The following is a 55808-nucleotide window of genomic DNA, read 5'->3' as shown; positions in this document are numbered from 1 at the left end:
GGTCCTCGTGCTCAAGTCCGGTCACGTCGTGGAGACGGGCCCGGCCTCGCGGGTCCTGGACGCTCCGCAACACCCGTACACCCGGCTCCTCCTGGACTCGGTGCCCCGACGCGGGCGGTTCCCCGCAGGCCGGTGAACGCCACCGCTCGGCCCCGGTCCGGCACCGGGATCCCTTCCGTCGGCGGAGCGCCGGGTGCCGGCGCTCCCCGGACCGATCACGAAGACGGTGAGGACGGTGGCGACGACCTGGGCCACCTCCACCCACCTCGACGCCATACGAGCGGGCAGCGCACCTCGACCGGGTCAAGGTGCGCTTCGGATCAGTCGAGTGCGCCGGTCCCCACGGTCCCCGAAAACGACCAGAGGGCCGGTTCGGATTGCTCCGAAACGGCCCCTGATCTGCGACTCTTTCGAGTCGGGACGACAGGATTTGAACCTGCGACCCCTTGACCCCCAGTCAAGTGCGCTACCAAGCTGCGCCACGTCCCGATGCCCGCTGACCTGGGGTTTCCCCCGGCCGAACGCGCATGAGAACGATACCGCATTTCTGTGGGTGGTCGCGCGCGCCTTTCCGGCACCGGTTCGCGATCAGGTCAGGCGGTGCCGGCCGCCACCTCCGGATGGGCCGCGACCAGGCGTTTCGGGGCGGCCTGGAGCCAGGAGTCGGTCAGGATCGAGCGCAGTTCGGCCTCGTCCTGCACCGCGGCCAGGCGGACCCGGATCCACGCGTAGTTGTCGTCGTGACCGGCGCGCATGAAGAACTTCTCCGGTTCCGCCGCGATCAGCTCGGCCCGTTCCTCCTTGGGGCATTTCACCCCGATCGCGGTGTCGTCGTCCGCGAGCGCGGCGAAGATCTTCCCGCCCACGCGGAAGGTGGGCATGCCCCATGCCGGCTTCTCCGTGCTGTCCGGGAGGGACAGTGCGATCAGACGGACGTGCTCCACGGTGGCGGCCATTCCCGGGACTCCTCTCCGGTCTCCGGCTCGGGCGGATCCTCGTACGACGACGGTAGCCCCCGCCACCGACAACCGGGCTCATGCGCGCCGGTCCTCCCGCTCGTGCAGCACGGCCACCAGCTCGGCCGCCAGCTCCTTCGCGGTGGCGAGCCCCTCCGTCCCCCACCGTCGCGGCACCACGTCCACCGCGCACACCGTGCCGAGGACGATCCCGCGCCGGTTGGTCAGCGGGGCCCCCAGGTAGGAGCGGACCCCGCTCCCGTCCACCACCGCGTTGCCTGCGAACCGGGCGAAGTCGCGCACGTCCTCCAGCACCAGCGCGCGCCTGCGCACCACCACGTGCGGGCAGTAGCCGTGGTCGCGGGGCAGGACCCGGGCCGGGTAGCCGCCGGCGGGGGCGCCGGGCGCGTGGTGCAGGCCCGCGAAGAACTGGCGTTCCTCGCCGACGAAGTTCACCCCCGTGCAGGGGGCGCCGAGGACGTCCGCCACGCGCCGCGCGAAGGCGTCCAGTTCGGTGTCCACCCGCTCCCCCAGCCCCAGTTCGCGCAGCCGAACGGCTCGCGCGGGCGCCTCCCGGTCCACGGGCGTGAGCAGCAGGTGTCCGGTCGATTCGTAGGAGGGCATCATTCCCCCGGCTCCGGTAACAGTGTCGGCGATGTCGGCGATGTCGATCGGGCCGCGGACGTGCACAGCAGGTGACGGACCAGGGCGGCGAGCGTCACCGTCCCGGAACTCGTCAGACGCGCGTCGCAGCGTACGACGGGTACCTCGGGCGTCAGTCCCACCGCGTCCCTGACCTCGTCGGGCGTGTAGCGGTGGCAGCCGTCGAACTCGTTGACGGCGAGGACGAAGCCGATCCCGCGCCGCTCGAAGAAGTCCACGGCCGGGAAGCAGTCCGCGAGGCGGCGCGTGTCCGCGAGCACCACGGCGCCGAGCGCGCCCGCGCACAGCTCCTCCCACAGGAACCAGAAACGGTGCTGGCCGGGCGTCCCGAAGAGGTAGAGCACGTGGCGGTCGTCCAGGGTGATCCGGCCGAAGTCGAGCGCGACGGTCGTCGTGGTCTTGGCCTCCACCCCGTGCAGCGGATCGGCGCCGGCGCCGAGGTCGCTGAGCAGTTCCTCCGTGCTGAGCGGCTCGATCTCGCTCACCGCCCCCACGAAGGTGGTCTTCCCCGCCCCGAATCCCCCCGCGACCAGCACCTTCAGCGTCACCGGGGCGTCACAGTCGTTTGCGTAGGCCATCGAGCACCGCCAGGAGGAGGGACCGGTCATCGGCGGCGAACGACCCTCCGCCCGGGAACCGCGGCGACTGCGCCATCACGGCCCCGTAGTCCATGAGATCGGACAGCAGCACCTTGACCACCGTGGCGGGCAGCCGCAGCTGGCCCGCCAGTTCGGCGACGGTGACCGCCGCCGCACCGGCGCACAGCCGCAGCGCGTGGGTGTGCTCGGCCCCGAGCGGGACGCGCGGGCGCACGCCGGTCGCAGTCATCAGCGACAGCAGGTCGAGCGCGATACCCGGTCTGGTCCGGCCGCCACTGGCGGTGTACGGGCGCATCACGCGCCCCGCCGAGCCGTCGAGCCACGGCGTGTCCCCCCGCCCTGTGCCGTACGCCGCCCTGCGGTGGGCCCTCATCGCTCCACGTTCGCGGCGGGCCGCCGGGGCGCGGCCGCGAGGTACGGGCGGACGCTCTTGACCAGCATCGCCATCTCGTAGCCCAGGACACCGGCGTCGGCCTCCCGGTCGGCGAGGACGGCCAGGCAGGTCCCGGACCCGGCTGCGGACACGAAGACGAGCGCCGTGTCCAGCTCGACCACGACCTGCCGTACCTCTGCCCCCTCGCTGAAGCGGGCGCCTGCGCTGCGGCCGAGTGAGTAGAGGCCGGATGCGAGGGCCGCCATGTGGTCGGCGCTGTCGGGGTCCATGCCGTGGACGCAGGTCACGAGCCCGTCCGCGGTGAGCAGTACGGCACTGCGGGTGTACGGCACGCGTTGAACCAGCCCGCTGAGCAGCCAGTCGAGATCCGAGAGCCGGCTGCCGGTCTCCGTCGCCATTTCGCCGCCCATGGTGGTGCGCTCCTTGCCGAGGTTGCTGGGTGTGCTGGAGGTGCCGGAGGTGCTGGGGCTCATGCCTGGTTCTCCGACTGCGCGAGGCCGAAGCCCCGCTGGAAGGCGGCCATGAGGCCGGGGTCGTGCACGGGCTGCTCGCCGTCCGCGGGGCGCCGCGGGGCGGGTGCGCCGCGCAGCTGGGGCGCGAGGTGCTGCTGGGCGCGGCGCCGGGGCAGCACGGGCCGTTGGCCCGCATCGCGCCCGGCGGACTCCCCCAGCCCGGACCCCGGCCGGGCATCCGCGCCGGCCCCGGACCAGCCCGCCGCCCAGGTCTCGCCTGAGGGCACACCGCCGGATGGGGACCAGGCATCCGCCCCGGTGCGGGGATCGCCTGAGGGCGCGGGCCGGGCATCCGACGCGGAACCGGGCTCCGCCCCGCAGGCCCGTCCCGCTGTCGGCACCGCCCGCGGCCCCGCGGCGGCCCCAGGCCCACCACGGGTCACGGCCCATGGATGCGTCGGCACCGACTCCGCGCCGACCGCGCCGCCAAGGTCGCACGGGGTCCCGGGCGCGTCCCACGCGCCCGCCCCCGAGCCGGTCCCGGCCGACGGCCCCCTGTCCGCCGCAGAGCCGGCCACGGACGCGTCCTGCGGCCCGGGCCCCGGCTCTGACCAGGTCTCGGGCTCACCCGGCCGCCCGATCCCGGACTCGGGCCGGCCCGACGACCCACCGCCGGTCACGGCCCGTGGATCCGCCGCCGACCCGCCGGTGACCCCAGCCCTCGTTGCGTCCCACAACCCGGACGCAGTCGCGGACGCGTCCCACACGTCCGCCCCGGGATCGGGCACCGGGCCGATCCCGGGCTCGCCGGCCGCGCCGTCGCCCGGCGCGGGGCCGGCCCCCCGGTGGGCCGTCCGCCCGACCGGCGCAGCGCCCTCGGGTTCCGCCCGGGTCACGGGCTCGGCCCACTGTCCGACCGCAGTCCCCGGGCGGGACACCGGCCCGGTGGCGGGCTCGCCCGCCGCGCCACCACCGGATGCCGGCCGGGTGTCGGCCGCTCGGGCGGGCTCCCGGCCGTACGGGGGGGCGGCTGCCGACCCGGCCGCGGCAACCGGCCCGGTGGCGGGCTCGCCCACCGCACCGCCGTCCGCCGGCCATGCCGACGCCGAGCCGGGGTCGGCCCAGCTCGCCGAAGCGGTCGGGTCCCCCGGCCGGGCCGACGGTCCGCCGCCGGTGCCCGCTGTGGTGGCGCCCCGGGACTCGGGCGGGGGCCATGGGGCCGGTGCGGGTTCGGGGCGGTGGGTGGGGACGGTCGGGTCCGCCCGGCGGGGCAGCGGCATGCGGACCGGTTCCAGGGGCGGCGTCAGCCGCGAGCCCCCGGCCGCGTCGCCCGCCTCGGCCGCGCCCAGCAGCTCCTGCGGCAGCACCAGCACGGCGGTGACGCCGCCGTAGATGTTCGACTTGAGCTCGACGGCGATCCCGTGCCGCCGGGCCAGGGTCGAGACGACGTACAGGCCGATCCGCCCGTCCGCGAGCAGGCTCCGGACGCTGACCTGGTCTGGGTCCCCGAGCAGCGCGTTCATCCGGTGCTGTTCCTCGGGGGGCATGCCCAGTCCCCGGTCCTCCACCTCGACCGCGATTCCGGCGGTGACCCGCTCGGCGCGCAGCACCACATCGGTGTCGGGGGCGGAGAACACCGTGGCGTTCTCGACGAGTTCGGCCAGCAGGTGCACCACGTCGGCGACGGCGTGTCCGCGTACGCTGCCGCCCGCCGGCGGCACCACCTTGACCCGGGTGTACTGCTCGACCTCCGCGACCGAGGAGCGGAGGACCTCGCTCAGGTCGATCGGCCGGGTCCACTGGCGGCGCGAGGCCGCGCCGCCCAGCACCGCGAGGTTCTCGGCGTGGCGGCGGATCCGGGTGGCGAGGTGGTCGACGTGAAAGAGCTCCCTGAGCAGGTCCGGGTCCTCGACCGTGTCCTCCAGGTCGTCCAGCAGCGAGATCTCGCGGTGGACGAGGGACTGGAGCCGGCGGGCGAGGTTGACGAAGACCTCGACCTTGCGCTCGCTGTCGGTCGGGGCGGCCGGTCCGGCCAGGCGTACCAGGGTCGTGTGGGCCTGTTCGCGGGCGCCGCGCAGCTCTTGGGAGAGCAGCCAGAACTCGTCCACTCCCGCCGGGTCGCCCCCGGTGAGCGTGGCGATCGGCCCGCCCCGGACCGGCCGGGGCGGCGTCTCGCCCCGCTCCAGCCGGTCGGCGGCCGTCAGCAGCTCCTGGCGGCCGCGCACGCTGGAGCGGCGCAGCGCCTCGCACCGGTCCCGTACGGCCTTCGCGGCACGCTGGGCCCCGAGCAGGGCGGCGGCGAGGGCGCCGGCGGTGAGCAGGGCGCAGCCGGTGAGCACCGGCCAGAGGCGGGCGTCGCGGTCGCCGGCTCCGCCGCCGAGCTGGAGGGTGAAGATCACCGCGGCGGCGCCGCTGAGTGCGGCGGCGAGGGTCGGCAGGAGCGCGGCGCGTACCAGCTGGGGGCGTATCTGCCGGCCGGGACCGGTGACGGCGTGTCTCGACGGGGCGTGGCGGGCGGCGCGGAGTCCGGACATCGGCGTCCTCGGTACGTGGGGCCCGGCCCCCAGCGAATCCCGGGGCCCGGTGTTGATCACCGAATACCCACGCTAGACCCCACCATCCCGCCGCGGACCGCCAGTTGGAGAACTTCGCGGGGGTCCTTCCCGCTCCCGGTGGAGCGCTCGCACAGCAGCCCGAATGCGCCGGTCAGGGCGCTGCGGCCGCCCGGCGGCACCCTCCTGCCGCCCGGGAACACCTGTGCCGCCCCCCGCCCGGGCGGGGGGCGGCACAGGCCTGCCGCCGCTTCTCTCGCCCGCTACGACCCGACGGACTCCGGCTTCTCCTGCCCGCTCACCGCCGACGACGCCACGCGGGCCGCTGTCGCCGCTGCTGCGCCGGCCTCGTGCGGCGGCACGGCCCCGGGCCCGTCCACCGGCCCGCCGGCCGTCGCCCCGGCGACGAACGGCCGCCACCACGGCTCGCCGGGCGCCCCCTCGGTGCCGGGCTCGAACGGCTGGCCCGGGATCGGCAGCGCGACGGCCGCTCCGGCGGCCTCCGCGGCGGCCAGCGTGCCCTCGCCCGGTTCCTCCCACGGGTGCAGGGCCAGGTTGAAGGTGCCCCAGTGGATCGGCAGCATGGTGCCGTGCGGGGTGCCGCCCTGGAGGTCGAGGTGGGCGCGCATGCCCTCCTCGGGGGTCATGTGGATGTCGGGCCAGTACTCCGAATAGGCCCCGATCTGGATCATCGTGGCGTCGAACGGGCCGTGCGCGGCGCCGATCTCCGCGAAGCCGGGGAAGTAGCCGGTGTCGCCGCTGTGGTAGATCCGGTGCTCGCCCCCCGCGACCACCCAGGAGGCCCACAGGGTGTGCTGCTGATTGCGCAGGCCGCGGCCGCAGAAGTGCCGGGCGGGGGTCGCCGTGAGGGACAGCCCGGCGATCCGGGTGGTCTCGTTCCAGTCGAGCTCGTGCAGCCGGTCGGCCGACACGCCCCAGCGCTCCAGGTGCGCGCCGACCCCGAGGGGGACGGCGAAGGCCGTGTCCGTACCGGCCAGCGCCTTGATCGTCGGCAGGTCGAGGTGGTCGTAGTGGTCGTGCGAGATGACCACGACGTCCACCTGGCCCAGCGCGGCCAGCGGGACCGGCACCGGGTGCAGCCGCTTGGGGCCGGCGAAGGGGAAGGGGGAGCAGCGCTCGCCCCACACCGGGTCGAACAGCACCCGGTGCCCGTCGATCTCGGCGAGCACGCTGGAGTGGCCCATCCAGGTCAGGCGCAGACCGCTCGCGGGCGGCTTCGCCAGATCCGCGAGGGTGGTCGGGTGCACCGGAATGGCCGCAGCCGGGCTGCGCCGGAGCCGCTGCTCGCGGTGGAAGTAGATCTTCGCGAACTCCGTCATCGACCCCGAGGGCCTGTTCCGGGCCCCGACCGGGTTCTGGAAGACGCCGTCGGCGAAGTTCGGCGAGCGGCGGATCCGCTCCAGCCTGGCGCCGGACGGGTCCGCGCCGAAGGCTTCGGGCCGCATGGCGCGCAGCCGCGGACGGAGGGGACGGGAGCCGGTCAAAGCGCCTCCAGGGAGGATGGGGTCGGGGCGGTCGTATCGCTACGACCATCCCAACGCACACCGGTCCCGAAGGATTCCGGCTGCTCCTCCCCCCTGCCCCTCCCGCCCGCCCCGTCACCTGCTGCTACAGCGGCAGCAGGTCCGGCCGCTTCGCCTCGACGTGGTCGCCGGAGGACTCGCCGCGCAGTCGGCGGCCGATCCACGGCACCAGGTACTCGCGGGCCCACTGGATGTTGTCGCGGGTCGTGTCCACCGAGCCGCGCGGGCGCAGCTGCGGCCACGGCTGATCGGGGTCGGCGGGCACCTCCAGGCCGAGCACCTGTGCGGCGCGCAGTGCGACGCGGGTGTGGCCCTCGGGCGAGAGGTGCAGCCGGTCGGCGTCCCAGGCGCGCCGGTCCTGTACGGACTTCAGCGACCAGAGGTCGAGCACCGGGCAGTCGTAGCGGTCGGCGATGGCCCGCACGTGTGCGCTGTACGTGGCGACCTTGCCCCGGATGTGCTTGAGGACGGGCACCCCGCGGGTGTCGAAGCCGGTGGTGATCATGACATGGCCGACGGCCCCGGTGAGGTCGGCGACGGCCGCCTCGAACCGCTCCGCCACGTCGTCGGGGTCGCTGCCGGGCCGGATGATGTCGTTGCCGCCCGCGCAGAAGGTGACGAGGTCCGGGGCGAGGGCCTTGGCTCTCGGCACCTGGTCGGCCACGATCTGGTCGAGGAGCTTCCCGCGCACCGCGAGATTCGCATACCGGAAGTCGTGCTCTTCGCGCTGATCGGCCAGGAGCACGGCGAGCCGGTCCGCCCAGCCGAGAAAAGAATCCCCGGGCCCCGGGTCCCCCACGCCCTCTGTGAAGCTGTCCCCGATCGCCGCGTACGAGCCGATGGTCTTGAGTTTCGTCGTCGTCGCTGCCACGAGAGCCCATCCTTCACTCCCGTAACCAACCTACGCCAACGTAATGAGGGGTTGACGGGCCGTGATCTGTACCACGTGAGAGGTAAGGAATAAGTACACGTGGGGCCGGGACCCCCCTCGGGTCCCGGCCCCACGCGTGTCCGCGGCCCGTCGGCGGTTGCCGTCAGAGGCTGGCGCCCTTCGAGCGGAGGTAGGCGATCGGGTCCATGTCCGAGCCGTAGGACGGGCTCGTGCGGATCTCGAAGTGCAGGTGCGGGCCGGTCGAATTGCCGGTGGAACCGGAGAGGCCGATGCTCTGGCCGGCGGTGACGCTCTGGCCGGAGGAGACGGAGAGCTGGGACAGGTGGGCGTACTGCGAGTACTTGCCGTCCGCGTGCCGGATGACGACCTCGTTGCCGTACGCGCCGCTCCAGCCCGCGGAGACCACGGTGCCCGCGCCGACGGCCTTGACGGTGGTGCCCATGGGGGCGATGAAGTCGACGCCGGTGTGGTAGCCGGAGGACCACATGGCGCCCGCGACCTTGTACTGGGTGGAGACGCCGCCGCTGACCGGGGCCACGAATCCGGAGGCCGCCGGCTGTGCGGCGGGCGCCTCGGCGGGGGCGGCGGGTGCCTCGGGAGCGGATTCCCGCTGCGTCTGCGGGGCGGCGGGCTGCACGGCCCGCTTCGACTGGGCCTTCGGGGCGGCCTTCGCGCCGGCCTCGGGGGCGGTGCGCGGGGCGCGGACGGCGTCGACCGGGGCGGCCTGGCCGCGGCCGCCGAGGGTCAGCTTCAGGCCGGGGTGGATCAGCGACGGGTCGCTGCCGACCGCCTCACGGTTCTGCTCGTACAGCCGCTGCCAGCCGCCGGGCAGGTTGCGCTCGGCGGCGATCTCGGAGAGGCAGTCGCCCGGGACGACCGTGTAGACGGTCGGCGCGGCCTGCGCGGCCTCCACGGCTGCCGCCGGGGCGGCCTGGAGGGCGGTGGGAACCTGCGGGGCCACCGCGGGTGCGACGGCGGGGGCCGCCGCCACTCCGCCGGCGTGGGCGCCGGCGGCGCCGATCAGCGGCAGGGCGAGGGCCGCGCCGCCGGTGCCTGCGACCGCGAATCCGCGGCGGATGGAAAGGGACTTGGGACGGCGGTGCTTACCCTTTGCAGGCATGACGCATTCCTCTCCGGCGCCTGCGAGGTGAGCTGTCGGGTTCGGACTGGAGATGTCCGGCCGTACATGTACGGGACATGAACGACTTCACCCCGAGCCGTACCGGAGAAAAGATCTCCGGCGCAGCGGCTTACCTGGTTCCCCCGCTCCTGCCGCGCGAAATGGTTCGGTTGCGGTTTCCGGGCGGCGGCAGGATTCGGCGATCCACCCGGATCGATCGCGAAGGTAATCCCTTTAGGTCGTGCCGAACAAGCCGTGAATTCCCTGACGGATTCACAGGCATGAGGGACCGCCGGAATTCCGGTCACCCTCCGTCCATTCCGCTCCGCCAACAGCCGTGCCCACCGGGCCATTCGGTTCCGACGATCAGGCACTCACGGTCACCGTATGATCTGGCTCACGGGGCGGTGCCCGATCTCGCCTCCGGATATGGCAAGTTGGCGCCAAACAGCTCAATTCGGACAGACGCCCCAAGAGAAGGCAGAGGAGTTCCCGTGACCCAGCAGATACAGGAGCCGGAGCTGACCGGAGTGCGCAATTTCCGCGATGTGGGCGGATTGCCGACTTCTGACGGACGAAGGGTCGGGACGGGACGACTGTTCCGAAGCGGACATCTCGCACATGCCACCGAAACCGATGCAGAGTTCCTCGCTTCGCTCGGCCTCCACACCATTTTCGACTTCCGCAACGGCGCCGACCACGCCCTGGAGGGGCCGGACGTCGAACTGCCGGGCGTGCGGAACGTCAACATCCCGCTCTCGGACCCGGCGGACGGCCGGGAGTTCTGGCGGCTGGTCCGCGACGGCGACCTCGACCAGCTCCGCTCGATCCTGGGCGACGGCAAGGCCGCGGCCCGGATGGCGAACTCCTACCGCGGGATCATCCGGACCCGCACCGCCGAGCACAGCCGGGTCGTCCACGCCCTCGCCGAGGACAGCGTCCCCGCCCTCCTGCACTGCGCGGCCGGCAAGGACCGGGCCGGCCTCTCCGTCGCCGTCACCCTGCTCGCGCTCGGCGTCGAGCGCGAGGCCGTCGTGGCGGACTACCTGGAGTCCAACGCCCCGCACCGCCGCTACCGGGTGCGCCGCAGCTCCGACTCGGCCGAGGCCCGCTCGCCCGAGGTGATGGAGCTGCTCGCGCCGCTCTTCGACGCACGCGCCGAGTACCTGATCGCCGCCTTCGACACCATCGACGAGGTCTGGGGCGGGGTCGACCGCTACCTGGCGGAGGGCCTCGGGCTTCAGCCCGAGACCCTCGACCAACTCCGGGACCGGCTGTTGGTCTGATCCGGTTACGGGGACCGGGGACGCAGGCCGTCAGCGCGCCGCGACGGCCTGCTTCACCAGGGTCCTGCCGAAGTCCCACATCAGACCGGACCCGCCGTGCGCCTCGTCCATGACCTCGCGGAAGGCGCCGACGAACCGGTCGACGTCCTGCTCGTCCAGCACCAGGGGCGGAATCAGTTTGATCACCTCCAGGTGGTCCCCGGAGACCTGGGTGAGGATCCGGTGCTTCTGCAGAAGCGGCACCACGACCATCTGCGCGAAGAGGCCCTTGCGGGCCGCCTGGAGTACGGCCCAGCGGCTGCGCAGGCCCAGCGAGGAGGGCCGCCCGAACTCGATGCCGATCATCAGGCCGCGGCCGCGCACCTCGTGGAGCAGCTCGTACTCGTCCACCAGGGCCGCGAGCCGCCCGCGCAGCAGGTCGCCGGTCGCCCGGGCGCGGGCCACGAGGTGCTCGTCCTCCATGACGGACAGCACCGCCAGCCCTGCCGCCATCGCCTGTGCGTTGGATCCGAAGCTCGCGGAGTGCACGAGCACGCGGTCCATGGAGGAGTAGACCCTCTTGAAGATCCAATCCTTGCCCAGGGTCGCGCCGACCGGCACGTAGCCGCCCGACAGCGCCTTGGCCACGCACACCAGGTCGGGCTCCACGCCCGGCTCGTGCTGGTACGCGTAGAAGTCGCCGGTACGCCCCAGTCCGGTCTGCACCTCGTCCGCGATCAGCAGCGCCTTGTGCCGGTGCAGCAGCTCCTGCGCGGCGAGCAGGAATCCGGGCGGGGCCGCGAGGACCCCCTTGCCCTGGATCGGCTCGACGACGAAGGCGGCCACGTCGCCGTGCTTCAGCTCGCGCTCCAGGGCGGCCAGGTCGCCCAGCGCGACCTCGGTGTCGGGCAGCAGCGGTGCGAAGCCGTCCCGGAACCCGTCCTCGCCGTTCACCGAGAGCGAGCCGGCGGTCAGCCCGTGGAAGGCGTGCCCGCAGTAGAGGATCCTCGGCCGCCCGGTTGCGTACCGGGCGAACTTCAGGGCCGTCTCCACCGCCTCGGTGCCGCTGTTGCCGAAGAAGACGCGGTCCAGGTGGGGGCTGTAGGAGAGGAGCTTCTCGGCCAGCAGCCCGGGCAGCGGCTGGCAGTCGAAGCGGGTGAGGTCGGCGAGCTGGGCGTCCAGCACGTCGTGCAGGGCCCGCCGGACGACGGGGTGGTGGCGGCCCAGGCCCATCACCCCGAAGCCGGCGAGCATGTCGAGGTAGTCGTTGCCCTCGGCGTCCCAGAAGTGGGCTCCCTCGGCCCGCTCGTAGACCTTGTCGAAGCCGATGGTGCGGAGCATCCGGGGGAGTTGGTGATTGAGGTGGCGGGCGTGCAGCTCGTACCGCTCCGCGCCGCGCGCCGCCAGCAGGGCGCCGAGGTCGAAACCGCCGCCCCGCTCCCCCTCCGCCGGACTCATGCCGACCTGTCCCGGTTGCCCCCGACCGTCTCCCGGGCGGCCCGCAGGGATTCCTTGAGGGACCCCATGGTGGCGAGGACGGCGGTCGGCTCGTAGCCGCAGTGCGCCATGCAGTTCGCGCAGCGCGGGTCCTTTCCGCGGCCGTACTTGTTCCAGTCGGTCTCCTCCACGAGCTCCCGGTACGTCGGCACGTAGCCGTCGCTCATCAGATAGCAGGGGCGCTGCCAGCCGAAGAGGGAGTAATTCGGAATGGCCCATGCCGTGCAGGGGAAATCGGCCTTTCCTTCCAGGAAGTCCAGGAAGAGCGGCGAGTGGTTGAGCCGCCAGCGCCGCCGGTTGCCGCCCGCGAACGCCTTCCTGAAGAGTTCGCGGGTCTGGTCGACACCGAGGAAGTGCTCCTGGTCCGGTGCTTTCTCGTAGGCGTAGGCGGGCGAGATCATCATTTCGTCCACCTGCAGGTCGTCATTGAGGAAGTTGAGGACCTCGATGATCGTCTGCGGTGTGTCGGTGTTGAAGAAGGTGGAGTTCGTGGTCACCCGGAATCCACGCCTCTTGGCTTCCTTGATGGCCTCGACCGCCTCGTCGAAAACGCCCTCCTTGGCCACCGACTCGTCGTGGCGCTCGCGCAGGCCGTCGATGTGCACGGCGAAGGCGAAGTACGGGGAGGGTGTGAACTTCTCGATCTTCTTGCGCAGGAGCAGCGCGTTGGTGCAGAGGAAGACGTACTTCCGCCGTGCCACCAATTGCCGCACGATCTCGTGGATCTGCGGGTGCATCAAGGGCTCCCCGCCCGCGATGGACACCATCGGCGCACCGGACTCCAGCACGGCCCCGACCGCCTGGGCCACCGGCATGCGCTGCTTGAGCACTCCTGCCGGATGCTGGATCTTCCCGCACCCCTCGCAGGCCAGGTTGCACGCGTAGAGGGGCTCCAGCTCCACGATCAGCGGGAACTTCTCGCGCTTGCGGAGCTTCTGTTCGAGCAGATAGGTCCCGACCCTGACGGTCTGGCGCAGCGGCATGGCCATCTGGCTCACCTCCTGGGGAGCAGCGAAGAACGGTGCCATTCGAAAAAAGCGGGCAGTACGGCACGCAGGACACGGAAGGCCGATATTCCCCCGCGCACCGTGCCGATTCGGACGAGCTCGTGCTCCGGGGCGTCCACGATCACCCGGACGGCCGCAACGGCGCGGCCGCCGCCCCGGACCGCGGCCCAGAGGGTCGCGGCGGACTCCATGTCGACGGCGACGGCGCCCGTGGCGCGCAGTTGTGCGCGCTCCTGGCCGCGCACGACGTGGTCGGACCCGGTCAGCGGGCCGGTGTGCACGGTCCGGCCGGGGGCGGCCCGGGCCAGCGCCTCGGCGAGCAGCGCGGTCCCGGTGCAGGGGACGGTCCCCTGCGGGTCGCGGGTCTCCTGCGCGACGACGAGGTCGCCCGGGCTCATGCCGGGGACGAGGCCGGCGCAGAAACCGGTGGCGAGGACGGCGGCCCGGTCCGTCCCGGGCGCCTCCAGGGCCCGGCGGACGGCCCGTTCGGCCGCGCGGGGGCCCATCCCGGTGCGCAGGAGGGTGTACGCCCCGGCCTGCGCGTGGTGCGTACCGCCTGGCGAGCCGCGCCCCGCACTGCGCAGCGCCGCCTGCTCGATGCGCAGGGCGCACGCGACCAGCAACGGGCCGGCCTGGGCTGTCCGGTCACCCGCGGCGGCGGACATCAGGGGCCCCCCGCGGGTGAGCCTGCCCGGGCGGAGGGTTCCCCGTACAGGTAGCGGCCGAGCGCGGTCAGCGGGAACACCTGGCGGTAGAGGTGGTAGTTGATGGAGAAGTCCCACGGGAAGCCGGTGCCGGTGAAGTAGGGCTCGTCCCAGGAGCCGTCCTCCCGCTGGGTCCGTACCAGGTGGGCGATGCCCCGTTCGACGGCCTCGCCGTCCCGTTCCCCGGCCGACAGCAGCGCCATCAGCGCCCACGCGGTCTGCGAGGGGGTGGAGGCGCCCTTCCCTGCCCACGAGCGGTCCTGGTAGGAGCGCTGGTCCTCCCCCCAGCCGCCGTCGTCGTTCTGGACGGATTCCAGCCAGCGCACGGCCCGCCGGACCGCGGGGTGTGCCGGCGCGACGCCGGCCGCGGTGAGGGCGGGTACCACCGAACCGGTGCCGTAGACGTAGTTGGTGCCCCAGCGGCCGAACCAGCTGCCGTCCGGCTCCTGTGCGTCGAGCAGCCAGGCGATGCCGCGCCGGGTGCGGGCGTCGCCCGCCCGGCCCTCGAAGGCGAGCATCTCCACCACGTGGGCGGTGACGTCGGCGGACGGCGGGTCGATGACCTCGCCGAAGTCGCAGAAGGGCAGCCTGTTCGGGAAGGGGCTGGTGTTGTCGGCGTCGAAGGCGCCCCACGCGCCGTCCTTCGACTGCATGCCGAGGTTCCAGGACACCCCGCGGGCGATGGCGGCGTCGACCCGGACCGGGTCCGGGTGCTTGATCCGGCGCAGGGCGAGGACGACTTCGGCGGTGTCGTCGATGTCGGGATAGGTGTCGTTGTGGAACTCGAACGCCCAGCCTCCGGGGGCCAGGCCGGGCCGGCGCACCGCCCAGTCCCCGGTGCGGGTGATCTCCTCGCCGAGCATCCAGTCCGCGGCCTTGACCAGGGCCGGATGGTCGGGACGCACGCCCGCGTCGGCGAGTGCGATGGCGGCGAGGCAGGTGTCCCACACCGGCGACTGGCAGGCCTCGATCATCCGGGCGCCGTCCTCGCGCCGCACCGCGAACCGGTCCAGGGACTCCAGCCCCGCGCGCATCACCGGGTGCCCGAGGTCGTAGCCGAGCAGGTGCAGCGCGATGAGGGAGTACACGGCGGGCGGCTGGATCCCGCCCCAGCAGCCGTCGTTCTCCTGGCGCTCGACGATCCAGCGGGCGGCGGTGTCCATGGCGGCCTTGCGCAGCCGCCGGGGGGCGAACCGCCGGTAGGCGTGCAGGGCCTTGTCCATCCTCTGGAAGGCACCGTCCCAACTGGCCAGTGGAGCCAGGCGGGGTGGGGGGCAGGGGTTCCGTGCGTCGGTGTGCAGCTCGTCGAGGGCGAAGGGGGCCGGGCGGACCGGGCGCAGCGCGGAGACCACGGTGAGCGGGACGATCGTCTGGCGGGCCCAGCAGCCGAAGTCGTAGATGTTCAGGGGCACCCAGGGCGGCAGGAACACCAGCTCGGGCGGGAGTTCGGGCAGGTTGTCCCAGCTCCACCAGCCGAAGAGGGCGAGCCAGATCCGGGTGAAGACGCGGGCGGCGGCGATTCCGCCGTTCGCCCGGATCCAGGCCGAGGCGCGGCTCATGTGCGGGGAGTCCGGCGGATCCCCGGCGAGGCGCAGCGCGACGTAGGCCTCGACGGTCGCGGAGAGTTCGGGCGGGCCGCCGTGGAAGGTGGCCCAGGTGCCGTCCGTGCGCTGCTCGCCGCGGATGAAGAGGGCGGCGGCGTACGTGGTGGCCTCGTCCCGGATGCCGAGGAACTGCCGCAGCAGCAGGTCCTCGGCGTCCATGGTGACGTTGGTCTCCAGATCGCCCTTCCACCAGCCCGCGGGGTCCTGGCGGTCCAGGAGGTGCCGGGTCGCGCGCGCCGTGGCCTCGTACACCTCGCGCGGGCTGCCGGCCGGCGGGGCGGGCAGGTCCGCCGCGGTGCGCCCGGTGCCGCGCGCACCCGGCTGCCGGTAGGAATGCGGCGGGCCGGGGCGCCGGGCCGGGTCGGGCGGGGCGGCGATCCGCTCCGTGACCGCCACCGGCACGGTGGGCGAGCCGCCGGCCACCGGCCTGGCCGCGGGAGCCGGGTCGGGCGGGCCGGCGAGCCCGTAATCGGCCCCCGGGGCGGCTGCCCCGGCGGGGCCGGGCGGCGGGGCGCCCGGGGTGGATTCGCTGCCGGCGCCGGCGCTCTCCGCGCTGCCGTCGGTCGTCGCTGTCATGGCTTCCCCTTAGAACAGTGTCCTGTGCTGTGCTGGGGTCTGCCGTCGGCCGGCGCGCGCCACCCTCAGGCGGCGGCGCCGGCCGGCGACTCGCGATTCATATCCGCTGTCGGGTGGCGGTCACCTCTTGCGTACGACGACGAAGTCGGCGAGGTCCACGAGCTGTTCGCGCACCCGCTGGGGCATGTCGACGCCGTCCAGGGCCCGGATCGCGACGGCGTGCTGGCGGCGCGCCTCGTCCGCGGTCCACCGGCGTCCGCCGGCCTCCTCGATGAGCGCCGCGCGGGCCGCGAACTCCTCCTCCGAGAAGTTCTCGAAGTCGCTGCTCTTGGCGTCGGCGGCGAGCAGTTCGGCGAGCCGCTCGGAGGCAGGCCCGCCGGCGGCGAGGGCGGCGACCACCGGCAGGGACTTCTTGCGCTGGCGCAGGTCGCTCCAGGTCTGCTTGCCGGTGGACTCCGGGTCGCCCCAGATGCCGAGCAGGTCGTCGACGGCCTGGAAGGCGAGGCCGAGGTGGTAGCCGTACTCCTCCAGCTTGTCGGCCGTGCGGTCGTCCGCGCCGCCGAGCACGGCGCCGATGGAGACGGCGCAGGCGAGCAGGGCGCCGGTCTTGTTGCCCTCCATCTCCAGGCACTCCTCGACGCTGACGCGCTCGCGGTGCTCGTAGGAGATGTCCTGGGCCTGGCCGTCGATGAGCTTGCGGCTGGCGGTGGTCAGGCGGCGGGTGGCGCGGCCGGCCTCGACGGTGCCGAGCTCCAGGAGGACCTCGTTGGCGAGGGCGAAGAGGGCGTCGCCGACCAGGATCGCCTGGGCCGGTCCGTGCACCTTCCACACGGTGTCGCGGTGGCGGCGCTGCTCGTCGCCGTCCATCAGGTCGTCGTGGAGCAGCGAGAAGTTGTGCACGAGCTCGACGGCGACGGCGCCGGGGATGCCGACCTCCGGCGCGGCACCGGCGGCCTCGGCGGAGAGCAGGGCGAGGGCGGGGCGGACGGCCTTGCCGCCGTCGCCGTCGGCCGGGTGGCCCTGGGCGTCGATCCAGCCGAAGTGGTAGGCGGCGACGGTGTCCATGGGCGCGGCGAGCCGGTCCACGGCCGCGCGGAGCGCCGGGGTCGACATCGTCCGGCCGCGTTCCAGGAGGGCGACAGTGTCCGCCTTCTCCACGCCCCTTCCGGCTGCGCCCACACTGGCATCCGTGTTCTCGACAGCCGGATTCCCCGGGTTCACTGGCTCTCCTCTTGTTCCTGTACGTGCTGTGCTCGTGGTGCTCGTGACGGCGGTGGTGCCGGCCGTCGTGGTGGTGGTCGTCATGCCGCCTCCTGCAGAGGGTGTTCGCGGTGGCGGCCGAGTGCGGCGAGTGCGGCCTGGGCCGCACTCAGTCCGCTCCGGACGGCGCCCTCCATGGTCGCGGGCCAACCCGTGGCAGTCCACGCACCGGCCAGGTAGAGCCCCGGCGTGTCGGTCCGCGCCCCGGGGCGCAGCCGGCCGACGCCGGGCGCGGGTGCGAAGGTCGCCGTCCGCTCCCGGGTGACGAAGAAGTCCCGTACCTTGGCCCCGCGCGCGGCGGGCAGCAGCCGCTCCAGCTCGGGCAGGTACTTGGCGCGCAGCACCGAGACGGGCTCGTCGATGTCGTCCTGGGCGGCGGACTGCGACAGCGCCAGGTACTGGCCGCCGTCGGGGAGTCCGGAGGAGTCGGTGCGGTCGAAGACCCACTGCACGGGGGAGCCGAGTGCGGCGAAGAAGGGCTGCTTGAGCACCTTGCGGTCGTAGACGACGTGGACGTTCAGGATCGGTGCGGTGCCGATGTCGAGGAGCTTGTCGGGGTCGGCGAGGGCTCCGGCGGGCAGCAGCCCGTGCGCTTCGCGCTGCGGGACGGCGAGGACGACGGTGCCCGCGTCGAGGGACTCCTCCTCGGTCTCGACCCGCCAGGCCCCTTCGGGCGTCCGGGTCACGGCCGTGACCCGGGTGCGCAGCTCCGTGCGTACTCCCGCCGCGTCGAGCTGCTTGCGGGCGAGGGTGTCGTGGAGCTCGCCGAGCGGTACGCGGGCCCAGCCGATGTCGGCCGCGCTCTTCTCGGAGAGCAGCCCGGTCTTGAAGACCATCGCGGCCAGGCCCAGCGAGGAGTGTTCGGCGGTGGCGTTGAGGGTGGCGATGCCGACGAGGTCCCACAGGGCCTCGATGGTGCGGGCGGACTGGCCGTAGCGGCCGAGCCAGGTGGCGAAGTCCAGGCCGTCCAGGGCCGGGTCCGCCGGGTCGAGGCGGCGCAGGGCGAGGGCGGCGCGGCCGACGCTCGCGCGCTCGGCGAGGGACATGTGGGGGTAGCGGGCGAGTGCTCCGGCGAGGTGCAGGGGCACCGGCAGGCCGCCGCGGCGCAGCCGTCCCAGGCGCGGTCCGCCGGGGTGGGCGACGTCGAGGACGGGTACGTCGAGCCGGTCCTGGAGCGGGGCGAGGGAGGCCCCCTCGACGCGGTCGAGGAACCACCGGTAGGCCGTGCAGCAGCGCAGGTAGACGTGCTGGCCGTTGTCGACGTCGAGGTCGCCGCGCTTGAAGGAGAAGGCGAGCCCGCCGAGCCGGGGGCGGCCTTCGAGCAGGGTGACGCGGAGGCCGGCGTCGGCGAGTTCGAGGGCGGTGGTGACGCCGGCGAGCCCGCCGCCGACGACGACGGCGTGGTGGTCGGTACCGGTCATGCGCCCTCCCCCGTGGTGCGGTCGCCCTCCGGGCCGGCCGGCAGGTTCCGGGCAGCGGGCAGGCCCCATCCCGTCGCGGTCTCCCGCCCGGCCCGGCCGCGGTCCGCGGGGAGAGACGCGCTCGCCGTCGGCGTGGTTGCCCCGGCCGGCGCACGGTCGGGGAGGCGCGCCGGGCTCGTACGCCCGAGGTCGCCGGCGCACGCCGGGTGCGCGCTCGGCGCCGGTGCGGCCTCGACCGCGACGCGCCGGGCGACGCACGCACCCGCGCGCCCGCCCGCCCGGCCTGCCGGCAGGGCCTGTCCGGTGGCGCGGGCGGATCCGGCGGTGCCCGAGGCGTCCATGCGAACGGGGGCCGTGCGGCGTCCGGTCGCGGGGCGGGGCCCGCGCTCCGGCGGGGTGGTCTTCGTCGGGGGCGTCACATCCGCCTCCGGACGGCCTGGCGGGTGACGGTACGGGCGTCGAGGCCGGACAGGCCGCGCACGGCGACGTACGCCTTCTCGTGCGGCGGCAGCGAGACGCGGCCGCGCAGGACCGCCTCCGGCTCCCGCTCGATGCGGTCGAGGAGGCGCCGGTAGATGCCGGCCATGGCGGCCACGCAGGCGCCGCTGCGCCGGTCGAGCATCGGCAGCAGCCGGTAGCCCTCGGCGAACAGTGAGCGGGCGCGGCGGACTTCGTGGTGGACCAGTCCGGCGAAGTCGGCGCCGGCGGAGAGCCGGCCGGCCTGGAAGCCTTCCGAACAGCCGAACTTGGCGAGGTCCTCGGCGGGCAGGTAGGTGCGTCCGTTGCCCGCGTCCTCGCGGACGTCGCGGAGGATGTTGGTGAGTTGCAGGGCGAGGCCGAGGGTGTCGGCGTACTCGGAGGCGCGCGCGGCGTAGGGCGTGCCCGGTGCTTCGACCGTGCCGAAGACGCCGAGCGAGAGCCGTCCGATGGCGCCGGCAACGCAGCGGCAGTAGGCCTTGAGGTCGTCCCAGGTCTCGTAGGTCTCGCCGCGGACGTCCATCAGGACCCCGTCGATGAGCTCGTCCAGGCCGCCGAGCGGGATCGGGAAGCGCCGGGCGGCGTGTGCCAGGGCGACGGCGACCGGGTCGGTGTCGTCCTCCTCGACCTCGCCCGCCCGGATCCTCCCGAGGACGGCGCGGGTCTCCTCCAGGCGCGCGAACTTCGCCTCGGTGGGCAGCGTGCCGTCGCCGATGTCGTCGACCCGCCGGGAGAAGGCGTAGAGCGCGGACATCGCATGGCGCTTGTCGGTGGGCAGCAGCCGGATTCCGTACGCGAAATTGCGCGCCTGTGAACCGGTGACGGCCTCGCAGTAGCTGTAGGCCGCCGAGACCGGTGCGGAGACCGCGGTCTGTGCGGAAGCGTGTGTGGGGCCCTCCACGGTCGGGCTCACCTCTTTCTCGGCGCTGTGCGCAGGACGGCGGCAACCTCGCGGAGCAGGCCGCTCTTGGTGGATTTGGGCGGGCCGGGGAGTACGTCGAAGCCGGCGGCGGTGACGGCCCGCAGGGCGGCGCGCCCCCCTCCCACGAAGCCCGCGAGCAGCAGCCGGAGTCTGCCGTGCACGCTACCCACGAGCGGGACTCCTTCATCCAGCAACGCGCGTGCGCGCTCGGATTCGAATGCGACCAGGGCGCGCACGGAAGCGCCGGCGGACGGGGCGGCGAGGTCGGCTTCGGACACGTGGAAGCGCCGCATGTCCTCGGCGGGCAGGTAGATCCGGTCGCGGCCCAGGTCCTCGGCGACGTCCTGGACGTGCTCGACGATCTGGAGGGCGGTGCAGACGGAGTCGGAGAGACGGATCCGTTCGGGGGTGCTGGTGCCGGTGAGGGACAGCACCAGGCGGCCGACCGGGTTGGCGGACAGCTCGCAGTACGCCTCGAGGTCCGCGTAGGTCTCGTAGCGCGTGACCCTCTGGTCCTGGCGGTTGGCCTCGACGAGGCCGAGGAAGGGCTCGGGGGTCAGGCCGTGGGTGCGCACCACGGGCTGCAGGGCGAGCAGCAGGGGGTGGCGCGGCGGGCCGTCCGCGGAGCCGAACACGCGCAGCAGGTCGGTCTCGAAGGCGTCGAGCATGGCGAGCCGGTCGTCGGCCGCTTCTGGGTCGAGGCCGAGGAGAACGGCGTCGTGTCCGCCGGGGGCGAGGTCGCCGTCGCCGATGTCGTCGACGAGGCGGGCGTATCCGTAGACGGCCGTCAGCCCGTCGCGCCAGGCGCGGGGCAGGAAGGCCGGGGCGACGGGGAAGTTCTCCGCCGCTGCCTTGTCGAGGGTGGCGCTCACGTGGACCGTGTCGGACAGGGGTCGGATGCCGTGCCCCGGGTTCACCGCCCGCCGCCCGGGGCGGGGACGGCCGCCGTCCCTTGGGGCCGGCCAATTCCCGTAGCCATTGCCGTCACATCTCCCGTTCTACACTGCCGACCCATTACATCCTATTTCGGACACGCCGCCGGGGTTTTCCCGGGGCTGTCCCAGGGCCGTTCACCTGCGGGGAATCGTCCCCTCTTGCCGTGATTCATGACCGCCACAGCTTACGCTGTGGAACGTCGCGGAGGCCGCTCGGGTATTCACCGCGCCACCGAATGTCGCCGCGCAATACGAGAACGCGCATGCGACGTAATGCACGTACATGCTTAAGGCCCCCGCCGCGCTGAGCGGCGGGGGCCTTCGGTGAAGCGGGAAGCGCCTCGGAAGGCGCCGCGCGGCCCGGAGGTCAGCCGTTGGTGGCCTTCTCGTATGCCGAGACGACTTCCTCCGTGGGCCCGTCCATCAGGAGCTCGCCCTTCTCCAGCCACAGCACCCGGTCGCAGGTGTCCCGGATGGACTTGTTGTTGTGGCTGACCAGGAAGACCGTGCCGGCCTTCTCCCGGAGTTCCTTGATTCGGTTCTCCGAACGCACCTGGAAGGAGCGGTCACCGGTGGCCAGGGCCTCGTCGATCATCAGGACGTCGTGGTCCTTGGCCGCCGCGATCGAGAACCGCAGTCGCGCCGCCATGCCCGAGGAGTAGGTGCGCATCGGCAGCGAGACGAAATCGCCCTTCTCGTTGATGCCCGAGAAGTCGACGATGCTCTGGTACCGCTCCTTGATCTGCTCACGGCTCATCCCCATGGCGAGACCGCCGAGGACGATGTTGCGCTCGCCGGTGAGGTCGTTCATCAGCGCGGCGTTCACGCCCAGCAGAGAGGGCTGGCCGTCGGTGTAGACCTTGCCCTCCTCGCAGGGCAGCAGGCCGGCGATGGCGCGCAGCAGGGTGGACTTGCCGGAGCCGTTGGAGCCGATGAGGCCGATGGCCTCGCCGCGGTAGGCGGTGAAGGAGACACCGCGCACGGCGTGGACGCGGCGCACGCCCGGGGCGTCGCCCTTCTTCCGGCGGACTATCTTGCTGAGCGCGGCGGTGGCCGCGCCCTTGCCGCTGCTGCCGGTGTTGACGCGGTAGACGATGTGCACGCCGTCCGCGATCACGGTGGGGACGCGCCCCTGGGTGTTGTCAGCCACGGCCGTAACGCTCCTCAGACTTCCAGAAGTACACGAAGCCGCCGAGGCCGATCACCACGGCCCAGCCCACGGCGAAGAGCCAGACGTGCGGGGGCAGGTTGCTCGCGCCGTAGTCGTCGATCAGAGCGAACCGGATGAGGTCCATGTAGATCGCGACCGGATTCCACAGGAGCACGTCGCTGATCCACTGCGGCTGGTCCTTGAGGTAGACCGCGATCGGGAACATGACGCCGGAGGCGTACATCCAGGTGCGCATCACGAACGGCATCAGCTGCGCGAGGTCGGGGGTCTTGGAGCCCATCCGCGCGAAGATCATGGCGAGGCCGGTGTTGAAGACGAACTGCAGGGCCAGCGTGGGGAGCACCAGCAGCCAGGACAGCCGCGGGTAGTTGCCGAACGCGACGGCGATCACGAAGACGACGATCATCGAGTACATCAGCTGCTGGAGCTGCTGGAGCGAGAAGGACACCGGCAGGGAGGCGCGCGGGAAGTGCAGCGCCCGCACCAGCCCGAGGTTGCCCGAGATCGCCCGGACGCCCGCCATCACCGAGCTCTGCGTGAAGGTGAAGACGAAGATGCCCATCATGAGGAACGGGACGTAGACGCCCTTGGGCATCTCCCGGCCCGCGCCGAGGATGAGCCCGAAGATCAGCCAGTAGACCGCCGCGTTGAGCAGCGGGGTCGCCACCTGCCAGACCTGGCCGAGCTTCGCCTGGCTGTACTGCGCGACCAGCTTGGCCCGGGAGAAGGCCATGATGAAGTGGCGCCGGCCCCAGAGCTGCCGCACGTACTCGCCCAGACCGGGCCGGGCGCCGCTGACCGAGAGGCCGTACTTCCTGGCGAGCTCCGCGGCGCTGAGCCCCGCGTCTGCGGACGGCGGCCTGCTCGTGGCGAGGGCGCCGTCGTGGGTTGTGTCACTCACAAGTTGAAACTTTCGTCTTCAAGATGCGGCCAGGTGGGCATCAGGCTGGTGGCTCGAAACCCGTGATCGCGTCATGTTCCCAGACGCGGGCTGGTCAGATGACGGGAGGTCGGCCCAGACGGGTCAACCGCCAGACCGTACGCCATCTCATCGGGCGGCGGGGTCCGCAGGGAGTGGTCCATCCCTCGCGGAATCCGCCGAACCAGGCCTTGAGCGCCGGTCCCGAGGGCTTCCGTAGAAGCGTCAGCAGGAGCCAGACGCCCAGGTAGACCGGAATCAGCGGGGCGGGCAGGTTGCGGCGGGCGAGCCACACCCGGTTACGGGCCACCATACGGTGGTAGACCGCGTGCCGGGAGGGGGCAGTCGTCGGGTGGAGCAGCACCATGTCCGCCCGGTAGTCGATCAGCCACCCCGCGTCGAGTGCACGCCAGGCCAGATCGGTCTCCTCGTGGGCGTAGAAGAACTCTCCCGGCAGGACTCCGGCCTGCTCGAACACCTTCGTGCGGACGGCGTTGGCACCGCCCAGGAAGGTCGTCACGCGCGAGGACCGCATCGGGTCCGAGGCCCGCAGCCGCGGCACGTGGCGGCGCTGCGTCCGCCCGGTGTCCGGATCGGCGATCCGGAAGCTGATGATCCCGAGTGCGGGGTCCTCGGCGAAGGCCTGCCGGCACAGCTCGGCGGTGTCGGTGCGCTCCAGGAGCCCGTCGTCGTCGAGGAAGAGCAGCACGTCCACGTCACGGGCGGCCGGGCCGAAGGCCTCGATGCCGACGTTGCGGCCGCCGGGGATGCCCAGGTTCTCGGGCAGGTCGACGGATCGGACCCCCGGCGGCAGGTCCGCCACCTCGGCGACGCGTACGCCCTGGCCCACGACGACGACCTCGACCGGGTCGCCCTCCTGGCGGGCCACCGAGTCGAGGAGCGCCTTGAGCTCGTCGGGCCGGTTGCCCATGGTGATGATCACGGCGCCCAGCCGCATCGGGGCCGTCACTTGAGCCTGCTGGAGGCGAGGATCGACACCAGGTGCAGGACGGTCTGCAGCATCGCGATGCCCGCGAGCACGGCGACACCGACCCGGGACCAGTACAGGTCGCCGCGCATCTGGTCGAGGACGGCAAGGAACAGGATGAGCAGCGAGGCCTCGATGCCGAGGATCAGGCGGTGGAACTTGAGCGCGGCGGCGGCCCGGCGCGCGAGGGCCATGCCCTTGGCGCGCGGCTCGGCCGCCGCGTCCTTGACCACCGGCTTGCCGGCCTGGTGGCGGGCGACGCCGACCAGGTCGGTCTCGGCCTTGATCAGAATGGCGCCGAGCGCGGCGAGCGTGCCCAGGAAGGCCCACAGCCAGTCGACGCGTCCCGTGCCCCACAGGTCGGCGGCGCGCAGGCCGAAGCCGACCAGGACCGCGGCGTCGCACAGGTAGGCGCCGACCCGGTCCAGGTAGACCCCGGAGAGCGAGTACTGCTTCTTCCAGCGGGCGACCTCGCCGTCGACGCAGTCGAGCAGCAGGTACAGCTGCACCGCGACCACGCCGAGGACGGCGCCCCAGATGCCCGGCACCAGCAGGGCCGGGAGGGCGAGGACGCCGGCGAGGGTCATCAGGTAGGTCAGCTGGTTGGGCGTGACCTTGGTGGTGACCAGGACCCGGGTGATGCGCAGGGAGATCTCGCGCATGTACAGGCGCCCGCCCCAGTGCTCGCCGCTGACCCGGTCCTTCACGCCCGCGGGGTGGACGACGGGCCTCAGTTCAGCTACGGATGGTCTTGGCATAGTCGGCGTATGCATCCCTGATCTCGGCGGCGGACAGGTTGAGGTGCTCCAGGATCGTGAAGCGTCCCGGGCGGGTCTGGGGGGCGTACTCGACGGCCGCGACGAACTCGTCGGCGCTGAAGCCGATCTCCTCGGGCGCGACCGGCAGGCCGTGCCGGCGCAGCACCTCGACGAAGTGGCTGGAGGCATCCGCGGCCCCGCGCAGGTGCATCGCGAAGGCCGCGCCGATGCCGACCTGCTCGCCGTGGAGCGCGGAGCGCCCCGGATAGAGCAGGTCGAAGGCGTGGCTGATCTCGTGGCAGGCGCCCGAGGACGGGCGGGAGTCCCCGCTGATCGACATGGCGATGCCGGACAGCACGAGCGCCTCGGAGAGCACGGTGAGGAACTCGTCGTCGCCGCAGCCGCCGGGGTGGCGCAGCACGGACTCGCCCGCTGTACGGGCCATGGCGGCGGCCAGGCCGTCGACGGGCTCGCCGTTGGTCTTGTGCGAGAGCTCCCAGTCGGCGATCGCCGAGATGTTGGAGATCACGTCGCCGATCCCGGCGCGGATGAACCGCACCGGGGCCTCCTTGATGACGTCGAGGTCGATCACCATGGCGATCGGGGTGGGGACGCCGTAGGAGCCGCGGCCGTTGTCGTTGTCCAGGATGGACACCGGCGAGCAGATGCCGTCGTGCGAGAGGTTGGTGGCGACGGCCACCATGGGCAGCCCGACCCGCGCCGCGGCGTACTTGGCCACGTCGATGATCTTGCCGCCGCCCAGGCCCACGACGGCGTCGTAGCGGCGGCCCTTTATGTCGTCGGCCAGCTTGACCGCGGAGTCGATCGTGCCGTCGACGACGGCGTACCAGTCGGCGTGCGGGAGCACGGGCTCCAGCTTGGCGCGCAGCGCCACGCCGGAGCCCCCGCTGATCGCGATGGCGAGCTTGCCGGAGGCGGAGATCCGCTGGTCGGCCAGGAGGCCGGCCAGGTCGTCCATCGCCCCGCGGCTGATGTCGACGACGACGGGCGAGGGGATGAGCCTCGTCAGTACTGGCATGCGATCGTCCGGCCCTTGGCGAGGTCGTCGTGGTTGTCGATCTCGACCCACTTGACGTCGCCGATGGGGGCCACGTCGACCGCGAAGCCGTCGTTGACGAGCTGCTGGTAGCCGTCCTCGTAGTACAGGTCCGGGTCGCGCTCGAAGGTGGTCCGCAGCGCTTCGGCGAGGGCCTCGGCGGCCTCGGCCTCGATGAGCGTGACACCGATGTACTCGCCGGTGGCGTCGGCGGGGTCCATCAGCTTGGTGATCTTCTGCACGCCCTTGCCGTCGGCGGTGACGACCTTCATCTCCTCGTCGGCCAGGCTCTTGACCGTGTCGAGGGCGAGGATGATCTTCTGGCCGTTGCCGCGGGCGGCGAGGAGGGTCTCCTCGACGGAGACCGGGTGCACGGTGTCGCCGTTGGCGAGGATCACACCGCGCTTGATGACCTCACGCGCACACCACAGGGAGTAGGCGTTGTTCCACTCCTCGGCCTTGTCGTTGTCGATCAGCGTGATCTTCAGGCCGTACTTGGCCTCCAGCGCGGCCTGGCGCGCGTAGACGGCCTCCTTGCGGTAGCCGACGACGATCGCGACCTCGGTGAGGCCGACCGCGGCGAAGTTGCCGAGGGTGAGGTCGAGGACCGTCAGGCTCTCCTCGTCGCCTTCGGGGCCGACGGGCACGAGGGCCTTGGGCAGGGTGTCGGTGTAGGGACGCAGGCGGCGTCCCGCACCGGCAGCGAGGACAAGGCCGATCATGCTGGTTCTCCTTCGTCATGTACGGCGGGTGCCCCGGAGGAGACCCAGAAGCGGATGCTCTCCACGAGCACCACGAGTGCCACGAACACGGCCAGGGCCGTGAGCGCGACGGGGAAGTCCGATGCGCGGTCCACCAGGACGGCGGCGAGGACCGTGGTCAGCAGGACCCGGCCCTCGTGGCCGCCGATCGTCCGCACCAGCCAGTGCGGGGGCGCGCCGGTGCCGCCGCGAATGCGGTACACCGTGTCGTAGTGATGGTAGGCGACCGCCGCGATCAGGCCGAATGCCGCCGGAAGGGCCCCGGGGACGTCCGCCTTGGCGGCGAGCGCGAGGACCGTCACGTATTCGGCCGCGCGGAACAGCGGCGGGATCAGCCAGTCGAGCGCGCCCTTCAGCGGGGCGGCGACGGCGAGGCCGGCCGTCATGGCGTAGATCACGGCGGCGGCGACGAGCCGGGGGTCGCCGAACGGGAGGTACACGGCGGCTCCGGCCATCAGCACGGTGCCGAGGGCGGCGACGTACACGGAACCGAAGGATCCGGCGCGGCCGCGCAGCAGGCGGGCCTGGAGTTCGGCGAGCGGACCGGAGTCGGCGAGGTCGGCGAGCGCCTGGGCGGCACGGTCGGTGCGCCGGGCCCTGCGGGTCAGGGACCTCAGGACGCGGCCCGCCGTGGTGTAGAGGGCGCCGAACGCACAGCCGGCGATCAGGGCGTAGAAGACGATCCGGGGGGTGGTGAAGGCGGTCAGGACCGCGATCATCGCCCAGCGTTCGCCGATCGGCAGGATGATCATCCGCCGGACCCAGACCGTCCAGCCGACGCTGTCGAGCCGGTCCGAGAGGGCGGCCGTCGGGCTGGTGTTGGCGGTGGCGTCGTGGTTGGCCTCGTTGAAGGAGAAGTCCACGACGTGCCGGCACGTCATGAGGATCATGGCGCCGAGGGCGAGGCCCCAGACGTCGTCCCCGTTCCGGGCGGCTCCGAGCGCGAGCCCGGCGTAGAAGGAGTACTCCTTGGCCCGGTCGAAGGTCGCGTCGAGCCAGGCGCCCATCGTCGAGTACTGCAGGGAGTAGCGGGCGAGCTGCCCGTCGGTGCAGTCCAGGACGAAGGAGACGATGAGGAGCACGCCGGCCGCGACATAGCCCCAGCGCTCGCCCGTGGCCGCGCAGCCGGCGGCGATCAGCGCGGTGATCAGCGAGGCGGTGGTGACCTGGTTGGGGGTCAGTCCGCGGCGCGCGCACCAGCGGGCGATGTAGCGCGAGTACGGGCTGATGCAGAAGGTGGTGAAGAACCCGTCGCGGGACTTCACGGCGGAGCGCAGCCGTACGGCCTCCTCGTCCACTGCGGCGACGGCGGCGGACGCCGCCGCGCGCTCGTCGGCGTCGGCCGGGACGGCGGCGACCAGGCTGCCGAGCTCGGGCCGCTGGACGGCCGTCCCGGCGGCCTCGACTGCGGCGGCGAGCCGGTCGGCGCAGGGGCCGGATCCGTGGGCGCCCTCCGTGGCGACGGCCTTGTCGAGGGCCTCGCGGGCCCCCGCCTGCACGGAGAGGGCGCCGGTGACGGCGCAGGCGTCGAAGCGCGGGTCCGTCAGCGCGAGCCGCAGCGCGTGCACGTGTCCGACGAACGCGGTGTCCACGACGGCCACCCGCTGATCGACGGGTACGCCGGCCAGTGCGGCGGCGGCGTCCTGGGGACCGGCGGCCGGGCGGACCTCGAAGCCGAGTGAGCGGAGCTGGTCCGCGAGCGGCGATCCGGGGACCGGCAGGCCGGTGAGGATGACGGTCGGCAGACGAACTCACTCCTTGGAACGGATGGGCGAACGGGCGCGCCCGTGGGGCGGCACGTCGGCAGAGGCTATCGGATGAATGGAAGCAGGGGTTCATCACCCGTTTACGCCCTGACAAGCCGAATATCCGGGCTCCGGGCCGGGTCGCGATCATCATCGGTGATCACGGCGCGGTACCACAAACAGCCTGGATGTTACGGTGGACACGCCCCTGAAGGCGTCGAGTGGAAACGAGGTGGGTCGATGACCGTCGCAGTGGTCGCGGCCGAGAGCTGCGAACTCCGGTTCATCTCCCATTTCCCCCGGGCGACCGGCCGGGCCTGATCCACCGTTTCCCCGGCACGGGCCGGGGGACCCGCAGATCGGCCGGAGCCCCATTTCCAAGGGTTCACGTTGACCGACGACATCCGCGACGCCGGCACCACCGACGACGCCTTCTTCGAGGCTTTTCTCACTCTCCACCACGGACTGCCCCGGCAGGCTCCGGGCTCCGACGCGAGCACCCGCGCCCTGCTGTCCCTGTGCGGGCCGCTGCCCGAGCGGCCCCGCGTCCTCGACCTGGGCTGCGGTCCGGGCCGCAGCACGCTGGTGCTCGCGGCCGAGGCGGGCGGCCACGGCCCGGACGCCGCCGAGGTGACCGCCGTGGACCTGCACGGCCCCTTCCTCGACGAGCTCCGCACGGCCGCCGCGGCCCGCGGGCTCGCCGACCGGATCCGCACCGTCGAGGCGGACATGGACGCGCTGCCCGCCGACGTCGAGGACGGCTCCTTCGACCTCGTCTGGGCCGAGGGCTCCGCCTACATCCTGGGCTTCGACACCGCGCTCGCGCGGTGGAAGCGGCTGCTCGCCCCGGGCGGCACGCTCGTGCTGACCGAGTGCGAGTGGACGGCCGCGGAACCGTCCGCCGGAGCCCGCGCCTTCTGGGACGCGCAGTGCCCGCTGCGCTCCACGGCCGGGAACGTCGCGGCCGCCCAGGCCGCCGGCTACCGGGTCCTCGGCGTTCACCCGCTGCCCGACTCCGACTGGGACGAGTACTACGGCCCGCTCGCCGAGCGGGTCGGCGAGCGGGCCGGGGACGACTCCCCCGCCATGGCGCGGGCGGTGGGCGCCACCCGCGAGGAACTCGACGTCCGGGCCCGCCACGGGCACGAGTACGGCTACACCGGCTACGTCCTGCGCCCGGTGGAGGCCGGCGGCGAGGCCTGGCGGGCCCGTCCGGAGACCGCGGCGGACACCGCCGCCGTACGGGCCGTCAACCTGGCGGCCTTCCCGACGCCGCTGGAAGCGGATCTCGTCGACGCGCTGCGCACGGACGGCTCCTGGCTGCCCGGGCTGTCGTACGTGGCCGAGGCCCCCGACGGGTCGGTCGCGGCGCACGCCCTGCTCACCCGGTGCGAGGTCGGCGGCGCCCCGGCGCTGGCGCTCGCCCCGGTGGCCGTCGATCCGGCGTACCAGCGCTCGGGGGCGGGCAGTTCCGTCGTACGGGCGCTGCTCGCGGCGGCCCGGGAGCGGGGTGAGTCGCTGGTGCTGGTCCTGGGGCACCCGTCCTACTACCCGCGCTTCGGCTTCACGGCGGCGTCGCGGTTCGGGATCCGGGCGCCCTTCGAGGTCCCGGACGAGGCGATGATGGCGCTGGTGCTGGACGGTTCCGTGCCGGTTCCGGCGGGGACGATCACGTATCCGGCACCCTTCGGCGTCTGACGCGCGGGAGCGCCACGTGAGGTGATCCCCGGTGGTCCGCCCTCCGCCTAGCACGGGGCGGGGGGCGGACATGCGCGGATTGCCGAAGTGGGGACAAGCCTCTTTTGTACGGCAGACTGAAGGCCGAAGTCCGAAGCGAAGGATGGGTATGCCGACCACACCAGCCACCGCCGCGAACAGCGCGTCCCACGGCACCGGTACTCAAGAACCGATCATGCTCGAACTGGTCGACGAGTCCGGCAACACCATCGGCACGGCGGAGAAGCTCTCCGCCCACCAGGCGCCCGGGCAGCTGCACCGGGCGTTCTCCGTGTTCCTGTTCGACGAGCAGGGCCGTCTGCTGCTCCAGCAGCGGGCCCTCGGGAAGTACCACTCGCCGGGCGTTTGGTCGAACACCTGTTGCGGCCACCCGTATCCCGGGGAGTCGCCGTTCGCGGCCGCGGCCCGGCGGACCCACGAGGAGCTGGGGTTGTCGCCCTCGCTGCTCGCCCAGGCGGGAACGGTTCGCTACAACCACCCGGACCCCGCTTCGGGTCTGGTGGAGCAGGAGTTCAATCACCTGTTCGTGGGACTTGCGCAGGCTGCCGTACGGCCCGACCCGGAGGAGGTCGAGGACACCGCCTTCGTGACCGCCGAAGAGCTGGCGAAGCGGCACGCCGAGGTGCCGTTCTCGGCCTGGTTCATGACCGTGCTGGACGCGGCGCGGCCCGCGATCCGTGAGCTGACCGGCGACGCGGCGGGCTGGTAGCCGGTACGCCCTTCGCCTCTCCCCCGCCGTCCGCCCTCAGCGGGCTGTCGGCGGGGTGCCGAGGGGGAGGGCCGCCCAGATGACCTTGCCGCCGGTCGAGGTGTGCTCGACGTCGCAGACCCCGCCGGCCTCCAGGGTGACCTCCCGGACGAGCAGCAGGCCGCGGCCGCCGGTCTGGCCGAAGTCGGCCTCCAGCGCCTTGGGACGGTAGGGGTGGTTGTCCTCGACCGCCACCCGTACCCAGTCGCGGCCGATCGCGACCTCGACCGCGACCTCGGGCGAGAGCAGGGCGGCGTGCCGGACCGAGTTCGTCACCAGTTCGGAGACGATCAGGAGCAGGGAGTACACCAGGTCCTGACGGGCGGGCACCCCCTGGCGCCCGAGGAGGTCCCGGACGGCCCGCCGGGCCTGCGGAACGGATTCTTCTACCGCGGGGGCCGTGAACCTCCACACGCCCTCGTAGGCGAGCGGGTCGGCCGGAGGCTCCGGCACCCCTTCCCCGGCCCGTGGGCCGCTCCCGCTGCCGTCCATCTTCCGGCCCCCGTCTTCACGCTCGATCGTCTCCACGCGACAAGAGTGGTGAAGGGGTAGGTCCGGACCCGACTGCTGACCAGAAGTCAGCGTCAATCGGACACTTTCTGACCACTGGCGTATGACAGCGTCAGTTGTTGGTCTGTTCCTGATCTTCTGCCGGACGCTTCTGGGCCGCCTCGCGCGTCCTGTGCCCGGCGGCGGCCTCCGTCCCCGGCTCGTCTTCCCTGACCAACCCCAGGATGCGGCGCGCCCCCATGCCCACCGCGATGAGGCTCAGGCCGTCGAACAGCAGGGCGAGCGAGCAGAAGGTTCCGATCACGTACAGACTGTCGCGGCCGGTGGGGACTCCCTTGATCATGCGTTTCACCGCCCGGGATAGCATCCGGCGCATGGACGCAGCCCTGGACGCAACCCTCCTGCACACGGTCTCCGACGGGGTCGCGACCGTCGTCGTCTCGCACCCCGCCAAGCGCAACGCCATGACCGCCGCGATGTGGCGGGCGCTCCCCGGGCTGCTGGACGGCCTGGCGTGCGATCCGGCCGTACGGGTGCTGGTCCTCACCGGAGCCGGGCCGACGTTCTGCGCGGGCGCCGACATCTCCTCCCTCACCGGGGACGAGGACCCGCGGGCCCTCGCCGTGGCGGCGGAGGAGGCGCTGGCAGCCTTCCCCAAACCGACGCTGGCGGCGATCCGCGGGTTCTGCGTGGGCGGCGGCAGCCAGCTGGCTGCCGCCTGCGACCTGCGGTTCGCCGAGGAGGGGGCGTCCTTCGGGGTGACTCCGGCAAAGCTCGGCATCGTCTACCCGGCGTCCTCCACCCGCAGGCTCGCCTCCCTGGTCGGCCCGGCCTGGGCCAAGTACCTCCTCTTCTCCGCGGAGCTGATAGGGGCGGAGCAGGCGCTGCGCGCCGGGTTCCTGAACGAGCTGCTGCCCGCCGGCCGACTCGACGCGCGCGTGGCCGAGTTCGCGGGGGTCCTGGCCGCCCGCTCCGCACTGACGCAGGCGGCGGCCAAGGAGTTCGCGGACGGCCGCGCGGACCGGGACGGGTACTGGGAGGAGCAGGCGGCCGGAAGCGACGACACCGCCGAGGGTGTCTCCGCGTTCCTTGAGCGCCGGGCGCCCCGCTTCACCTGGACCCCGTGACGGCCTGCGGCTCTCAGGCGGACAGGTGGCTGCCCCGCAGCAACTCGACGAGGGCGGCCGGGGCCTTCTCGGGCGAGCCGGCGTCGTAGGGCGGCTGGGGGTCGTACTCGGTCATCAGCTGCACCGCCCGGGCGAAGTCGTCGCCGGCGATCCGGCCGAGCAGGGTGAGCCCCATGTCGATCCCGGAGGACACCCCTGCGGCGGTGACGTACTTCCCGTCGAACACCACGCGCTCGCCGGTGGGCTCGACGCCGTGCTTCGCCAGCTGGTCCAGGTACAGCCAGTGGCTGGTGGCCCTCCGGCCGTCGAGCAGCCCGGCGGCGGCCAGCAGCAGGGATCCGGTGCACACGGAAGTGGTCCAGGTGGTGGCCGCGTCGACCGTGCGCAGCCAGTCCATGACCACGGGATTGGCCATCTCCCGCTCGGGATGCGGCCCGCCCGGCACGATGACGACGTCGGGCCGGGTGACCTCGTCGAGCCCCTTGTCGGCGACGAGCGCGAGGGCCCCGTTGTCGGTGCGCACGGGCCCTGGCCGCTCGGAGACGAAGACGACCTCGGCATCCGTCAGCCGTCCGAGGGTGTCGAAGGGGCCGATGGCGTCGAGGGCGGTGAAGTGGTCGTAGAGCAGTACGGCGATCTGCATGGCTCCTCCGGAGCGGTGGTCGGGACACGGGCCGCCCCGGCGGGGCGGCTCCTCCTTCTGGGGGTGCTGGGGGTGTGCCGGGTCCTGCCCTCAGGAGCGGGCCGTGCCGAAACGGCGCCGGTACTCGGCGGGCGGCTGGCCGAGGGTGCGCACGAAGGCCCGGCGCAGTGCCTCCGGGTTCCCGTACCCGCAGGCCCGGGCGATCTGTGCGATCCCTTCCCCGCTCTCCTCAAGCAGCCGCCGGGCGTGTTCCACCCGCACCCGTTCGACGTACCGGCCGGGCGTGACCCCGGTTTCCGCCCGGAAGGCGCGGGCGAAGTGCCGCGGCGACAGCCGGGCACGGGCGGCGAGGTGCTCGACGCCCAGGTCCTCCCCCGGGTGCTCGGTGATCCACTGCTGCACGTCCCGCAGTGGGTCCCGCCGGGCCGTCTGGGCCGCGAGCTGGGCGCTGAACTGCGCCTGGTTGCCGGGCCTGCGCAGGAAGACCACCAGGTGCCGGGCGATCGTCAGGGCGACGTCCCGGCCGTGGTCCTCCTCCACCAGGGCCAGCGCGAGGTCGATGCCCGCCGTCACTCCGGCCGAGGTGGCCACCGGCCCGTCCCGTACGTAGATCGGGTCCGGCTCGACGGTGACCGCCGGGTAGTCCTGCGCCATCCGCTCGCAGGCGTTCCAGTGCGTCGTCGCCCGCCGCCCGTCCAGCAGCCCCGCCTCGGCCAGCAGCAGTCCTCCCGTGCACACGGAGACCAGCCGCTCCGCTCCACCCCCGTGGGTGCGGAGCCAGTCGGTGAGCCTGGGCTCGAAGTCGGCCGTGAACCGTCCCCCGGGCACGAGCACTGTGGTCCCGGTCCCCGGCCGGGCGCTCTCCAGCTCCCCGTCCGGCACCAGGGTCAGCCCGCTGCCGGTGCGGACGTGCTCCCCGCCCGCCGACACGGTCCGGATCACGTAGCCGGCCCGCCCGGGAAAACGAGCGAGCGCGGCGAACACCTCCACCGGGCCGGTCACGTCCAGGCTCTGGACACCGTCGTAGAGGAGGACGAGGACGTTGCGCGGCGATGACCCCATGGCTTCATGGTGTGCCGCCACCGAGATGGCCGCAATGACGTGCTTCCCACCTATCCGGCCAGGCGGGGGGTCCGGCCGCGCGCCGATAGGATCGGCACATCACGACTGCAACCCTCGTCGCCAAGAAGCTCACCGCCGCGCACGGTGAGCGCACGCTCTTCGCCGATCTCGACCTCGTCGTCGCGCCCGGCGACGTCATCGGCCTGGTCGGCGTGAACGGCGCCGGCAAGTCGACGCTGCTGCGCCTGCTCGCCGGGCTGGACACCCCCGAGACCGGGCAGCTGCGGCTCTCGCCGCCCACCGCCGCCGTGGGCCACCTCCCGCAGGAGCCGGAGCGCCGGCCCGAGGAGTCGGTCCGGGAGTTCCTGGCCCGGCGTACGGGCGTGGCCGCCGCCCAGGCGGAACTCGACGCGGCGACGCAGGGCCTGGTGGACGGGACGCCGGGCGCGGACGACGCGTACGCGACCGCGCTCGACCGGTGGCTGGACCTCGGCGGTGCCGACCTCGACGAGCGGGCCGAGGAGGTTGCCGACGACCTCGGCCTGGCGGTCAACCTCGACCTGCCGATGACGGCGCTGTCCGGCGGCCAGGCGGCCCGCGCGGGCCTGGCCTCGCTCCTCCTCTCCCGCTACGACGTCTTCCTGCTCGACGAGCCCACCAACGACCTGGACCTGGACGGCCTGGAACGTCTCGAGCGGTTCGTCAAGGGGCTGCGTGCCGGGACCGTCGTGATCAGCCACGACCGGGAGTTCCTGACGCGGACCGTCACCAAGGTGCTCGAACTCGACCTGGCGCAGCAGCAGATCAACCTCTACGGCGGCGGCTACGACTCCTACCTGGAGGAGCGCGCACGGGCCCGCAGCCACGCGCGCGAGGAGTTCGAGGAGTACGCGGACAAGAAGGCCGCGCTCGAGGGCCGGGCCCAGATGCAGCGCAACTGGATGGACAAGGGCGTGCGCAACGCCCGCCGCAAGGCCACCGACAACGACAAGATCGGCAAGGCTCTGCGCGGCGAGTCCAGTGAGAAGCAGGCTGCCAAGGCCCGCCAGACGCAGCGCGCGATCGAGCGGCTGGAGGTCGTCGAGGAGCCTCGCAAGGAGTGGGAGCTGCGCATGGAGATCGCGGCGGCGCCGCGCTCGGGCTCCGTGGTGGCCACGCTGCGCGAGGCGGCCGTCAAGCGCGGGGACTTCTCCTTCGGCCCGGCCAGCCTGCAGATCGATTGGGCGGACCGGGTGGCGATCACCGGGGCGAACGGCGCCGGCAAGTCGACCCTCCTCGCGGTGCTCCTCGGCCGGCTGTCCCCGGACTCCGGCTCCGCCGCCCTCGGCTCCGGCGTCCTGGTCGGCGAGGTCGACCAGGCCCGCGGTCTGTTCCTCGGGGACGAACCCCTGCTGGAGGCGTTCTGCGCGGCCGTCCCCGACACCGAGCCCGCCGAAGTGCGCACCCTGCTGGCGAAGTTCGGCCTCAAGGCCGCCCACGTCATGCGCCCGGCGGCGACCCTCTCCCCCGGTGAGCGCACCCGTGCCGCTCTCGCGCTGCTCCAGGGCCGCGGGGTGAACCTGCTGGTCCTGGACGAGCCGACCAACCACCTCGACCTGCCGGCGATCGAGCAGCTGGAGTCGGCCCTGGAGTCCTACGAGGGAACCCTCCTGCTGGTCACGCACGACCGCCGGATGCTCGACGCGGTCCAGGTGACCCGCCGCCTGGAAGTCTCCGGCGGCAAGGTCACCGAGCTCTAGGCCCAGGAGGCGGCGGACCTGCGCGCCGGCCCGCCCGGCGTCATGCTGACGCCGAACACCGCGGCGAGTTCGAGGAGTTCCCCCAGGAGCTCCTCGTCACCGGGGGCGAAGCCGGCCACGGTCCCTCGGCGCCGCGCAGCCGGTGCTCGGCGTCCGCGCGCGGGATGCCGGGCGCGTCGCACACCCCAGGGGCGTGTCCCGGAAGTCGGGGCCGACCGCGAGTGCGGCGTGCACCTCGGCGGGCGGCAGACCTGATGCGACGGCCTCGCGGGCCCTTTCCCAGGGCGCGCTCACGTGGCCGGCCCGGTGGGAGCCCGGCGCTTGCGGGCCATCCTGCGGGCGACGAACGCGCGCGGGAGGTGGCGGGCGGCGAGGGCGTAGGCCTGGTAGCGGCGGCCGGTGATGCTGACCGGGCGGCGCAGGGCGAGGTCCCTCAGCGCCTGCTCGACGACCGCCTCCGGCTCCAGCCAGACCGCGTCGCGCAGCGCGCTGACGTCCATCCCGGCGCGGTCCTGGAACTCGGTGCGGGTGAAGCCGGGGACGACGGCCAGCACCCGGACGTTGTAAGGCTCCATGTCCACCCGGAGGGACTCGCTGAACGCGGTGAGCCATGCCTTGGCAGCCCCGTAGGTGCCCGTGGGCAGCAGTCCGGCCACCGAGGAGACGTTGACGACGGCACCGCGGCGGCGCTCGCGCAGGCCGGGCAGTGCGGCGTGGGTGAGCCGCAGCGGGACCTTGACGAGGAGGTCGAGCATCCGCTCCTCGTCCTCGAGCGGGCTGTACGGGAAGGGCGCGGGGAGCCCGAAGCCCGCGTTGTTGACTAGGATGTCCACGGGCCGGGCCCGGTCGGCGAGCCGCTCGGCGACCGCCGCGAGGCTCTCAGCGTCCAGCAGGTCGGCGGACAGCACCTCGCAGGCGGTGCCGTACTCGCGGGCCAGTGCGCCGGCGACGTTGTCGAGCCGGTCCTTGTCCCGGGCGACGAGGACCAGGTCGCAGCCCTTGGCGGCGAACCCTCGGGCGAAGGCGGCGCCCAGTCCGGCGCTGGCTCCGGTGATCAGTACGGTGGTCACGGCGCTTTCACTTCCTCGGTGGTGGCCGGCGAGGCGTAGGCCCCGGCGACGTCGACGAGGAACCGGGCCTCGTCGGCCAGGTCCCCGCCGTCGTTCGAACTCTGGATGGCCGCGGGCAGTTCCAGCCCGGCCGCCTCGCCCGGCCGCCCGGGCAGCCCGGCGAGCTTGGCCCGCCGCGCGTCCTTCAGCACGCGGGCCAGCGCCGCCGCGGTGCGTCGCTGCTCGGGGATCCCGTGTCCGGCGACATCGCCGCGGGCCCGCTCCAGGGCGCCCGGGCCGACGTACTCGCCCAGGATCAGGATGGCGTCGCGCGTCTCGATGACCTTGCGGTAGACCAGCAGGTTGCGCGGGACCTGCGGCCACAGGAGCTCCATCACCCGGCTCGAGCGCGGCTTGTTGAGGGCCACGTGCGGAACCGCCTCGACGAGGTCGCGCCACAGCGGCCACAGCCGCCAGGCGGTGGTGGTGTCGGTGAAGGCGCGGCGGAGGGTGAACACGGTGGGCACGAGGATCGCGGCGGCGCGCAGCAGGCCGTGCAGGTTCATCAGCAGCGGCAGGGCGGGCATCGCCCAGGTGCTGGCGAACAGGGCCTTGAGGAGGTAGGCCAGCCAGAACAGTCCGGCGAGCGCGGTGCCGAGGCCGAAGAGGCGCAGGCCGGCGGCCAGTGCCCGGCTCTCGGTGCGCCGGCTGTAGCGCCAGCACAGGGACACGCAGACGGTGTTGGCGATCACGTGGGCCGAGATCAGCACGAGCCAGTACGCGAGGGACGGCACCGGGTCCCCGACCGGGGGCATGGTGTGGGTGCCGTGGCCGGGCGCGGCGGCGTCCAGGGCCGCGAGCGCGGTCAGCCAGGCCGCGGTGGCTGCGCAGGAGGCGAGTTGGAGGCGGCGGCCGCGAGTGGCGGCCGCGACGAAGTAGAGGACTGCCCCCGCCGACAGCACCCCGATCAGGTTGCGGACGAGGCCGATGGTGTGGGCGTGGCCGGCGCCGCGGGTGATCGCGTAGGAGACGACGTCCGGCAGGTTCAGGGTCATCGCGGCGGCGGCCGTCGCGACGGCCAGCCACAGGCCGCGCTGCTGGGGCGAGCGCAGGGCGCCCGGGGCGCGCAGCAGGACGGCGAGCCACAGGCAGACCACGCTCGGGACGGCGAGCCAGTTGCCGAAGTCGGTGAGGTCAGCCGCCATCGGTGCCCCGCTCGTACCCCATGGCGGACTCCAGCCGGGCCAGGGTGTCCCGGCCCCGGGCGGGGGTGCGCGGGCCGGCGTTCGCGGTGCGGATGCGGATCATGCTCGCGAGCATCTCCGCCTCCTGCTCCTGGCGGGTGGTGTAGTTGGTGCGGCCGAGGACGACGGGGGCGTCGCCGTCGGTCTCCTCGCCCTCCAGCGAGTGGTGCCCGAAGAGGATGTGGCCGAGCTCGTGGAGGACGATGTGCTCCCGGTGCAGCGGGGTGGTCTGCGCCTCGTAGAAGACGTAGTCGACGCTGGCGGTGCCCACCCACAGGCCGCAGACGCCGGATTCCGCCGCCTCCCTGGGGAGGGGGTGGAGCCGGATGGGGCGACCGCGCTGCTCGGCTATCCGTCCGCACAGGACGTCGAGGGAGAACGGGTGGGTCAGATCCAGATGGCCGAGAATGTTCTCGCACCTTTTGCGAATGCTGAGTTGCCGGTGGGGCATGTGATCCCTCTTCGGACCCTTTCCGGGGCAGCGTCGGTAGGCGTGTGTGGGCATGGGCATGACGTCCTGTGCCTTCAAGGCGGCCTCGGGGAATGCAGTCCTGAGGGAGGAAACACGGAAGCCCGTCCGCCGGGTGACGAACGGGCGTTCCACCATGCCTACAGATCTTGTACGGGAGTTGGCAAGGAAAGTCCCCAGGTGGGGAACCTATTCGGCCATCACGTACGAAGGTCCTCACGCGCCGGGTGGCCGAGGGCCGCCCATGGGGGTGCGGGACGTCGGGATCCCTCCCGCACGGCCCCGACGCCGGGTGTCAGCGCCCCCGGCGCTCCTGGGGTCCGGTGAGGCCGGCCCGCCGCAGGGCGTCGGCCATCGCGCTGTTCGCGGGCGCGGGCGCCGCGCCGCCCTGCTTCCCGCTCCGGCCGCCGCCCTGGCCCTGTCCGCGCTCGCCCTGGGGCCTGCCGCCTCCCTGGCCGCCCGCTCCGCCGCGCTGCTGCGGGGGACGGCCGCCGCCGCGCCGCTCCTCGCGCTGGCGCGGGGCGCCGGCGCCGCGCTCCGCGCCGGGCTCGTCCTCCAGGCGCAGGGTCAGCGAGATCCGCTTGCGCGGGATGTCCACGTCCATGACCTTGACGCGGACGATGTCGCCCGGCTTGACCACGTCCCGGGGGTCCTTGACGAAGTTCTTCGACAGCGCCGAGACGTGCGCCAGACCGTCCTGGTGGACGCCGATGTCGATGAAGGCGCCGAAGGCGGCCACGTTGGTGACCACGCCCTCCAGGATCATCCCGGGAGCCAGGTCGCCGATCTTCTCGACGCCCTCCTTGAAGGTCGCCGTCCTGAAGGCCGGACGCGGGTCGCGTCCCGGCTTCTCCAGCTCGCGCAGGATGTCGGTGACGGTGGGCAGGCCGAAGGACTCGGTGACGAACTGCTCGGGCCGCAGGGAGCGCAGGACGGCGGTGTTGCCGATCAGCGCGGCCACCTCGCCGCCCGCCGTCCTGCCCATCGCCCGGACCACCGGGTAGGCCTCGGGGTGCACGGCCGAGGCGTCCAGCGGGTCGTCGCCGCCGCGGATCCGCAGGAAGCCAGCGCACTGCTCGTAGGCCTTGGGACCGAGGCGGGCCACGTCCTTGAGGCCCTTGCGGTTGCGGAAGGGGCCGTTGGCGTCGCGGTGGGCGACGATGTTCTCGGCGAGGGTCCCGCTGATGCCGGAGACCCGCGACAGCAGGGGCGCGGAGGCGGTGTTGACGTCCACGCCGACGCCGTTCACGCAGTCCTCGACCACCGCGTCGAGGGAGCGGGACAGCTTCAGCTCGGACAGGTCGTGCTGGTACTGGCCGACGCCGATGGACTTCGGGTCGATCTTGACCAGCTCGGCGAGCGGGTCCTGGAGGCGCCGGGCGATGGAGACGGCGCCGCGCAGCGACACGTCCATGCCGGGCAGTTCCTGCGAGGCGAAGGCGGAGGCCGAGTACACGGAGGCGCCCGCCTCCGAGACCATCACCTTGGTGAGCCCCAGCTCCGGGTGGCGGGAGATCAGGTCCCCGGCCAGCTTGTCCGTCTCTCGGGAGGCGGTGCCGTTGCCGATGGCGACCAGCTCGACCGCGTGCTCCTTCGCCAGGCGGGCCAGCTTCGCGAGGGACTCGTCCCATTTGTTGGCGGGCACGTGGGGGTAGATCACGTCGGTGGCCACGACCTTGCCGGTGGCGTCCACGACGGCGACCTTCACACCGGTGCGGAAGCCCGGGTCGAGGCCGAGGGTGGCCCGGGTGCCGGCGGGCGCCGCGAGCAGCAGGTCGCGCAGGTTCGACGCGAAGACGCGCACGGCCTCGTCCTCGGCCGCCTGGCGCAGCCGCATCCGCAGGTCGATGCCGAGGTGCACCTGGACCTTGGTGCGCCAGCACCAGCGGACCGTGTCCGCCAGCCACTTGTCACCGGGCCGGCCGCGGTCGGCGATGCCGAAGCGGCGCGCGATCATGCCCTCGTACGTGGAGGGGCCGGGGGTGTCGGCGTCCTCGGGGGCCTCGGGCTCCAGGTTGAGGTCGAGGACGTCCTCCTTCTCGCCGCGCAGCATGGCGAGGACGCGGTGCGAGGGCAGCGCGGTGAACGGCTCGGCGAAGTCGAAGTAGTCGGCGAACTTGGCGCCTGCCTCCTCCTTGCCCTCGCGGACCTTCGCGGCGAGCCGGCCGCGGCCCCACATGCGCTCGCGGAGTTCGCCGATCAGGTCGGCGTCCTCGGCGAACCGCTCGGTGAGGATGGCTCGGGCGCCCTCCAGGGCGGCAGCCGGGTCGGCGACGCCCCTGTCGGCGTCGACGAACGCGGCCGCCGCCGCGGCCGGGTCCACCGACGGGTCGGCCAGCAGGCCGTCCGCGAGCGGTTCCAGGCCGGCCTCGCGGGCGATCTGCGCCTTGGTGCGGCGCTTGGGCTTGAAGGGGAGGTAGATGTCCTCCAGGCGCGCCTTGGTGTCGGCGGCGTTGATGCGGGCCTCCAGCTCGGCGTCGAGCTTGCCCTGCTCCCGTACGGAGTCCAGGACCGCCGCGCGCCGGTCCTCCAGCTCGCGCAGATACCGCAGCCGCTCCTCGAGGGTGCGCAGCTGGGCGTCGTCGAGCATCTCGGTCGCTTCCTTGCGGTAGCGCGCGATGAACGGCACGGTGGAGCCGCCGTCGAGCAGCTCGACGGCGGCCTTGACCTGCCGCTCCCGTACGCCGAGCTCCTCGGCGATCCTGCCTTCGATGGACATCGTCACGATCGGGTCCCGCCTGCCTTCGTTTGCACTGGAAGGCTGCCAATTGTGGCAGGTGGTCGTGGCGGACGACGGGAGCCCTGCCCGTCAGGCCCTTCCCATGAGGTCCCTGGGGAAGGCTCCTGCGGTCACGGCCTTGACGACGAGGGCGCCACCGAGCTCGGTGAGGCGGGCCAGTCCGTCCGCGCCGAGGTGCTCGTAAGGGGCTGCGTCGAGGCGGTCGGTGTCGCTCTCCAGCCGCTCGCGCAGGGCCGCGCCCTCCTCGGTCAGCTCGCCGGCGTCATCGAGGACGCCGCGCTCGCGCAGCCGGCCGGCCGCGGCGTCGAGATCGTCCTGAGTCCAGCCGCGCATGCCCTTGACCCACTTCGGGGCCATGCCCCTGCCGGTGGCGGTGTGGCTGACCAGTGCCTCGACCGGGTCCAGTCCCGCGAGGAGCAGGGCGGCGAGGTGGCCGTCGCCGCGGTGCTCGCGCAGCAGGGTGGTGGCGTGCCACAGCCGCAGGTGCGGCTCCTCGGGGACGGGCAGGTCGGCGTGGGCCGCGTACAGGGTGCGGGCGTGCCGGGTGCAGCCCTCGGTGGCGCGCATCGCCAGGTCGGCGGCCTCGGCCACCTCGGGGGACTTCACGGTGTCGGCGCCGAGCAGACGGGTCAGGGCGGCGTCGGCGGCGCGCAGCCGGGCTGCGAGGGCCTGCTCGGGGGTGACGGTGTCCCAGACGGCGGGCAGGTGCCGGGCGACGAGGTCGTGCCGGTAGTTGTAGAAGGCGGCGGTGACCGCACCGGCCCCGACGGCGCCCATCGCGGCGGAGCGGTGCGCCAGGTTGACGGCGACCGGGTCGGCTATCCCGAGGGCGGCGAACTCCTCGGCGATCTCCGGCGAGAAGTAGACGGTGGAGTGCAGCGGGTTGACGGCGGTGTGCCAACAGCGTCGTGCGGCGCGCGGGTGAAGGGTCATGCGCGGCACGGTACCGACTGTTCGGTACGCAGGGTAGGACGGCCCGGCCTGCCGTCGGGCAGGCGGGTGGTCAGCGGCCGGGCAGCCGCCAGGCCCGGCTGTGGTCGCGAGCCGGCTCCGGAGGCACCTCCCGGACGCGGTGGTAGAAGTTCGCGCAGTACTCCTGGCACCGGTCGGGGCCCGGTGGGGAGTCCTGTGCCGCGCCGGGCGCGTGCCACCGCCACCAGCGGCTCCGTCCCGTCCCGCACCGTGGTCACCGACCGGCCCGGGCGGCCGGGGACGGGCTCGGTGCGCGGCGAGGCGTCGTGCCGATCCGGACGTTCCCGCGGGCGGGGCCGGGGGGTCCGGCGGGGGCTCGGGGCCGGGGCGGCGGACGGTCGGGCCGCAGGCCGGGACGGGTGCGCCCGGACCGGGCAGGGCCGCCCGGGCGGGTCAGGACCGCTCCGCGGGCGGAGGCGTGACGGCCGAATGGCGATCGTGTGACAGCAGGGGCCATGGACATGACCTGAACGGCCAGGGGTGAATACGGTCGAGCGACGACCTCGAACCGAGCTGTCTCCCCTACCACTTGGAGTCATTCGTGCACCGCAAAGTCATCGTCCCGAGCGTGCTCGCCGCCTCCCTCCTGCTGGTGATCCCGGCGTCGGCGGCGAGCTCCGGTCCGGGCGCCCCGGGTATCGGCGATCCCTATTACCCGGCCAGCGGCAACGGCGGGTACGACGTGTCGCACTACGACCTGCGCCTGAAGTACCAGCCGACGACGGACCTCCTGGAAGGCACCGCGACGCTGATCGCCACCGCCAAGCAGGACCTGTCGCGCTTCAACCTCGACTTCGGCCTGAAGGTCAGCGAGATCCGGGTCAACGGCGCCAAGGCGAAGTTCGCCACGTCCGGCGCCCACGAGGTGGAGGTGACCCCGGCGAAGCCGCTGGCGCGCAACGCCCCGCTGACCGTCGTCGTCACGTACGCCGGGAAGCCCTCCGAGCTGAAGGTCGACGGCTGGACCGCTTGGCACCGCACCCCGGACGGAGGTGTGGCGGCCCAGGAGCCCGACTCGGCGGTCTGGTGGTTCCCCAGCAACGACCACCCGCTGGACAAGGCCACCTTCGACGTCTCCGTCAACGTTCCGGACGGCACCCAGGCCATCAGCAACGGCGTGCTCCAGTCGCAGACTTCGCGGCTCGGCTGGACCCGTTACAACTGGCGCTCCAACAAGCCGCAGGCCACCTACCTGGCCACCCTGGCCGTCGGCAAGTTCGACATCACCACCGACAGGACGGCGAGCGGGCTGCCGATCGTCAACGCGTACAGCAAGGACCTCGGCGACAACGCGGGCGCGGCGCGCGCGAGCGTGGAGCGGACCGGCGAGGTCACCGAATGGCTGGAGGGCGTCTTCGGGCCGTACCCCTTCAACGCGCTGGGCGGATACGTGCCGAACGTGAACGCCGGCTTCGCCCTGGAGACCCAGACGCGGCCGTTCTACGGTCCGCGCCAGTTCCAGAACGGCGCGAACGTCTCGGTGGTCGTGCACGAGCTGGCCCACCAGTGGTACGGCGACAGCGTCTCCGTGGAGGGCTGGAAGGACATCTGGATCAATGAGGGCTTCGCCCGCTACAGCCAGTGGCTGTGGTCGGAGAAGGAGGGTGAGGGCACCGCGCAGGAGCTGGCCGACTGGGCCTACTCCCAGCGCCCGGCCGAGGACGCCTTCTGGCAGGTCAAGCCCGGTGACCCCGGTCCGGAGAACCAGTTCCACGGTGCCGTCTACGACCGCGGCGCGATCGCGCTGCAGGCGCTGCGCAACGAGATCGGCGACGAGAAGTTCTTCCAGATCCTCAAGGGCTGGCCGGCCGAGCGGGCCTACGGCAACGCGGAGGTCGGGGACTTCGTCCGCTATGCGGAGAAGGTCTCCCGCAAGCCGCTGGCCCAGCTGTTCGAGACCTGGCTCTACACCCCCGGCAAGCCCGACGCGTCGGCGCTGAACCCGGCGGCCGCGAAGGCCGCGGGCCGATCGGCCCAGTCGGCCCCGGCGCAGTCGGACCCGGCGAAGCCCGCAGCGGAGCCGAAGTCCTGGAAGAAGATCGCGGAGACGAACACGATCCACGACACCGGGCACGTCACCGGGCCCGGCCACCGGCACTGAGCCGGCGCAGGCCGGCGCCCTGTGCGCGGCTCCCGCTCCCCGCGGGGGCCGCGCGTCCCGGGTCGGTCAGCGTCGGCCCGCATGCCAGGCGGCACGCGCCCGGTAGGCGATCGGCAGGTAGCGCAGCCGCTCGGGCAGCAGAGGTACGAGCAGCCGTACGGCGGTACTGAACCGGCGGAGCCTGCGCTCCTGGGCCGGGCTCCACTCCAGCCCGATCACGGCGCGCGCCTCGGGCGGCATGTACCCGGCGGTGACGAAGGCCCGCAGGCGCAGGAAGGCCGCCCGCAGCGCGGGCCAGGTCAGCCGCAGCAGCAGCCGTACGGGGAGCGGGCCGCCCTCGGGCCGGGGCAGCGGCACGTCGGTGGCGACCAGCTCACGGGCGACCGCGGTCGGCTCGATCTCCTCGGCCAGCATCCGGGCCCAGTACGTCCAGTACTCCTCGACGGTCTGCGGCATGTCCCGGTCGCGCAGGCCGAGGATCCGGCCGACCTGGAGCCATTCGCGGTAGAGCTGCTGCTCCTGGGCGGGGGTGAAGCGGCGCAGCAGGTAGCGCCCGGCGTACAGGTAGACCGGGAAGCCCGTGGCGTGGACCCAGGCGTAGCAGGCGGGGTCGAGGGAGTGGTAGCGCCGGCCTCGGGTGTCGGTGCCCTGGATGTCCTTGTGCAGGCGGCGGACCCGGCGGCCCTCCTCCGCGGCGTCCTCCCCGCCGTACACCCACAGCTGGACCGAGCGCAGGGAGCGCTCGCCGCGGCCCCAGGGGTCGGTGCGGAAGACGGAGTACTCGTCGACGCCGGCCGCGATGGCGGGGTGCGCGACCTGCATCGTGAAGGCGGCGGGCAGCATCAGCAGCGCGCGGACGTCGCCGGCGATGGTCCACAGCACCCCGCCGGGCGGGGGCGGCTCGGGGTCGGGGCGGGCGGCGGACGGCTCCGGTGTCGCCCGCGCGGCCGTGCGGTCGGTCCCGGTCATGCGCGCCCCCAGCTGTCGATCTCTTCCGGTTTCCAGTATGACCTGGTCCGAAGCCCTTCCGGCGGGGCGGTGCGCACGTCATCCTGCGGCGATGGACCTGTCTCCCTCCGCATGGCTGGAAGCGCTCCTGCCCTCCGTGCTCGCGGTCGTCGCCGTCACCTCCGCACTCGTCTGCGCGGCCGCCGCGGTCGTCCTCCTCGTGCTGCGCCTGGCGCTGCGGCGGCGGCGCCGGGCGGCCCGGGAGGAGACCGCGGGCGGCCTCGCAGGGTTCGGCTGGACGTCCTCGGAGGACTGACGGCGGTCCCGCCGCGTGATCGTCGCGGCCCGGACAGAAAGTGGCTGCACGGGTGTTACCCAGAGGTAACCGCGGCTGCTTGGATGACGGGGCCGATCTTCCCGCGCAGGAATGATGGAGACCTCATGCTGCACACCTCCCACCGCCGCAACCGGGCCGCAGCCGCGGCCGTCGCGGCGATCGCCGCAGGCGCCATGGCAGCCACCACCGCGCCCGCCGCCACGGCCGCGGAGAACGCCGCCGCCCCGCGGCTCAGCGTCCTGTCGTACAACGTGTTCCTGATGAGCAAGAACCTCTACCCGAACTGGGGCCAGGACCACCGGGCCGCGGAGATCCCCAAGACCTCCTTCTACAAGGGCCACGACGTGGTCGTGCTCCAGGAGGCCTTCGACAACAGCTCCTCCGACGCGCTGAAGGCGAACTCCGCCGCGCAGTACCCGTACCAGACCCCGGTCGTCGGCCGCAGCAGGAGCGGCTGGGACGCGACGGGCGGCGCCTACTCCGCCACCACTCCGGAGGACGGCGGTGTCACGATCCTCAGCAAGTGGCCGATCGTCCGCAAGGAGCAGTTCGTCTACAAGGACGCCTGCGGCGCGGACTGGTGGTCCAACAAGGGCTTCGCCTACGTCGTGCTGGACGTGAACGGCACGAAGGTGCACGTGGTCGGCACGCACGCGCAGTCCACCGACCCGGGCTGCGGCGCGGGCGAGGCCGCGCAGATGCGCGCCCGTCAGTTCCGGGCGCTCGACGGCTTCCTCGACGCCAAGAACATCCCGGCGGGCGAGCAGGTCATCCTGGCGGGCGACCTCAACGTCGACTCGCGCACCCCGGAGTACGCGAGCATGCTCGCCGACGCCGACCTGGCCGACTCCGACTCGCGCACGGGCCACCCGTACTCCTTCGACACCGCGCTGAACTCGATAGCGAAGTACCGCTACCCGACCGACCCGCGCGAGGACCTGGACTACGTGCTCTACCGCAAGGGCAACGCCCGCCCGGCGGGCTGGGAGAACAACGTGGTCATGGAGGAGTCGGCGCCCTGGACGGTCTCCAGCTGGGGCACCTCCTACACCTACACCAATCTCTCCGACCACTACCCGCTGATCGGGCGCTGAGCCCATCCCCGTAGGGCGACCAGGCGAGATCTGCCAACGTCTCCCGAAGCCCGGGCGGGCGCCAGTCCTGTTCACCGGCTCGTCGCCACGGCCGGTCGCCGGGGCGCGGCAGCGTCTCGGGGGACCGTCGGGACGCCCTCCGCCGACCGGCGGTTCACGCGCACACGAAGAGGACGATGACGAAGCCGACGAAGCCCCTGCCGACCCTTCGGGGTCGGCAGGGGCGTTTTCGTGCGTCCGGGCTCAGCCCTTCTCTCCCAAAGCGGCCCGCAGCCAGTCGAGAGGGCCTTGCCCCTGCAGCTCCTCTGCCAGCCTCTGGCCGGTCTCGGTCGTGAGCCGGGCCCGGCTGTTGTCGATCCACCGCTGCGCGCTGGCGTAGCCCTGCGCCTTGTACTCCAAACCCTGCAGCATGCACTCCAGCTTGTCCGCGTCGCGAGCGCAGACGGCCTCGGCGGAGTCCTTGCCCTCGTACTCGGCCACCAGCTCCTGCAACGTCGACGCCAGCAGCTCAGGCATCCCTTCAGTCTGGTCAGCGGTCACAGCCGCCGGGTCGGCGCCGGGCGAGTACCGCTTGCCGAGGTGGTTGACGTCTCCGGTGCGGGTCTCCTGGGTGTCGTGCCACACCGCGAGAAACGCGGCCCGCGCCGGATCGGCGCCCTCCAGCTTCGCGATCACCGACGCGATGAGCGCCGTGCGCCAGGAGTGCTCGGCGACGCTCTCGGGCTGCTTGACGCCCGCCATCCACCAGCCTGTACGGGCTGTGTTCTTCAGGGTGCCCGCCTCGTAGAGGAACCGCGCCACCGCGGACAGGTCGTCAGCCACTGCGTGTCTCCTTCACGCCTCGGCGAGGCGGATTGCGTACAGGATGCCTTCGAGTTCTCGGCGCGCGCGCGTCGAGGGCTCGGTGCTATCCAACAACACGGGCAGCCGGTCCCCCAGAGTACGTCCGGCCGCGGAGCTGCGGAGGAGACCGGGGCGGGCAGCGAGCAGCGCCCAGAGGGTGTGGGTATTCAGTTCGAAGAACCCGCGATCGGGTGCGAGGCTGGTGGCGAGGTGCTGGAGCAGCTTGTGGCCGTGCCAAGAGGGTGCACCGGTGGCCGCGATGAAGTCGTCCGTCAGCTGGAGGTGGGGGCTCTCGCCGATCCAGTAGGCCCAGTAATTCAGGTTCGCGGCTTCGCCGGCGTCGTCGCCGTCGAGAGTCGTGATGAAGTGCTGCATGCGGTCGCGGTCCCCGTGGCGGGCGGCGACGGTGGCGACTGAGCGGGCGGTGAGCCATTGTGTGAGCCAGTCTCCTGGCCGTTCCGCGCGCTGCTCGTGGGTCAGCCAGGCCGCTGTGTCGGGATCGTCGTCGTAGCCGGCGAGGTAGAGGGCCTGGCGGCGTACGAGGAAGTCTCCGCCCCGGGCCTCCTCGGCGGTGCGTCGCATCCGGCGGAAGAAACGGCGCCGGTCTTCGGCTGGTAACTCGGGCCGGGCGGGGGCGGGGCCGCGGCGGGCGCGAGCAGGGCTGTCCAGGCCTCGCATCGGTTCGGGTGTGACGCCGTTGAGGGGCCAGGCCAGTACTTCGACGAGGTCGCGCTGCATCACCCAGGCACCGAGCAAGCTGCGGCCGATGGGCTCTTCGTCGACGAGGGCACTGGCAAGGAGGACGTCCGCTTCCAGGGCCTTGTCGAGGGCGAGGAGCAGGGCCGGTGTCACGCCCATGCGCATCAGGCGGTGCCGGTGATCCAGCATCTGCCCGACCGCGAGCGAGGTGAGGGGACGCCGCCCGGACTCCCAGCCGGCGACGGTGTCCGCAGACACCCGGAAGGCCTCGGCGAGCGAGTCCTGGGTGTGGTCGAGCTGTTCCCGGATCACACGGAACACATAGCCGGACACAGTGCCGGTGCGGCTGCGCCGGAGCATTCCCTGACTGCGGGTCAGGGTGGTTCGGCCGTTGGTGCCCATGGCGCCTCCTCTGCCTGCTGACAGCCCCAAACTACCGGTACTCGGGGTCACTTCGCCGCGTTCCCATGCCTACCTAGGCTCGTCTCCATCACCCGCTGATGACTGCAGAAGGAGCCTGGCATGGCCGCCCCGCACGACGCACCCACCGAGGTCCCGCACCTGCTTCTCCGGCGGCCGGTCCGCGACATCGCGTCCGGCACCGAGGGCACGCTCATGGCGGTGCTCATCGAGAACACCGCGAGCGCCGGCTTCCCGGAGCGCTGGGCGGAGATCGCCTACATCCGCCCGGATGGCGGGGGCGTCGAACTGTCCACGGCCGTCGCAAACGTCGAGGTCCTCTAGTGGCCGCCACATCGCCGCTCGCCGCCCGCAGCTGCGCGAAGTGCGGGCCACCTCGCTACCGGGCGGCTGCCTTGAGGGTGGCGCCACGATCCACGCACAGGGCTGACCAGCGCGCGGGTGTACCGGGATCCGCTGATCCCGATCAGACTCCCCGTCCGGCGCCGTCGCGCGCTGTGCGGGTCCCGCACTGTCGGAACTCAGAACCGAGGAGCACATCATGACCGCCGCCTGCGCCACCGGCCCGCAGAAACCCCCGCCGCCCCGCACCCTCCTCACCGACGCCCAGTTCAACGACGTCCGCGCCACCATCCTGGACAACAACGCGGGGATGGAAACGGAGATGGCCGGCCGGCTTCTCATCGAGGCCCTGAAGTTCGTCGTCTCGGCAGCCCGGTTCCCGTCGGTGCGGATCGCTCCGACCCGCGAGGTCGATGAGGGCTGGCATGCGCTCATCCTGCACACGCGCCTGTACGCCACCCTGTGCAGCCGGCTCGGCCGGACCGTCCACCACTACCCGGAGCGTCCGGACGCCTCCCTCCACGACCCGGAGGTCCTGACCCGCACGGTCGCCCTCATCGAGCAGGCCGGTTACGCGCCGGACGCCGAGCTGTGGGTCGGCCCGGACCAATCGCTCGTCACGGTGGCCGCGAGCTGCAGCCACACCCCGGTCCCCGGCGGCTGCGGCCCGATCAACCCCGGGAACTGCGCGACCCACGGCGGCGGGGACTAGGCTCGGCGCCCCGTACGGCAGAGAGGCGAGGACATGAACACGGACACAGCTTTCGAGGTGTACGCCGCAATGCGTCAGCACGGCATTGCGGGGACCGTCGCCCCCGCGACCCCGGACGATCCGCAGAACACGTGGATCGTTCTCGATGCGGACGACCGCGACGTGACGGCTGCTGCCCTCGCCAGGATTGTCGCAGCGCGTGCGCAGCGGGCCGAGCGCGGGTTCATGGCCACGCGCTGACCCGAGCCGCCGGCCGGAAATCCCCCGTCGGCCGGGGCTACCCCTGGGGCCGAGCGCACGAGGTCCGATAAGTACACGGGGGCAGCGACGCCCCGACCTTGTCTCCGCAGAGACGCCGGTCGGGACGTCGTCGCATTCGCCGGACCCTACGCATGCTTCAAATGGGCATTCGAGCCACCACTGTCCGCTGACCGGCTCGCGGTGTCCGCGTCACACCGCTTCGTACGGCTCCTCGTACAAGCCGTCGATCAGGGCGCCGTACTTGTCGCGGACCACCCGGCGGCGCAGCTTGAGGGAGGGCGTGAGCTCGCCCGTCTCGGGTCCCCACTCCTGCGCCAGCAGCCGGTAGCGCTTGATCTGCTCGGTCCGGTTGAGCCGCGCGTTGGCCGCCTCGACCGCCCGGGCGATCTCCTCCCGGACCGCGGGGTGTTCGGCGAGCGCGCTCACCGAGTCCGCCTCGATGCCCCGGGCGGCCGCCCAGACCGGGGCCAGCTCTGCGTCCAGGACGAGCAGGGCGACGAGGTAGGAGCGGCCGTCGCCGTGCACCAGCGCCTGGCCGATGAGGGGGTGCTCCTTGACGGTGTTCTCCACCAGCGCGGGCGAGACGTTCTTCCCGTTGGACGTGATGATCAGTTCCTTCTTGCGGTCGGTGATCCAGAGGAAGCCGTCCTCGTCGATCCGCCCGACGTCCCCTGTGGGGAACCAGCCCTCCGTGTCGGAGGCGCTCTCCACCGAGCCGTCCGGCCGCAGGTAGCCGGCGAAGACGGTCGCTCCCCGTGTGAAAACTTCCCCGTCCTCGGCGATCCTCAGCTCCAACCCCTCGATCGGGCGGCCGACCGAGCCCAGCCGGAAGCCTTCGGCGCTGTTGAGCGTGCACACGCCCGCCGTCTCGGTGAGCCCCCAGGCATCCATGATCGTGATGCCCCAGCCGGCCCAGAAGCGGACGACGTCGATGGGCATCGGCGCGGTGGCGCTGGCCGTCCAGGCGAGCCGGTCCATGCCGGCCAGGCGCAGCAGCGGGTCCAGCGTCCGCTCCTTCGCCGAGGCGTACGAGGCTTCGAGCTCGGCGGGCACCTCCTCACCCCGCTCGTGGTGGGCGGCCCGGGCGCGGGCGAGGTCGTTGGCGGCCTCGATGGCACGTCGCTGGTCCTCGGGGAGCTGCGCGAGGACGGCACGGACGGAGGCGGCGAGCTTCTCCCAGACCCGGGGCACTCCGAAGAACTGCACCGGGCGCAGTTCGCGGACGGCCGCGGACACGGCGGTGGGGTCGGCGCACAGCATGACGTGCGAGGCCCTCAGCAGGGGCAGGTAGATCCCGAGGACCCGCTCGGCGATGTGCGCGAAGGGCAGGTAGCAGATGTGCTCGGCGTGCTCGGGCAGGTCCACGCGCCCGTCGAGGCGGACCGCCTGCAGGATCAGGTTGCGGTGGGTCAGGCGCACGCCCTTGGGGTCGCCGGTGGTGCCCGAGGTGTAGACGACGGTGAGCGGGTCCTCGGGGCGGCTCTCCTGCCAGGCTTTCTCGAAGTCGTCGGCGCGGTGGGTCCGGGCGCCGCTCGCGTAGAGGGAGCCGTACGTGCCGTGGCGGCCGGCCTCGGCCGCCTCGGCGACGACGATGCGCTCCAGGGGGACGTCGACGGCGGCCAGCAGCGGCTCCCACCGGACGAGTTCGCGGGCGCCCTCCACGACGGCGATCCGGGCCCGGCTGTGGCGGGCGATGTGCGCGATCTGCTCGGGCGCGGAGGTCCCGTACACGGTGACGGGCACGGCGCCGAGGTGGAAGAGGGCGAGATCGGTGAGCCAGTGCTCGGGTCGGTTGCCCATCATCAGCAGGACGTGCTCGCCGCGCTCGACGCCGAGCGCGGCGTAGCCGGAGGCGAGGACGGCGACCTTGTGGCGGACCTCGCTCCAGGTGAGCGTCGTCCACCGGGCCGCGTCGGGCCCGGCGCGCCAGGAGAGGGCGGGGAGGTCCCCGTACTCGGCCGCGTTGCGGGCCAGCAGGGCGGAGAAGGTGATCTCTTCGGGTCGTCCGGGCAGTCGCAGGTTCGTGGTCATGGGCAGCTCCTGGCCGTTTCACATCGTTGGTGCGACAGCAATACTGTTGAACCCAAGCTGTGGAGCAGAGAGCGAGGCGCAGACGATGGCCGACCAGGCACCCGAGCCGATGCTCACCGTCGACGAGCTGGCGGCCAGGGCGGGCGTCACCGTGCGCACGGTACGGTTCTACAGCACCCGCGGGCTTTTGCCCCCTCCCGTGATCGGTCCGCGTCGGGTGGGGCACTACGGGCCGGAGCACCTGTCGCGGCTGGCCCTGATCGAGGAACTCCAGCACCAGGGCATGACGCTGTCCGCCATCGAGCGCTATCTGGACGCGCTGCCCGACGACCTGAGCGCGCACGACCTGGCGATCCACCGGGCGATGGTGGCCAGTTGGGCCCCGGACGCGGCCCGGGAGGTGTCGCGGGAGGAGTTGGAGAAGCGGGCGGGGCGGAGCCTGTCGGACACCGACGTGCGGCGGCTGACGGCGATGAACGTGCTCGCCGCCTCGGGCGACGGGTTCCGGGTGGACGTGGGGCTGCTGCGGCTGGGGGTCGCGCTGCTCGACGTGCCGATCGCGCACGAGACGATCCTGGCGGCGCGCAAGGTGCTGGTGGAGCACACACGGTCGGCCGCGCACGAGCTGACGGCGCTGTTCCGCGACGAGGTGTGGGGGCCGTTCACCCAGGGCGAGAGCGATCCGGAACGGGTCGAGTCGATGAAGGCACTGTCGGCGCACATGCAGCCGATGGTGGTGCAGGCGCTGGTGACGGCGTTCCAGCGGTCGCTGCGGGAGGAGCTGCGGGCGGCGTTCGTCTCGGAGCCGGGGTGACTCCGGGGGGTGCCGGGTGCCGGAGGCGCACGTGCCCCGCCCTTCGGCGCGGCCCGCATCGCCGTGGAACCGGCTCGCCCCGGGGCGGCAACACGCTCTTCACCTCGACCGGCATCCGCTGCGGGGGGTCCCGGCACCCGCATGCGCGCGCTGCCGGTGGACCACCTCGTCGACGTGCGCCACGGCATGGTGCCGGCCAGGCCGGCCAGGACCGCCGTCGGGAACAGCCCGCGACCGCGCCCGGGCGACGCGGGCCGGGTCGCCCGTCAACACCCGCGCCGCCCGGGTAGTTTACGGATCATGGCAGTCATTCACCGCACCACCATGTCACCCGGCAAGCTCGAACTGATCGCCGCCTGGTTGCCGTCGAAGCCCTGGTACCGGGGCGCGGACGTGCCGCGGCTCGCCAAGGCCGGGGGTTTCCGGCTCGACGACCCCGAGGGCGAGGTGGGCATCGAGTTCATGGTGGTCACCGACACCTCGGGGGACTCCCCCGTCGCCTACCAGGTCCCGATGACCTACCGCGGGGCTCCCCTGGCGTCCGCCGAGGACGGCCTGATCGGCACGTCCGAGCACGGTGTGCTGGGTCGCCGCTGGATCTACGACGGGACCCACGACGTGGTCCTGGTCGAGCAGTTGCTCGCCCTTCTGGCGGGCCGGACGACCGCCCAGGACCAGAACGCGAGCGACACCCCCGACCCCACGGTCGAGGTCCGTACCGAGGGGGGCGGGGTGCCGCAGGGCCTCACCGGCCCCGGGACCGTGACGGACACGGCCGACGCGAGCCTCGTGACCGTGGGCCCGATGACGCAGGAGGGGCCGGTGTCGACGCTGACCGTCTGCCGGGTGCTGCGTCCCGGTCCCGCTCCAGCCGGTGGCGGCGCCGGGGGCCGGGTGCTGGCAGGCTGGTCGGCCCCCGACGGCGCCGTGCAGCACGGGCCGTTCGCCCACCTGGCCGCCGTCGGGCGCTGACGGACAGGTCGCCCCGGGCCCCCGGCGGCGGGGGCCCGGGGCGTCCGGACGGGATCAGTCGGCGTACGTTTCGCCCCGCTCGGCCTTCGCCACGAGGGAGGCCGGCGGGGTGAACCGCTCGCCGTACTGCCCGGCGAGCTCGCGGGCGCGGGCCACGAAGCCGGCGAGGCCGCCCTCGTAGCCGTTGATGTACTGGAGCACGCCGCCGGTCCAGGCCGGGAAGCCGATGCCCATGATGGAGCCGATGTTGGCGTCGGCGACCGAGGTGAGGACTCCCTCGTCGAGGCAGCGGACGGTGTCCAGGGCCTCGGAGAAGAGCATCCGCTCCTTCATGTCCTCGAAGGGGACCTCGTGGCCCGGCTTGGCGAAGTGCTCGCGCAGGCCCGGCCAGATGCCGGCGCGCTTGCCCGACTCGTCGTACTCGTAGAAGCCGGCGCCGCCGCTGCGGCCGGGGCGGCCGAACTCGTCGACCATCCGGTCGATGACGGTGTCGGCGGGGTGCTCGGTCCACGTCCGGCCCTCCGCCTCGAAGGCCTTGCGGCTCTCGTTGCGGATCTTGCGCGGCAGCGTGAGGGTGAGCTCGTCCATCAGGGAGAGGACCTTGGCCGGGTAGCCGGCCTGCGCCGCGGCCTGCTCGATCGAGGCGGGCTCGACGCCCTCGCCGACCATCGCCACGCCCTCGTTGATGAACTGGCCGATGACGCGCGAGGTGAAGAAGCCGCGCGAGTCGTTGACCACGATCGGGGTCTTGTTGATCTGGCGGACCAGGTCGAAGGCGCGGGCGATGGCCTCGTCGCCCGTCTGCGCCCCCTTGATGATCTCGACGAGCGGCATTTTGTCGACGGGCGAGAAGAAGTGCAGTCCGATGAAGTCGGCGGGCCGGTTCACGCCCTCGGCGAGCCCGGTGATGGGCAGGGTCGAGGTGTTGGAGCACAGGAGGGCGTCGGGTGCGACGACGTCCTGGACCTCCTGGAACACCTTGTGCTTGAGGGCGGTGTCCTCGAAGACGGCCTCGATGACGGCGTCGCAGCCCGCGAGGTCGGCCGCGTCCGCGGTCGGGGTGATCCGGGCGAGCAGCTCGGCCCGCGCCGCCTCGGTGGTCCGGCCGCGGGACAGCGCCTTGTCGAGCAGCTTCTCGGAGTACGCCTTGCCCTTGGCGGCGGCCTCGGCGGTGACGTCCTTGAGGACCACCTCGATGCCCGCGCGGGCGCAGGAGTAGGCGATGCCGGCGCCCATCATGCCGGCGCCGAGGACGGCGACCTTGTGGACCTTGCGCGGCTCGATGCCCTGCGGGCGGCTGCGGCCGGCGTTGACGGCCTGGAGGTCGAAGAAGAACGCCTGGATCATGTTCTTGGCGGTCTGTCCGGTGACCAGCTCGGTGAAGTAGCGGGCCTCGATGGTCAGCGCGGTCTCGAAGTCGACCTGGGAACCCTCGACGGCGCAGGCCAGGATGTTGCGCGGCGCCGGGTACGGGGCCCCGTTCAGCTGCTTCCTCAGGTTGGCCGGGAAGGCCGGGAGGTTCGCGGCGAAGCGCGGGTTGGACGGCGTGCCGCCGGGGATCTTGTAGCCGGGCAGGTCCCACGGCTGCTGCGACTCGGGGTTGGCATCGATGAAGGCGCGGGCCTTGGCCAGCATCTCCTCGGGCGTGGCGGCCAGTTCGTGCACGAGGCCGTTGTCCAGGGCGCGCTGCGGGGTGTACTGGGTGCCCTGGAGCAGCACCTTCAGCAGTGCGTCGGCGATGCCCATCAGGCGTACGGTGCGGGTGACGCCGCCGCCCGCCGGGAGGAGGCCGAGGGTGACCTCGGGCAGGCCGATCTTGGAGCCGGGCGCGTCGAGGGCGACACGGTGGTGGGAGGCGAGGGCGATCTCGTAACCGCCGCCCAGGGCCGCGCCGTTGATGGCGGCGACGACGGGCTTGCCGAGGGTCTCGATGCGCCGCAGGGACCGCTTGATTT

At 72.8% G+C, this 55808-nt stretch carries 53 protein-coding genes, 1 tRNA gene and 1 riboswitch (2 of these 55 running past the window's edge); of the genes, 14 read left to right on the top strand and 40 right to left on the bottom strand.

Features of this window, described 5'->3' with window-relative positions; genetic code table 11:
* Positions 1 to 136: the end of an ABC transporter ATP-binding protein gene (locus ACZ6JS_RS19255; RefSeq protein ID WP_469299356.1), read on the top strand. Its footprint begins 671 nt before the window's first position; only the last 136 of its 807 coding nucleotides appear in the window; the start codon falls outside the window, past its left edge; the stop codon is at positions 134 to 136.
* 279 nt (positions 137 to 415) lie between these two features.
* On the opposite strand, the gene ACZ6JS_RS19250 is transcribed toward ACZ6JS_RS19255, so the two are convergent.
* From ACZ6JS_RS19250 to ACZ6JS_RS19205, 10 genes are all read right to left on the bottom strand, one after another.
* Positions 416 to 489, bottom strand: a tRNA-Pro gene (locus ACZ6JS_RS19250).
* 104 nt (positions 490 to 593) lie between these two features.
* Positions 594 to 956, bottom strand: a complete 363-nt coding sequence (locus tag ACZ6JS_RS19245; protein ID WP_469299355.1) for an MmcQ/YjbR family DNA-binding protein — start codon at positions 954 to 956, stop codon at positions 594 to 596.
* A 78-nt stretch (positions 957 to 1034) separates the two neighbouring features.
* Positions 1035 to 1580 carry a GAF domain-containing protein gene (locus tag ACZ6JS_RS19240; protein WP_469299415.1) on the bottom strand — a complete coding sequence of 182 codons (546 nt, stop codon included), beginning with the start codon at positions 1578 to 1580 and terminating at the stop codon, positions 1035 to 1037.
* Positions 1580 to 2197: a GTP-binding protein gene (locus ACZ6JS_RS19235; RefSeq protein ID WP_469299353.1), complete on the bottom strand. Its 618-nt coding sequence runs from the start codon at positions 2195 to 2197 to the stop codon at positions 1580 to 1582. The genes ACZ6JS_RS19240 and ACZ6JS_RS19235 overlap by 1 nt, the downstream gene beginning before the upstream one ends.
* Entirely contained in the window at positions 2175 to 2591 is a 417-nt protein-coding gene (locus ACZ6JS_RS19230) for a DUF742 domain-containing protein (protein WP_469299352.1), read from the bottom strand. The genes ACZ6JS_RS19235 and ACZ6JS_RS19230 overlap by 23 nt, the downstream gene beginning before the upstream one ends.
* Complete coding sequence (locus ACZ6JS_RS19225) at positions 2588 to 3010, bottom strand: roadblock/LC7 domain-containing protein (RefSeq protein WP_469299414.1); 423 nt, start codon at positions 3008 to 3010, stop codon at positions 2588 to 2590. Before ACZ6JS_RS19225 ends, ACZ6JS_RS19230 begins: the two co-directional genes overlap by 4 nt.
* A 71-nt stretch (positions 3011 to 3081) precedes the next feature.
* Positions 3082 to 5598, bottom strand: coding sequence for an ATP-binding protein (locus tag ACZ6JS_RS19220; RefSeq protein WP_469299350.1), 2517 nt, complete (start codon positions 5596 to 5598; stop codon positions 3082 to 3084).
* Between the two features lie 281 nt (positions 5599 to 5879).
* Positions 5880 to 7082 carry an MBL fold metallo-hydrolase gene (locus tag ACZ6JS_RS19215; protein ID WP_469299412.1) on the bottom strand — a complete coding sequence of 401 codons (1203 nt, stop codon included), beginning with the start codon at positions 7080 to 7082 and terminating at the stop codon, positions 5880 to 5882.
* Positions 7083 to 7245: 163 nt separating this feature from the next.
* Complete coding sequence (locus ACZ6JS_RS19210; RefSeq protein WP_469299349.1) at positions 7246 to 8031, bottom strand: SGNH/GDSL hydrolase family protein; 786 nt, start codon at positions 8029 to 8031, stop codon at positions 7246 to 7248.
* Between the two features lie 163 nt (positions 8032 to 8194).
* Positions 8195 to 9172 (bottom strand): M23 family metallopeptidase, encoded by a 978-nt coding sequence (locus ACZ6JS_RS19205; protein WP_469299347.1) that lies wholly within the window; start codon positions 9170 to 9172, stop codon positions 8195 to 8197.
* 2 nt (positions 9173 to 9174) lie between these two features.
* Positions 9175 to 9354: riboswitch (cyclic di-AMP (ydaO/yuaA leader) on the bottom strand.
* A 312-nt stretch (positions 9355 to 9666) separates the two neighbouring features.
* Between ACZ6JS_RS19205 and ACZ6JS_RS19200 the strand changes: the two genes are divergently transcribed.
* Positions 9667 to 10458: a tyrosine-protein phosphatase gene (locus tag ACZ6JS_RS19200; RefSeq protein ID WP_469299345.1), complete on the top strand. Its 792-nt coding sequence runs from the start codon at positions 9667 to 9669 to the stop codon at positions 10456 to 10458.
* Between the two features lie 30 nt (positions 10459 to 10488).
* On the opposite strand, the gene ACZ6JS_RS19195 is transcribed toward ACZ6JS_RS19200, so the two are convergent.
* The 15 genes from ACZ6JS_RS19195 to ACZ6JS_RS19125 form a co-directional block, all read right to left on the bottom strand.
* Positions 10489 to 11895 (bottom strand): aspartate aminotransferase family protein, encoded by a 1407-nt coding sequence (locus ACZ6JS_RS19195; RefSeq protein ID WP_469299343.1) that lies wholly within the window; start codon positions 11893 to 11895, stop codon positions 10489 to 10491.
* Complete coding sequence (gene hpnH, locus ACZ6JS_RS19190) at positions 11892 to 12923, bottom strand: adenosyl-hopene transferase HpnH (RefSeq protein WP_469299341.1); 1032 nt, start codon at positions 12921 to 12923, stop codon at positions 11892 to 11894. The genes ACZ6JS_RS19195 and hpnH overlap by 4 nt, the downstream gene beginning before the upstream one ends.
* A gap of 5 nt (positions 12924 to 12928) precedes the next feature.
* Positions 12929 to 13606, bottom strand: coding sequence for a phosphorylase family protein (locus ACZ6JS_RS19185; protein ID WP_469299339.1), 678 nt, complete (start codon positions 13604 to 13606; stop codon positions 12929 to 12931).
* The gene (gene shc, locus ACZ6JS_RS19180) at positions 13606 to 15825 is read right to left on the bottom strand and encodes a squalene--hopene cyclase (RefSeq protein ID WP_469299338.1); all 2220 of its coding nucleotides are present in this window, start codon (positions 15823 to 15825) and stop codon (positions 13606 to 13608) included. Before shc ends, ACZ6JS_RS19185 begins: the two co-directional genes overlap by 1 nt.
* Before the next feature lie 120 nt (positions 15826 to 15945).
* The gene (locus ACZ6JS_RS19175; protein ID WP_469299337.1) at positions 15946 to 17046 is read right to left on the bottom strand and encodes a polyprenyl synthetase family protein; all 1101 of its coding nucleotides are present in this window, start codon (positions 17044 to 17046) and stop codon (positions 15946 to 15948) included.
* 80 nt (positions 17047 to 17126) lie between these two features.
* The gene (hpnE, locus tag ACZ6JS_RS19170) at positions 17127 to 18506 is read right to left on the bottom strand and encodes a hydroxysqualene dehydroxylase HpnE (RefSeq protein ID WP_469299335.1); all 1380 of its coding nucleotides are present in this window, start codon (positions 18504 to 18506) and stop codon (positions 17127 to 17129) included.
* 415 nt (positions 18507 to 18921) lie between these two features.
* Positions 18922 to 19896, bottom strand: a complete 975-nt coding sequence (gene hpnD, locus ACZ6JS_RS19165; protein WP_469299334.1) for a presqualene diphosphate synthase HpnD — start codon at positions 19894 to 19896, stop codon at positions 18922 to 18924.
* A complete protein-coding gene (gene hpnC, locus ACZ6JS_RS19160; protein WP_469299333.1) occupies positions 19893 to 20777 on the bottom strand; it encodes a squalene synthase HpnC in 885 nt (294 codons plus the stop codon). Before hpnC ends, hpnD begins: the two co-directional genes overlap by 4 nt.
* 430 nt (positions 20778 to 21207) lie before the next feature.
* Positions 21208 to 21990 (bottom strand): ABC transporter ATP-binding protein, encoded by a 783-nt coding sequence (locus ACZ6JS_RS19155; protein ID WP_469299331.1) that lies wholly within the window; start codon positions 21988 to 21990, stop codon positions 21208 to 21210.
* On the bottom strand, positions 21983 to 22912 hold the full coding sequence (locus ACZ6JS_RS19150) for an ABC transporter permease (RefSeq protein ID WP_469299329.1): 930 nt from the start codon (positions 22910 to 22912) through the stop codon (positions 21983 to 21985). Before ACZ6JS_RS19150 ends, ACZ6JS_RS19155 begins: the two co-directional genes overlap by 8 nt.
* 94 nt (positions 22913 to 23006) lie before the next feature.
* Positions 23007 to 23888, bottom strand: a complete 882-nt coding sequence (locus ACZ6JS_RS19145; protein WP_469299410.1) for a glycosyltransferase family 2 protein — start codon at positions 23886 to 23888, stop codon at positions 23007 to 23009.
* A gap of 8 nt (positions 23889 to 23896) precedes the next feature.
* Positions 23897 to 24676 carry a CDP-alcohol phosphatidyltransferase family protein gene (locus ACZ6JS_RS19140; RefSeq protein WP_469299327.1) on the bottom strand — a complete coding sequence of 260 codons (780 nt, stop codon included), beginning with the start codon at positions 24674 to 24676 and terminating at the stop codon, positions 23897 to 23899.
* Positions 24654 to 25715 (bottom strand): iron-containing alcohol dehydrogenase family protein, encoded by a 1062-nt coding sequence (locus ACZ6JS_RS19135; protein WP_469299325.1) that lies wholly within the window; start codon positions 25713 to 25715, stop codon positions 24654 to 24656. Before ACZ6JS_RS19135 ends, ACZ6JS_RS19140 begins: the two co-directional genes overlap by 23 nt.
* Entirely contained in the window at positions 25703 to 26455 is a 753-nt protein-coding gene (locus tag ACZ6JS_RS19130; RefSeq protein WP_469299323.1) for a phosphocholine cytidylyltransferase family protein, read from the bottom strand. The genes ACZ6JS_RS19135 and ACZ6JS_RS19130 overlap by 13 nt, the downstream gene beginning before the upstream one ends.
* On the bottom strand, positions 26452 to 28086 hold the full coding sequence (locus ACZ6JS_RS19125; RefSeq protein ID WP_469299322.1) for a DUF5941 domain-containing protein: 1635 nt from the start codon (positions 28084 to 28086) through the stop codon (positions 26452 to 26454). The genes ACZ6JS_RS19130 and ACZ6JS_RS19125 overlap by 4 nt, the downstream gene beginning before the upstream one ends.
* A 543-nt stretch (positions 28087 to 28629) precedes the next feature.
* Between ACZ6JS_RS19125 and ACZ6JS_RS19120 the strand changes: the two genes are divergently transcribed.
* Both ACZ6JS_RS19120 and idi read left to right on the top strand, forming a co-directional pair.
* Positions 28630 to 29937 (top strand): GNAT family N-acetyltransferase, encoded by a 1308-nt coding sequence (locus ACZ6JS_RS19120; protein WP_469299320.1) that lies wholly within the window; start codon positions 28630 to 28632, stop codon positions 29935 to 29937.
* A gap of 148 nt (positions 29938 to 30085) precedes the next feature.
* Positions 30086 to 30685 (top strand): isopentenyl-diphosphate Delta-isomerase, encoded by a 600-nt coding sequence (idi, locus tag ACZ6JS_RS19115; protein WP_392576792.1) that lies wholly within the window; start codon positions 30086 to 30088, stop codon positions 30683 to 30685.
* 36 nt (positions 30686 to 30721) lie between these two features.
* On the opposite strand, the gene ACZ6JS_RS19110 is transcribed toward idi, so the two are convergent.
* Together ACZ6JS_RS19110 and ACZ6JS_RS19105 are read right to left on the bottom strand one after the other, a co-directional pair.
* Complete coding sequence (locus ACZ6JS_RS19110) at positions 30722 to 31252, bottom strand: ATP-binding protein (protein WP_469299318.1); 531 nt, start codon at positions 31250 to 31252, stop codon at positions 30722 to 30724.
* A gap of 94 nt (positions 31253 to 31346) precedes the next feature.
* Complete coding sequence (locus ACZ6JS_RS19105) at positions 31347 to 31586, bottom strand: hypothetical protein (protein ID WP_469299316.1); 240 nt, start codon at positions 31584 to 31586, stop codon at positions 31347 to 31349.
* Positions 31587 to 31620: 34 nt separating this feature from the next.
* Between ACZ6JS_RS19105 and ACZ6JS_RS19100 the strand changes: the two genes are divergently transcribed.
* Positions 31621 to 32361 (top strand): enoyl-CoA hydratase/isomerase family protein, encoded by a 741-nt coding sequence (locus tag ACZ6JS_RS19100; RefSeq protein ID WP_469299409.1) that lies wholly within the window; start codon positions 31621 to 31623, stop codon positions 32359 to 32361.
* 13 nt (positions 32362 to 32374) lie between these two features.
* Here the strand turns inward: ACZ6JS_RS19100 and ACZ6JS_RS19095 are convergent, their stop codons facing one another.
* Positions 32375 to 33004 (bottom strand): DJ-1/PfpI family protein, encoded by a 630-nt coding sequence (locus ACZ6JS_RS19095; RefSeq protein ID WP_469299314.1) that lies wholly within the window; start codon positions 33002 to 33004, stop codon positions 32375 to 32377.
* Positions 33005 to 33094: 90 nt separating this feature from the next.
* Entirely contained in the window at positions 33095 to 34066 is a 972-nt protein-coding gene (locus tag ACZ6JS_RS19090) for a GlxA family transcriptional regulator (protein ID WP_469299312.1), read from the bottom strand.
* A gap of 98 nt (positions 34067 to 34164) precedes the next feature.
* Here ACZ6JS_RS19090 and ACZ6JS_RS19085 point away from each other — a divergent pair, with 98 nt between their 5' ends.
* Complete coding sequence (locus ACZ6JS_RS19085; RefSeq protein WP_469299407.1) at positions 34165 to 35805, top strand: ABC-F family ATP-binding cassette domain-containing protein; 1641 nt, start codon at positions 34165 to 34167, stop codon at positions 35803 to 35805.
* Here ACZ6JS_RS19085 and ACZ6JS_RS19080 read toward each other — a convergent pair.
* The 6 genes from ACZ6JS_RS19080 to ACZ6JS_RS19055 form a co-directional block, all read right to left on the bottom strand.
* Positions 35802 to 35924, bottom strand: coding sequence for a hypothetical protein (locus ACZ6JS_RS19080; protein WP_469299310.1), 123 nt, complete (start codon positions 35922 to 35924; stop codon positions 35802 to 35804). The two genes, ACZ6JS_RS19085 and ACZ6JS_RS19080, sit on opposite strands and share 4 nt — an antisense overlap.
* A 171-nt stretch (positions 35925 to 36095) precedes the next feature.
* On the bottom strand, positions 36096 to 36875 hold the full coding sequence (locus ACZ6JS_RS19075) for an SDR family NAD(P)-dependent oxidoreductase (protein WP_469299309.1): 780 nt from the start codon (positions 36873 to 36875) through the stop codon (positions 36096 to 36098).
* On the bottom strand, positions 36872 to 38059 hold the full coding sequence (locus ACZ6JS_RS19070) for an MAB_1171c family putative transporter (RefSeq protein ID WP_469299308.1): 1188 nt from the start codon (positions 38057 to 38059) through the stop codon (positions 36872 to 36874). Before ACZ6JS_RS19070 ends, ACZ6JS_RS19075 begins: the two co-directional genes overlap by 4 nt.
* On the bottom strand, positions 38049 to 38549 hold the full coding sequence (locus ACZ6JS_RS19065) for a hypothetical protein (RefSeq protein WP_469299305.1): 501 nt from the start codon (positions 38547 to 38549) through the stop codon (positions 38049 to 38051). Before ACZ6JS_RS19065 ends, ACZ6JS_RS19070 begins: the two co-directional genes overlap by 11 nt.
* A gap of 313 nt (positions 38550 to 38862) precedes the next feature.
* Positions 38863 to 41292, bottom strand: coding sequence for a Tex family protein (locus ACZ6JS_RS19060; protein WP_469299303.1), 2430 nt, complete (start codon positions 41290 to 41292; stop codon positions 38863 to 38865).
* Between the two features lie 84 nt (positions 41293 to 41376).
* A complete protein-coding gene (locus tag ACZ6JS_RS19055; RefSeq protein WP_469299302.1) occupies positions 41377 to 42240 on the bottom strand; it encodes an SCO6745 family protein in 864 nt (287 codons plus the stop codon).
* 580 nt (positions 42241 to 42820) lie between these two features.
* Between ACZ6JS_RS19055 and ACZ6JS_RS19050 the strand changes: the two genes are divergently transcribed.
* Entirely contained in the window at positions 42821 to 44380 is a 1560-nt protein-coding gene (locus ACZ6JS_RS19050) for a M1 family metallopeptidase (protein WP_469299300.1), read from the top strand.
* Between the two features lie 66 nt (positions 44381 to 44446).
* On the opposite strand, the gene ACZ6JS_RS19045 is transcribed toward ACZ6JS_RS19050, so the two are convergent.
* Positions 44447 to 45349 (bottom strand): oxygenase MpaB family protein, encoded by a 903-nt coding sequence (locus tag ACZ6JS_RS19045; RefSeq protein ID WP_469299299.1) that lies wholly within the window; start codon positions 45347 to 45349, stop codon positions 44447 to 44449.
* A 91-nt stretch (positions 45350 to 45440) separates the two neighbouring features.
* Between ACZ6JS_RS19045 and ACZ6JS_RS19040 the strand changes: the two genes are divergently transcribed.
* The gene (locus ACZ6JS_RS19040) at positions 45441 to 45644 is read left to right on the top strand and encodes a hypothetical protein (protein ID WP_469299298.1); all 204 of its coding nucleotides are present in this window, start codon (positions 45441 to 45443) and stop codon (positions 45642 to 45644) included.
* Positions 45645 to 45769: 125 nt separating this feature from the next.
* On the top strand, positions 45770 to 46759 hold the full coding sequence (gene sph / locus ACZ6JS_RS19035; protein WP_469299296.1) for a sphingomyelin phosphodiesterase: 990 nt from the start codon (positions 45770 to 45772) through the stop codon (positions 46757 to 46759).
* A 243-nt stretch (positions 46760 to 47002) separates the two neighbouring features.
* On the opposite strand, the gene ACZ6JS_RS19030 is transcribed toward sph, so the two are convergent.
* Positions 47003 to 47581 (bottom strand): HD domain-containing protein, encoded by a 579-nt coding sequence (locus ACZ6JS_RS19030; protein WP_469299294.1) that lies wholly within the window; start codon positions 47579 to 47581, stop codon positions 47003 to 47005.
* Positions 47582 to 47593: 12 nt separating this feature from the next.
* Entirely contained in the window at positions 47594 to 48703 is a 1110-nt protein-coding gene (locus ACZ6JS_RS19025) for a helix-turn-helix domain-containing protein (protein ID WP_469299292.1), read from the bottom strand.
* A gap of 120 nt (positions 48704 to 48823) precedes the next feature.
* Here ACZ6JS_RS19025 and ACZ6JS_RS19020 point away from each other — a divergent pair, with 120 nt between their 5' ends.
* The 3 genes from ACZ6JS_RS19020 (at position 48824) to ACZ6JS_RS19010 (ending at position 50015) form a co-directional block, all read left to right on the top strand.
* Complete coding sequence (locus ACZ6JS_RS19020) at positions 48824 to 49045, top strand: hypothetical protein (protein ID WP_469299290.1); 222 nt, start codon at positions 48824 to 48826, stop codon at positions 49043 to 49045.
* Between the two features lie 217 nt (positions 49046 to 49262).
* A complete protein-coding gene (locus ACZ6JS_RS19015) occupies positions 49263 to 49775 on the top strand; it encodes a glycine-rich domain-containing protein (protein WP_469299289.1) in 513 nt (170 codons plus the stop codon).
* A gap of 33 nt (positions 49776 to 49808) precedes the next feature.
* Positions 49809 to 50015: a hypothetical protein gene (locus tag ACZ6JS_RS19010; protein WP_469299287.1), complete on the top strand. Its 207-nt coding sequence runs from the start codon at positions 49809 to 49811 to the stop codon at positions 50013 to 50015.
* A gap of 210 nt (positions 50016 to 50225) precedes the next feature.
* On the opposite strand, the gene ACZ6JS_RS19005 is transcribed toward ACZ6JS_RS19010, so the two are convergent.
* The gene (locus ACZ6JS_RS19005) at positions 50226 to 52067 is read right to left on the bottom strand and encodes an AMP-dependent synthetase/ligase (RefSeq protein ID WP_469299286.1); all 1842 of its coding nucleotides are present in this window, start codon (positions 52065 to 52067) and stop codon (positions 50226 to 50228) included.
* An 85-nt stretch (positions 52068 to 52152) separates the two neighbouring features.
* Here ACZ6JS_RS19005 and ACZ6JS_RS19000 point away from each other — a divergent pair, with 85 nt between their 5' ends.
* Both ACZ6JS_RS19000 and ACZ6JS_RS18995 read left to right on the top strand, forming a co-directional pair.
* A complete protein-coding gene (locus tag ACZ6JS_RS19000) occupies positions 52153 to 52881 on the top strand; it encodes a MerR family transcriptional regulator (RefSeq protein WP_392054457.1) in 729 nt (242 codons plus the stop codon).
* Between the two features lie 300 nt (positions 52882 to 53181).
* Positions 53182 to 53853 carry a maltokinase N-terminal cap-like domain-containing protein gene (locus tag ACZ6JS_RS18995; RefSeq protein ID WP_469299285.1) on the top strand — a complete coding sequence of 224 codons (672 nt, stop codon included), beginning with the start codon at positions 53182 to 53184 and terminating at the stop codon, positions 53851 to 53853.
* Positions 53854 to 53907: 54 nt separating this feature from the next.
* Here the strand turns inward: ACZ6JS_RS18995 and ACZ6JS_RS18990 are convergent, their stop codons facing one another.
* Positions 53908 to 55808, bottom strand: partial view of a 3-hydroxyacyl-CoA dehydrogenase NAD-binding domain-containing protein gene (locus tag ACZ6JS_RS18990; RefSeq protein ID WP_469299283.1) — the 3' portion only. The gene runs 271 nt beyond the window's last position; 1901 of the gene's 2172 nt are visible here — the last part of the coding sequence; its start codon lies off the right edge, out of view; the stop codon is at positions 53908 to 53910.

It is taken from the genome of Streptomyces sp. NPDC046349 (genome assembly GCF_055587885.1).
Note: the sequence above shows the minus strand (reverse complement) of the source record. Positions and strands in the feature narration are given on the sequence as shown.

Excerpts from the sequence above, each read along its gene's own strand:
- ACZ6JS_RS19245 (WP_469299355.1), bottom strand. The coding sequence starts at position 956 with ATGGCCGCCACCGTGGAGCACGTCCGTCTGATCGCACTGTCCCTCCCG.
- ACZ6JS_RS19240 (WP_469299415.1), bottom strand. The coding sequence starts at position 1,580 with ATGCCCTCCTACGAATCGACCGGACACCTGCTGCTCACGCCCGTGGAC.
- ACZ6JS_RS19235 (WP_469299353.1), bottom strand. The coding sequence starts at position 2,197 with ATGGCCTACGCAAACGACTGTGACGCCCCGGTGACGCTGAAGGTGCTG.
- ACZ6JS_RS19230 (WP_469299352.1), bottom strand. The coding sequence starts at position 2,591 with ATGAGGGCCCACCGCAGGGCGGCGTACGGCACAGGGCGGGGGGACACG.
- ACZ6JS_RS19225 (WP_469299414.1), bottom strand. The coding sequence starts at position 3,010 with ATGGCGACGGAGACCGGCAGCCGGCTCTCGGATCTCGACTGGCTGCTC.
- ACZ6JS_RS19220 (WP_469299350.1), bottom strand. The coding sequence starts at position 5,598 with ATGTCCGGACTCCGCGCCGCCCGCCACGCCCCGTCGAGACACGCCGTC.
- ACZ6JS_RS19215 (WP_469299412.1), bottom strand. The coding sequence starts at position 7,082 with ATGCGGCCCGAAGCCTTCGGCGCGGACCCGTCCGGCGCCAGGCTGGAG.
- ACZ6JS_RS19205 (WP_469299347.1), bottom strand. The coding sequence starts at position 9,172 with ATGCCTGCAAAGGGTAAGCACCGCCGTCCCAAGTCCCTTTCCATCCGC.
- ACZ6JS_RS19195 (WP_469299343.1), bottom strand. The coding sequence starts at position 11,895 with ATGAGTCCGGCGGAGGGGGAGCGGGGCGGCGGTTTCGACCTCGGCGCC.
- hpnH (WP_469299341.1), bottom strand. The coding sequence starts at position 12,923 with ATGGCCATGCCGCTGCGCCAGACCGTCAGGGTCGGGACCTATCTGCTC.
- ACZ6JS_RS19185 (WP_469299339.1), bottom strand. The coding sequence starts at position 13,606 with ATGTCCGCCGCCGCGGGTGACCGGACAGCCCAGGCCGGCCCGTTGCTG.
- shc (WP_469299338.1), bottom strand. The coding sequence starts at position 15,825 with ATGACAGCGACGACCGACGGCAGCGCGGAGAGCGCCGGCGCCGGCAGC.
- hpnE (WP_469299335.1), bottom strand. The coding sequence starts at position 18,506 with ATGACCGGTACCGACCACCACGCCGTCGTCGTCGGCGGCGGGCTCGCC.
- ACZ6JS_RS19145 (WP_469299410.1), bottom strand. The coding sequence starts at position 23,888 with ATGCGGCTGGGCGCCGTGATCATCACCATGGGCAACCGGCCCGACGAG.
- ACZ6JS_RS19140 (WP_469299327.1), bottom strand. The coding sequence starts at position 24,676 with ATGCCAAGACCATCCGTAGCTGAACTGAGGCCCGTCGTCCACCCCGCG.
- ACZ6JS_RS19135 (WP_469299325.1), bottom strand. The coding sequence starts at position 25,715 with ATGCCAGTACTGACGAGGCTCATCCCCTCGCCCGTCGTCGTCGACATC.
- ACZ6JS_RS19130 (WP_469299323.1), bottom strand. The coding sequence starts at position 26,455 with ATGATCGGCCTTGTCCTCGCTGCCGGTGCGGGACGCCGCCTGCGTCCC.
- idi (WP_392576792.1), top strand. The coding sequence starts at position 30,086 with ATGCCGACCACACCAGCCACCGCCGCGAACAGCGCGTCCCACGGCACC.
- ACZ6JS_RS19095 (WP_469299314.1), bottom strand. The coding sequence starts at position 33,004 with ATGCAGATCGCCGTACTGCTCTACGACCACTTCACCGCCCTCGACGCC.
- ACZ6JS_RS19090 (WP_469299312.1), bottom strand. The coding sequence starts at position 34,066 with ATGGGGTCATCGCCGCGCAACGTCCTCGTCCTCCTCTACGACGGTGTC.
- ACZ6JS_RS19070 (WP_469299308.1), bottom strand. The coding sequence starts at position 38,059 with ATGGCGGCTGACCTCACCGACTTCGGCAACTGGCTCGCCGTCCCGAGC.
- ACZ6JS_RS19065 (WP_469299305.1), bottom strand. The coding sequence starts at position 38,549 with ATGCCCCACCGGCAACTCAGCATTCGCAAAAGGTGCGAGAACATTCTC.
- ACZ6JS_RS19055 (WP_469299302.1), bottom strand. The coding sequence starts at position 42,240 with ATGACCCTTCACCCGCGCGCCGCACGACGCTGTTGGCACACCGCCGTC.
- ACZ6JS_RS19045 (WP_469299299.1), bottom strand. The coding sequence starts at position 45,349 with ATGACCGGGACCGACCGCACGGCCGCGCGGGCGACACCGGAGCCGTCC.
- ACZ6JS_RS19040 (WP_469299298.1), top strand. The coding sequence starts at position 45,441 with ATGGACCTGTCTCCCTCCGCATGGCTGGAAGCGCTCCTGCCCTCCGTG.
- sph (WP_469299296.1), top strand. The coding sequence starts at position 45,770 with ATGCTGCACACCTCCCACCGCCGCAACCGGGCCGCAGCCGCGGCCGTC.
- ACZ6JS_RS19025 (WP_469299292.1), bottom strand. The coding sequence starts at position 48,703 with ATGGGCACCAACGGCCGAACCACCCTGACCCGCAGTCAGGGAATGCTC.
- ACZ6JS_RS19020 (WP_469299290.1), top strand. The coding sequence starts at position 48,824 with ATGGCCGCCCCGCACGACGCACCCACCGAGGTCCCGCACCTGCTTCTC.
- ACZ6JS_RS19015 (WP_469299289.1), top strand. The coding sequence starts at position 49,263 with ATGACCGCCGCCTGCGCCACCGGCCCGCAGAAACCCCCGCCGCCCCGC.
- ACZ6JS_RS19010 (WP_469299287.1), top strand. The coding sequence starts at position 49,809 with ATGAACACGGACACAGCTTTCGAGGTGTACGCCGCAATGCGTCAGCAC.
- ACZ6JS_RS19005 (WP_469299286.1), bottom strand. The coding sequence starts at position 52,067 with ATGACCACGAACCTGCGACTGCCCGGACGACCCGAAGAGATCACCTTC.
- ACZ6JS_RS19000 (WP_392054457.1), top strand. The coding sequence starts at position 52,153 with ATGGCCGACCAGGCACCCGAGCCGATGCTCACCGTCGACGAGCTGGCG.
- ACZ6JS_RS18995 (WP_469299285.1), top strand. The coding sequence starts at position 53,182 with ATGGCAGTCATTCACCGCACCACCATGTCACCCGGCAAGCTCGAACTG.